The 57671-nt window shown below is 48.5% G+C and carries 53 protein-coding genes and 1 pseudogene (1 of these 54 running past the window's edge); 9 read left to right on the plus strand and 45 right to left on the minus strand.

Annotation, left to right across the window (positions count from 1 at the left end; translation table 11 throughout):
- Positions 1–251: 251 nt before the first annotated feature.
- The 7 genes and pseudogenes from KTH90_RS05015 to KTH90_RS05045 form a co-directional block, all read right to left on the minus strand.
- Complete coding sequence (locus KTH90_RS05015; protein WP_158355734.1) at positions 252–710, minus strand: MarR family winged helix-turn-helix transcriptional regulator; 459 nt, start codon at positions 708–710, stop codon at positions 252–254.
- On the minus strand, positions 700–846 hold the full coding sequence (locus tag KTH90_RS05020) for a hypothetical protein (protein ID WP_238726370.1): 147 nt from the start codon (positions 844–846) through the stop codon (positions 700–702). Before KTH90_RS05020 ends, KTH90_RS05015 begins: the two co-directional genes overlap by 11 nt.
- On the minus strand, positions 843–1781 hold the full coding sequence (locus KTH90_RS05025) for an HD-GYP domain-containing protein (protein ID WP_158355735.1): 939 nt from the start codon (positions 1779–1781) through the stop codon (positions 843–845). The genes KTH90_RS05020 and KTH90_RS05025 overlap by 4 nt, the downstream gene beginning before the upstream one ends.
- Before the next feature lie 245 nt (positions 1782–2026).
- Positions 2027–2245 (minus strand): hypothetical protein, encoded by a 219-nt coding sequence (locus KTH90_RS05030; RefSeq protein ID WP_330655898.1) that lies wholly within the window; start codon positions 2243–2245, stop codon positions 2027–2029.
- Positions 2246–2384: 139 nt separating this feature from the next.
- A complete protein-coding gene (locus KTH90_RS25270; protein WP_334300911.1) occupies positions 2385–2774 on the minus strand; it encodes a DUF3783 domain-containing protein in 390 nt (129 codons plus the stop codon).
- 18 nt (positions 2775–2792) lie between these two features.
- Positions 2793–3236, minus strand: a pseudogene (def, locus tag KTH90_RS25275) (peptide deformylase); the annotation flags it as partial.
- Positions 3212–3472 carry a helix-turn-helix transcriptional regulator gene (locus KTH90_RS05045; protein ID WP_158355737.1) on the minus strand — a complete coding sequence of 87 codons (261 nt, stop codon included), beginning with the start codon at positions 3470–3472 and terminating at the stop codon, positions 3212–3214. The pseudogene def and the gene KTH90_RS05045, both read right to left, overlap by 25 nt.
- A 473-nt stretch (positions 3473–3945) precedes the next feature.
- Between KTH90_RS05045 and KTH90_RS05050 the strand changes: the two genes are divergently transcribed.
- The 3 genes from KTH90_RS05050 (at position 3946) to KTH90_RS05060 (ending at position 6840) form a co-directional block, all read left to right on the plus strand.
- Complete coding sequence (locus tag KTH90_RS05050) at positions 3946–4482, plus strand: helix-turn-helix domain-containing protein (RefSeq protein WP_158355738.1); 537 nt, start codon at positions 3946–3948, stop codon at positions 4480–4482.
- A gap of 74 nt (positions 4483–4556) precedes the next feature.
- A complete protein-coding gene (locus tag KTH90_RS05055; RefSeq protein WP_158355741.1) occupies positions 4557–5273 on the plus strand; it encodes an ABC transporter ATP-binding protein in 717 nt (238 codons plus the stop codon).
- Positions 5263–6840, plus strand: coding sequence for a hypothetical protein (locus KTH90_RS05060; protein ID WP_238726371.1), 1578 nt, complete (start codon positions 5263–5265; stop codon positions 6838–6840). Before KTH90_RS05055 ends, KTH90_RS05060 begins: the two co-directional genes overlap by 11 nt.
- A 214-nt stretch (positions 6841–7054) precedes the next feature.
- On the opposite strand, the gene KTH90_RS05065 is transcribed toward KTH90_RS05060, so the two are convergent.
- The 11 genes from KTH90_RS05065 to KTH90_RS05115 form a co-directional block, all read right to left on the minus strand.
- Positions 7055–7924, minus strand: coding sequence for an HAD-IIA family hydrolase (locus tag KTH90_RS05065; protein ID WP_158355740.1), 870 nt, complete (start codon positions 7922–7924; stop codon positions 7055–7057).
- Between the two features lie 7 nt (positions 7925–7931).
- On the minus strand, positions 7932–9323 hold the full coding sequence (locus tag KTH90_RS05070; protein ID WP_238726372.1) for a sn-glycerol-1-phosphate dehydrogenase: 1392 nt from the start codon (positions 9321–9323) through the stop codon (positions 7932–7934).
- 510 nt (positions 9324–9833) lie between these two features.
- The gene (locus KTH90_RS05075) at positions 9834–10463 is read right to left on the minus strand and encodes a DUF998 domain-containing protein (RefSeq protein ID WP_158350897.1); all 630 of its coding nucleotides are present in this window, start codon (positions 10461–10463) and stop codon (positions 9834–9836) included.
- 13 nt (positions 10464–10476) lie between these two features.
- Positions 10477–11259 (minus strand): TrmH family RNA methyltransferase, encoded by a 783-nt coding sequence (locus KTH90_RS05080; RefSeq protein WP_158350895.1) that lies wholly within the window; start codon positions 11257–11259, stop codon positions 10477–10479.
- Positions 11259–12278 carry a 6-phosphofructokinase gene (pfkA, locus tag KTH90_RS05085; RefSeq protein WP_238726373.1) on the minus strand — a complete coding sequence of 340 codons (1020 nt, stop codon included), beginning with the start codon at positions 12276–12278 and terminating at the stop codon, positions 11259–11261. Before pfkA ends, KTH90_RS05080 begins: the two co-directional genes overlap by 1 nt.
- A 63-nt stretch (positions 12279–12341) precedes the next feature.
- On the minus strand, positions 12342–15824 hold the full coding sequence (locus tag KTH90_RS05090) for a DNA polymerase III subunit alpha (protein ID WP_158350892.1): 3483 nt from the start codon (positions 15822–15824) through the stop codon (positions 12342–12344).
- 948 nt (positions 15825–16772) lie between these two features.
- Positions 16773–17423, minus strand: coding sequence for a phosphate signaling complex protein PhoU (gene phoU / locus KTH90_RS05095; protein ID WP_158350890.1), 651 nt, complete (start codon positions 17421–17423; stop codon positions 16773–16775).
- A 15-nt stretch (positions 17424–17438) separates the two neighbouring features.
- On the minus strand, positions 17439–18197 hold the full coding sequence (gene pstB / locus KTH90_RS05100) for a phosphate ABC transporter ATP-binding protein PstB (RefSeq protein WP_158350888.1): 759 nt from the start codon (positions 18195–18197) through the stop codon (positions 17439–17441).
- 46 nt (positions 18198–18243) lie between these two features.
- Positions 18244–19080, minus strand: coding sequence for a phosphate ABC transporter permease PstA (gene pstA, locus KTH90_RS05105; protein ID WP_158351011.1), 837 nt, complete (start codon positions 19078–19080; stop codon positions 18244–18246).
- Positions 19081–19105: 25 nt separating this feature from the next.
- Complete coding sequence (gene pstC, locus KTH90_RS05110) at positions 19106–20050, minus strand: phosphate ABC transporter permease subunit PstC (RefSeq protein ID WP_158350887.1); 945 nt, start codon at positions 20048–20050, stop codon at positions 19106–19108.
- Positions 20051–20198: 148 nt separating this feature from the next.
- Positions 20199–21131 carry a phosphate ABC transporter substrate-binding protein gene (locus KTH90_RS05115; RefSeq protein WP_158350885.1) on the minus strand — a complete coding sequence of 311 codons (933 nt, stop codon included), beginning with the start codon at positions 21129–21131 and terminating at the stop codon, positions 20199–20201.
- A 286-nt stretch (positions 21132–21417) separates the two neighbouring features.
- On the opposite strand from KTH90_RS05115, the gene KTH90_RS05120 reads away from it, so the two are divergent.
- The 3 genes from KTH90_RS05120 (at position 21418) to KTH90_RS05130 (ending at position 26508) form a co-directional block, all read left to right on the plus strand.
- Positions 21418–21840 carry an Hsp20/alpha crystallin family protein gene (locus KTH90_RS05120; protein ID WP_238726374.1) on the plus strand — a complete coding sequence of 141 codons (423 nt, stop codon included), beginning with the start codon at positions 21418–21420 and terminating at the stop codon, positions 21838–21840.
- A gap of 175 nt (positions 21841–22015) precedes the next feature.
- Positions 22016–23467 carry an extracellular solute-binding protein gene (locus KTH90_RS05125; protein ID WP_158350881.1) on the plus strand — a complete coding sequence of 484 codons (1452 nt, stop codon included), beginning with the start codon at positions 22016–22018 and terminating at the stop codon, positions 23465–23467.
- A 38-nt stretch (positions 23468–23505) separates the two neighbouring features.
- A complete protein-coding gene (locus KTH90_RS05130; protein WP_238726375.1) occupies positions 23506–26508 on the plus strand; it encodes an EAL domain-containing protein in 3003 nt (1000 codons plus the stop codon).
- Between the two features lie 44 nt (positions 26509–26552).
- On the opposite strand, the gene KTH90_RS05135 is transcribed toward KTH90_RS05130, so the two are convergent.
- The 3 genes from KTH90_RS05135 to cls form a co-directional block, all read right to left on the minus strand.
- Positions 26553–28286 carry a HAMP domain-containing sensor histidine kinase gene (locus KTH90_RS05135; RefSeq protein WP_158350878.1) on the minus strand — a complete coding sequence of 578 codons (1734 nt, stop codon included), beginning with the start codon at positions 28284–28286 and terminating at the stop codon, positions 26553–26555.
- A complete protein-coding gene (locus KTH90_RS05140; protein WP_158350877.1) occupies positions 28283–28990 on the minus strand; it encodes a winged helix-turn-helix domain-containing protein in 708 nt (235 codons plus the stop codon). The genes KTH90_RS05135 and KTH90_RS05140 overlap by 4 nt, the downstream gene beginning before the upstream one ends.
- Positions 28991–29132: 142 nt before the next feature.
- On the minus strand, positions 29133–30611 hold the full coding sequence (cls, locus tag KTH90_RS05145) for a cardiolipin synthase (protein ID WP_158350876.1): 1479 nt from the start codon (positions 30609–30611) through the stop codon (positions 29133–29135).
- Positions 30612–30816: 205 nt separating this feature from the next.
- Between cls and KTH90_RS05150 the strand changes: the two genes are divergently transcribed.
- Positions 30817–31287, plus strand: a complete 471-nt coding sequence (locus tag KTH90_RS05150; RefSeq protein ID WP_238726376.1) for a hypothetical protein — start codon at positions 30817–30819, stop codon at positions 31285–31287.
- A 212-nt stretch (positions 31288–31499) separates the two neighbouring features.
- Here KTH90_RS05150 and KTH90_RS05155 read toward each other — a convergent pair whose 3' ends face one another.
- From KTH90_RS05155 to KTH90_RS05195, 9 genes are all read right to left on the minus strand, one after another.
- On the minus strand, positions 31500–31949 hold the full coding sequence (locus tag KTH90_RS05155) for a DUF1934 domain-containing protein (RefSeq protein ID WP_158350872.1): 450 nt from the start codon (positions 31947–31949) through the stop codon (positions 31500–31502).
- A 9-nt stretch (positions 31950–31958) separates the two neighbouring features.
- Positions 31959–32798 (minus strand): glutamate racemase, encoded by an 840-nt coding sequence (gene murI / locus KTH90_RS05160; protein ID WP_238726377.1) that lies wholly within the window; start codon positions 32796–32798, stop codon positions 31959–31961.
- Between the two features lie 274 nt (positions 32799–33072).
- On the minus strand, positions 33073–33822 hold the full coding sequence (locus KTH90_RS05165) for a YwmB family TATA-box binding protein (RefSeq protein ID WP_158350868.1): 750 nt from the start codon (positions 33820–33822) through the stop codon (positions 33073–33075).
- A gap of 152 nt (positions 33823–33974) precedes the next feature.
- Positions 33975–34454 carry a hypothetical protein gene (locus tag KTH90_RS05170; protein WP_238726378.1) on the minus strand — a complete coding sequence of 160 codons (480 nt, stop codon included), beginning with the start codon at positions 34452–34454 and terminating at the stop codon, positions 33975–33977.
- A 230-nt stretch (positions 34455–34684) separates the two neighbouring features.
- Positions 34685–37180 (minus strand): right-handed parallel beta-helix repeat-containing protein, encoded by a 2496-nt coding sequence (locus tag KTH90_RS05175; RefSeq protein WP_238726379.1) that lies wholly within the window; start codon positions 37178–37180, stop codon positions 34685–34687.
- A gap of 65 nt (positions 37181–37245) precedes the next feature.
- On the minus strand, positions 37246–38106 hold the full coding sequence (locus tag KTH90_RS05180; RefSeq protein WP_238726380.1) for a glycoside hydrolase family 43 protein: 861 nt from the start codon (positions 38104–38106) through the stop codon (positions 37246–37248).
- A 34-nt stretch (positions 38107–38140) separates the two neighbouring features.
- Positions 38141–38962, minus strand: coding sequence for a carbohydrate ABC transporter permease (locus KTH90_RS05185; RefSeq protein ID WP_238726381.1), 822 nt, complete (start codon positions 38960–38962; stop codon positions 38141–38143).
- Positions 38959–39840 carry a carbohydrate ABC transporter permease gene (locus tag KTH90_RS05190; protein ID WP_158350860.1) on the minus strand — a complete coding sequence of 294 codons (882 nt, stop codon included), beginning with the start codon at positions 39838–39840 and terminating at the stop codon, positions 38959–38961. The genes KTH90_RS05185 and KTH90_RS05190 overlap by 4 nt, the downstream gene beginning before the upstream one ends.
- A 67-nt stretch (positions 39841–39907) precedes the next feature.
- Entirely contained in the window at positions 39908–41302 is a 1395-nt protein-coding gene (locus tag KTH90_RS05195) for an ABC transporter substrate-binding protein (RefSeq protein WP_158350859.1), read from the minus strand.
- Between the two features lie 208 nt (positions 41303–41510).
- On the opposite strand from KTH90_RS05195, the gene KTH90_RS05200 reads away from it, so the two are divergent.
- Together KTH90_RS05200 and KTH90_RS05205 are read left to right on the plus strand one after the other, a co-directional pair.
- Complete coding sequence (locus tag KTH90_RS05200) at positions 41511–43307, plus strand: sensor histidine kinase (protein ID WP_158350857.1); 1797 nt, start codon at positions 41511–41513, stop codon at positions 43305–43307.
- Positions 43300–44901: a response regulator gene (locus tag KTH90_RS05205; RefSeq protein ID WP_238726382.1), complete on the plus strand. Its 1602-nt coding sequence runs from the start codon at positions 43300–43302 to the stop codon at positions 44899–44901. The genes KTH90_RS05200 and KTH90_RS05205 overlap by 8 nt, the downstream gene beginning before the upstream one ends.
- A 267-nt stretch (positions 44902–45168) precedes the next feature.
- Here the strand turns inward: KTH90_RS05205 and atpC are convergent, their stop codons facing one another.
- The 15 genes from atpC to pilM all read right to left on the minus strand — a co-directional run.
- On the minus strand, positions 45169–45585 hold the full coding sequence (atpC, locus tag KTH90_RS05210; protein WP_158350853.1) for an ATP synthase F1 subunit epsilon: 417 nt from the start codon (positions 45583–45585) through the stop codon (positions 45169–45171).
- Between the two features lie 4 nt (positions 45586–45589).
- Positions 45590–46996, minus strand: coding sequence for a F0F1 ATP synthase subunit beta (atpD, locus tag KTH90_RS05215; protein WP_158350851.1), 1407 nt, complete (start codon positions 46994–46996; stop codon positions 45590–45592).
- 30 nt (positions 46997–47026) lie between these two features.
- Positions 47027–47884 (minus strand): ATP synthase F1 subunit gamma, encoded by an 858-nt coding sequence (gene atpG / locus KTH90_RS05220; protein ID WP_238726383.1) that lies wholly within the window; start codon positions 47882–47884, stop codon positions 47027–47029.
- Positions 47885–47899: 15 nt separating this feature from the next.
- Positions 47900–49408, minus strand: coding sequence for a F0F1 ATP synthase subunit alpha (atpA, locus tag KTH90_RS05225; protein ID WP_238726384.1), 1509 nt, complete (start codon positions 49406–49408; stop codon positions 47900–47902).
- A 49-nt stretch (positions 49409–49457) separates the two neighbouring features.
- Positions 49458–50006, minus strand: a complete 549-nt coding sequence (atpH, locus tag KTH90_RS05230) for an ATP synthase F1 subunit delta (protein ID WP_238726385.1) — start codon at positions 50004–50006, stop codon at positions 49458–49460.
- The gene (atpF, locus tag KTH90_RS05235) at positions 49994–50509 is read right to left on the minus strand and encodes a F0F1 ATP synthase subunit B (protein WP_158350842.1); all 516 of its coding nucleotides are present in this window, start codon (positions 50507–50509) and stop codon (positions 49994–49996) included. The genes atpH and atpF overlap by 13 nt, the downstream gene beginning before the upstream one ends.
- A gap of 83 nt (positions 50510–50592) precedes the next feature.
- Positions 50593–50847 (minus strand): ATP synthase F0 subunit C, encoded by a 255-nt coding sequence (gene atpE, locus KTH90_RS05240; RefSeq protein WP_158350840.1) that lies wholly within the window; start codon positions 50845–50847, stop codon positions 50593–50595.
- 27 nt (positions 50848–50874) lie between these two features.
- Positions 50875–51615 (minus strand): F0F1 ATP synthase subunit A, encoded by a 741-nt coding sequence (atpB, locus tag KTH90_RS05245; protein WP_238726386.1) that lies wholly within the window; start codon positions 51613–51615, stop codon positions 50875–50877.
- Positions 51616–52059: a hypothetical protein gene (locus KTH90_RS05250; RefSeq protein ID WP_238726387.1), complete on the minus strand. Its 444-nt coding sequence runs from the start codon at positions 52057–52059 to the stop codon at positions 51616–51618.
- Positions 52056–52289, minus strand: a complete 234-nt coding sequence (locus KTH90_RS05255; protein WP_238722850.1) for an AtpZ/AtpI family protein — start codon at positions 52287–52289, stop codon at positions 52056–52058. Before KTH90_RS05255 ends, KTH90_RS05250 begins: the two co-directional genes overlap by 4 nt.
- 247 nt (positions 52290–52536) lie before the next feature.
- Positions 52537–53589, minus strand: a complete 1053-nt coding sequence (locus tag KTH90_RS05260; RefSeq protein WP_158350839.1) for a type IV pilus twitching motility protein PilT — start codon at positions 53587–53589, stop codon at positions 52537–52539.
- A 184-nt stretch (positions 53590–53773) separates the two neighbouring features.
- Positions 53774–55435: a GspE/PulE family protein gene (locus KTH90_RS05265; RefSeq protein ID WP_158350837.1), complete on the minus strand. Its 1662-nt coding sequence runs from the start codon at positions 55433–55435 to the stop codon at positions 53774–53776.
- 22 nt (positions 55436–55457) lie between these two features.
- Positions 55458–56219, minus strand: coding sequence for a type II secretion system protein M (locus tag KTH90_RS05270; RefSeq protein ID WP_238726388.1), 762 nt, complete (start codon positions 56217–56219; stop codon positions 55458–55460).
- A gap of 10 nt (positions 56220–56229) precedes the next feature.
- Positions 56230–56793: a hypothetical protein gene (locus KTH90_RS05275; protein ID WP_158350833.1), complete on the minus strand. Its 564-nt coding sequence runs from the start codon at positions 56791–56793 to the stop codon at positions 56230–56232.
- Between the two features lie 30 nt (positions 56794–56823).
- Positions 56824–57671: the 3' portion of a type IV pilus biogenesis protein PilM gene (pilM, locus tag KTH90_RS05280; RefSeq protein WP_238726389.1), read on the minus strand. It continues 82 nt past the right edge of the window; the window shows 848 of its 930 coding nt (coding positions 83–930); its start codon lies off the right edge, out of view; the stop codon is at positions 56824–56826.

The following is a 57671-nucleotide window of genomic DNA, read 5'->3' on the forward strand; positions in this document are numbered from 1 at the left end:
CGCTTCAACCGTTAACTAACCTGAAAAAATCTGCTGCCGGACTGGAAGTAAACTTTTCATATTTTTTGAATGGGGCTAGTGGAATTTAGTTCTGCATACTGAACTCCAGCGGCCTGTTTTCTCTACCCGGAAATATGATTTTTTGCAAGTAGTTAGCCTGATTATAGCAGAAATCCTGGAAACTTGCGCAAAAAAGTCTATAATTTACTGCAACTTTTAACCGCTGGTGGAATTTAGTCTTGCACTGGAATTTACTTTTTCAAGTCAGCCTGCTTTCCATGATTAATATAATCAAATGCGTTCTCCGTCATACGCGACAGCAGTTTATCGACGGCAGCGGCCTCTTCTTTTGACATATTGCGCACCAGAATACTGTTCCATTTATGCCGCTTGCGATAGACTTCTTCGATGATCGGCTCAGCCTCATCCGTGGTAAATACATGGTGAATCCGCCGGTCCTTGGTATCTGGTTCCCAACGGATCAATCTTTGTTCTTCCAGTTTCTGTATGGCCTTGGTCACGGTCCCCTTGTCGAATTGTCCCATTTTAGCCAAATCCAGAACGCTGATACCCTGATTTTCATAAATCAGGATTAAAAACAACTGCTGTCCATAACCAACCATGGTCCCGGAAAGCTCACGGTCAAAAAATCGGCATCCCTGCCGGTACAATATGGAAATCAGCCTGCTTGTCTGGTATTTATGTTTCATTGGTATCCCTTCCCTTATGCGCATACTTTCTTGCCAGTTCCTCATATTCCAGCTGCAGAATATTGTAAATATTCAGGATTAGATTACCGGTTTCCTTTACCCTCTGCATGATCTCATCGAAATGGCTGATCATCATTTCCACACAGTAAGGGCATAGCAGGATCTGATAATCTCTTCTTCGATCTCACCTCCCACGATTTCCTCCGTGATATCCACATGGGTTCTCATGATTCTCATCGCCTGCGGACTTAACTTTCCAGGAAATTCCAGGATTTCCACCGGTATGCCGATCTTCCCAAGATCATGCGGTAATGCGCCCTGCCGGACCTTATCCACCTTTGTCTCGTCGAAACCGAACAGAACGGCCAGCTGTTTGCTGATACTGGTAGTCGTAATCGTATGTATCACCGTATACCTGCTTCTGAAATCGATGGCAAAAATAATCATTTTCAGAAAAACGTCGATCTCTTCTTCACTTAAAGGAACCTTCTCCTGCGCCTCAAAGACCTCATCCATAAAAAACCTTCCGGAAAGCTTCTCCAGAACCTGGTTTTTCTGCTCCGCCCGTTTTAAAAGATCCAGCCATTTTGGAGAGAATCTCGTCCCCCCGTATGTCTCCATAATTTGAAGCACATGTTCCCCGTTCCCCTGTCCCATATAGACATCCACCCGGTCCGCCAGGCTGATACACTCCGCCAGTTCCTTTAAGGGGACAGGCATGCCTTCCAGTTCCTCATAAGGCGTGTGGTGAAACAACACGACCGGCGCATAGGAACAAAAGGGAGAAAGATATTTCAAAAATAAATACCCATAAATAGAATGGTTCCAGCACTGTTCCACCTCAAACCGGACCATATCGTTAATCTCCTCTGTCTTATACGCCCCGATGTCATGCAGCAGAGACACAAAAGACATACTCCGGATGGTTCTGGCATCATAACTCCCCTCTTCCAGCATCATGTGCATCACAAGGTAAGCCACCCGCTCCCCGTGATCCACAAGCCTTTCATCCACCTTATTCAAAGCCCTGCGTACAATATTATGTATTTGCCTGCTGCTTAGCTCCGCCATCCGTACACCCTTCCATACATATTCGTATTCTCTGTCTGCTCAATTAGGCTTCCTATTCAACTATCATTCTTTAGTTTATTTTATCACCTTTGTCACCAGAATACAATCTTTGACTTCTAGGACTTTGGCTTTGGCTTCCATAACAGGCTGGATTCCGCTGATCAGGGGTCTCATATGAGGAAACTACAGCGTCCGGATGTATAAGAAAAGAGTAAAATCTTGTTCTGAATGGGTTCGCGTACAGTTTATTCTCCGTCATTTTCTTTGCCTCCCTGATCCCGCAGCAGATCCAGCAATTCGTCAAAAAACTCCTGCCTGCTTCCCATTTTCACGACCTCTTTAAAGATCCGGCCGTCTTTTAATACAATAACCCGGTCACAAAAGCTGGCGGCGCAGCTGTCATGGGTTACCATTAAAATCGTAGCGTTCAGCTCATCCCGTGCTTTTAAAAAGGAATCGATCACCGTACGGCATGATTTGCTGTCCAGATTACCGGTCGGTTCATCGGCCGTATGAGGAGGGAAAACCGCTGTAGTTGTAATAATCAGGGGGGGTTTTGTTATTTTTGGAATGGGCGGGATGGGGTGCGGCTCTCACTTGCTCTTACTCATTCTTGCTCATCACTTCATGTTCTTTTTTCAGTTCTCCATATAATTCTAGTGAGTTCCATTGCTGATTTGTTTCGGTAAGAATAGCTTTTAAGTGGATTTTCCCTATTTTGTTTTTGTGAAGGAGGGTCAGAAGATCGTCGATTCTGCTGCCGGACATGCCTTTCATGACCAGCATTTCTTCCGGGAATCCTTCCCCTTCGTATTGCTTTTCGCTCTTTTCGATCCCTTCTATGCCGCACAGACTGCCGACCGGCTCCAGAAAGGCTGCTTTATCCACATTTTTAATTCGGATTCCCATTTGTATCAGGACTGCCTTTAATTTTCTTCCTTTTTCGGTGTTTTGAAAATTATAGAGCAAAACCAGTTCCTGTGTCTTTTTCATATCTTCGGTTCCTTTCCTATTGGGGCTGATTTTGTCAATAAAAAGGACACCGTCCAGATGATCGATCTCATGGCAAAAGCATTTAGCCATTTCGCCTTCTCCGGTCAGTTGAATCGGCTCCCCGTACTCATTTAATGCCTGGACTGTGACACGGGCGGGACGCGTGGTCCTGCCGAACCGATCGGGTAAGCTTAGGCAGCCTTCGATGCACTCCTGCTGACCGGATGTCTCCGTAATCATGGGATTGACCAGCTTGATCAGGCCTTCTCCCATATCGATCACGACCAGCCGTTTTAAGATACCCACCTGACTTCCGGCTAAGGCAGCTCCGTTCGGAGTGTCATGAAGCGTATCCGCCATATCGCTTAACAGCATTCGGATGCGGTCATCCACCGCTGCCACTTCTCTACTTCGCTTTCTGAGTATAGGGTCATCATTTATCCGCAATTTTCTGACTGCCATTCGTATGCCCTCCTGCTGCTCGTCGCTCTCGATTTTCTTTCGCTTTGATCAAACAAAAAAACTTCTTCAATCGGACATTGAAACACCTGGGAAATATCGTGGGCCAGCCAGATCGAGGGTTCGAACTTTTCCGACTCGATCGCATGGATCGCCTGCCTGGATGTCCCCACCATTCGTCCCAGCTGCTCCTGGGTCCAGCCGTATTCCTCTCTTAGCTGCCTGACTCTGTTTTTCAAAATATCGCCTCCGTAATGTTAACCTTACATTTATTATAACACCCGGCATTTTTCTGTCAAGCGCCTAAAAAGACCACTCTGACACTAAACCCGCTGGAAATGATTGTCAATGTCAAAATACTGCTTGCCTTTTATTCTCATACGTGATAATATTATCATATTGATAACATTCATCATCAATCATTACCAAAGACCATAAACACATTGCAGTTCACACTAACGTAGCCTGCCAGAGCATGGGAGACAACCTATACCAGTGCAGGGATGAGAGGAAAGCGGCGGGGCCTTGGGAGCCGGGAGGCTTCTCTCGTGGTATCAAATCACTTGAGACCGGGCCTTAGAATGGATTACGCAGAAGACGGGAGAACCTCGCAGGGCCTGGAATACTATCCGAGCCGCTTTCCTCTCATCCCTGCCCTTATCCCGGCTCTCATCCCAGCCCTAACCACCAAAACATGAAAGAAGGATGCTGATTGATCGACAAGTTAATGGATGCGTTTGTCAACCCGGTAAAAAGCAAACTGCTGCTGGAAATCTATACACACCAGAAAATGACCACTAAGGAACTGTCCGCCGCTTTTCCCGATATTCCACAGGCCACTATGTACCGGCACTTGAACCGTATGTTAAAAGATGGGGTGATCGAGGTAGTGGAGGAAAATAAAATCCGAGGCGTCACGGAAAAGGTGTATGGGATCGCCTTTGATTTCGAATCCGTCGGCAAGCAGTTATTCGAGAAAAACCCGGGTACCACGCTGCTGCAGATGTTTACACAGTATATGATGGCGTTTTTACAGGAATTCAAGGACTATTCCAGGCGTGATCATATCAATCCGGAGCAGGAACCGTTCAGTTTTACCGTATGCCCCTGCTACGCTTCCCCTGAAGAAATCAAAGATGCCTTAACCAGGATCGGTGAGATCCTGACCCCGCTGATTCAAAATCCGTCCACACCGGACCGGAAAATGCACTCATTCGGCGTGATCCTCACTCCACCGAAGGAATTCTGAAATCATTGCATGTAAAGACCGAAGGAACTCTGAAACCATTGTCTCTAAAGGAGGTGCTTATATTGGCTACCGACATACTTACAATCCGGCATTTGACCAAAACGTATCATAAAGAAAAGAAGGCGGTTGACGACTTGAGTTTAACCGTGCAGTCCGGTGATATCTATGGGTTTATCGGGCACAACGGCGCTGGAAAAACCACGACGATCCGTGCGGTTACAGGGGTTATGGATTTTGACCAGGGTGAAATCTTCATATGCGGACATTCCATCCAAAAGGAGCCTGTCCTGTGTAAATCCATGGCCGCCTATATACCCGATAATCCGGATCTCTACGAACATTTAACCGGAATTCAGTATCTGAATTTTATCGGAGATATGTTTCAGGTACCCAGGCGGGAACGGGAAGAACGGATCCGGCATTACGCAGATTTACTGGAACTGACCTCTAATCTGGGAGATCTGATCTCCTCCTACTCCCATGGAATGAAACAGAAAACAGCCATTATATCCGCCTTTTTACATCAGCCCAGGCTGCTTGTCCTGGATGAACCTTTTGTTGGTCTGGATCCCAAGGCGTCTTTTGATCTGAAAAATATGATGCACGAACTCTGTGGGAAAGGCAGTGCCATTTTCTTCTCCACCCACGTGCTGGAGGTGGCCGAAAAACTTTGTAACAAGATAGCCATTATCAAAAGCGGAAAGCTGATCGCCAGCGGAAATACACAGGATGTCCGCGGGGACAGCAGCCTGGAAGAGGTATTTCTGGAGGTGGTGGATCATGATGCGTAAATGCGCTCTGCTCTTCAAAGTACAGCTGCTCCAGCAGTTCGGTATCAACCGTCTGCTCCATTCCGGCACTTCCAGGGAGAAAAGGCAGATGCTCCTTTTATTCATTGGCGGTGTGCTGCTGGCTCTGCTGATGGCCGGCTACAGCGTTGGAGCCGCGTACGGGTATGTCTATCTGGGACTGGAAAATTTATTGCCTTCTATGCTGATTTTAATTTCCGCCATGATTACAATGGTCACCACGTTTCTGAAAGGGAACGGCATTTTATTCGGATTCCAGGATTATGATATGATCATGTCACTGCCGGTCACCAGTTTTACCGTTGTTTTAAGCCGGATGGCCAGTGTCTATGGGATTAATCTGCTTTTTAACCTGGTCGCTTTAGTTCCCGCCGGAATTGTATACGGCATAGCAGCGAATATCTCCCTTTCCGCCTGGATCATGCTGTTTTTCCTGCTGTTTCTGGCTCCGCTGCTGCCGCTGGCTGCCGCCACACTGCTCTGTATCCTGATCACAGCCGTATCGCTGCAGTTCCGGCACCGGAACCTGGTAACCATTGTTTTAAGCCTGTCGCTCATCTTTTTGTTTCTGGCCGGCAGTATGCAGACGACACAGTGGAATTCCAATGATATTACAGCGTTGGGAAAAGCCGCCGGCGATGCGGTAAATCACTACTATCCGCCCGCTTCCCTGGTCTCAAAAGCCGTCGTCAATTCTTCCTGGGCAGACTATGGGCTGTTTGCCCTGATATCCATCGGGGGCGCCCTGCTTTTGCTGGCTGTCCTGTCACATTTTTATACCAGGCTGAACACGCTGCTGGGGGCCGTTCACACCAGGGGTGGTTATCAGTTAAAAGAACTCCGGGTGTCCACTCCTTTCCGGGCTCTGTTATCCAAAGAACTCCGCAGATATTTCTCCTGCTCCGTCTATGTGCTGAATACCGCCATGGGAGTTTTGCTTCTTCTGGCGCTCTCAATTGCTCTGCTCTTTTTTGACCCGGGGCAGATAGAAGCCGCGCTCAACCTTCCCGGGGCAGGAAAGTGGTTCTGTTCACTGGCGCCGCTGATTCCGCTGTTTTTCATCGGACTCTCCCCCACTACCAACAGTTCCATCTCTCTGGAAGGCAAGAACCGCTGGATTCTTTACTCCGCTCCTGTCGAAACCATAACGATCTTTGAATCGAAGATCGCTGTAAACTTGATTATCTATCTGCCCTGCGTACTGATCAGCAGCCTGCTGCTGGCTCTGGGTCTGAAAACTGGACTTTGGGAGACATTACTTCTGTTTGTTCTGCCAGTCGTATATACGTTTTTTATCTCAACCGCAGGTATTATGATCAATTTGAAATTTCCACTCTATGACTGGGAGAGCGAATATGCGGTGGTCAAACGCGGAACCGCCGTACTTATCTCCATGCTGTTAGGCTTTTTGACCACTCTGGCTCCAATCGCGTCCGCTATACTGCTTAAGAGCCCTTTGGCCGTTACCGCCGTATTTACTCTGCTGTACGCGGCGCTCACCTTAGGGATCTACCAAAAGCTCAAGGCCGTAAGATTATTTGTCGCCTGATCCGGCTTCATGGCTGTAAGATCAGTCCAGGAATGAGAAATTTCTCGAATAAATTCATAAATTTTTATAAGAGATTTCGGAATAACTTAAGATGTTTTCAGATTCTTTAAGATTTTCGACACACTTTGAACATATTTTATCGATATAATGTATTCAGATAGTTGATTACACACTCACTATCTCCCCCCTCATAAAGTGTACAAAAAAATGTGCCTCACGGCACATTTTTTTGTGTTGCAGGAAGGTGCTCCGATTGCGCAAAAACCCCCTGCGGTGATCGCACAGCGGCGGAACAGAAGCTGACCGCCCGACATAACTCCTCCACATTCTCAAAACAGTATGTTGGTTTAAACGGAGTATCCGCAAGGTCTTTGCGTTTCGCCTCCCCGGTCAGAAGCACGCAGGTCTCCACTCCCGCCCTGATTCCACAGGCGATATCGGTGTACAGCCGGTCACCCACCACCAGTGTTTCGGAGCCGGTGAACCCGGTCTGTTCAAGACAGATATCCACGATCTTCCGATTTGGCTTACCGATATATTCCGGCCGTCTTCCAGCAGCGTCATACAGCATATTACAGATCGCACCACAGTCCGGTATGAAACCAAAAGGAGCCGGACAGCACAAATCCGGATTTGTGGCCACATAATCGATCTCTTCCCGGAATAAAAGCTCACAGGCTTTTTCCAGTTTTCCATAATTCAGCTCATTGTCGTACCCCACTACCACGCAGGCCGTGTCCGGTTCCACCTCTTCCGTGACCCGCAGCCCCCAGCCTTTTAACTCCTGCACAAAAGAACGTGTCCCCAGCACAAACAGTTTTCTTCCGTCATAGCGTTCTTTCAGATAGAGGCACGCCGCATAGGCAGCAGTCACAAAGTGCTCTTCCGGGACAGCCAGGTCCCACTTCTCAAACTTTTTCACATAATCCTTCCGGCTTTTGGTAGAATTGTTGGTAATATAAAGGGCCTTTCCACCGATGTCGGTGATATAATCTAACAGCGCCCTGGTGCCGGGGAGCAGTTCATCCCCCAGCGCTATGGTTCCGTCGATATCGAACAAAAACAGCTTCTTTTTCTCCAGCATACGGACCTCACATTCCGAATCCGGCCGTCAGCCGGTCGGCAAATTCCTCATTTAATCCAAGGTCAAACAGGATCTGCAGTAATCCAAACCGGTTTCTCAGTTCCTTGGCATACAGCACACTGTTTTTTACCATGGCGGCATCCACTCCGATTTCCGCCGGTGTGACGGGCGCGCCCATCCCCTTGAGAACCGCGCTGATCTCTTCCGCTTTCGGCAGCATACGGATCAATGTCAGAACCTCGTCCCAATGCGCTTCCATCTGGTCAATTCTGCTGAGTACCACCTGCGGATCGTTCTTGTGTACCCTCTCTTCCAGAAGGATCACCTCCTCAGCCGCCGGATCGTATGCCTTTCGGATCTTTTCTTTCCAATTTTCCAGATCAAAGGCCCGGGCTTTTATCCTCGCCTTTTCAAAATCAACAGAAGTTTCCGCCAGCATCTCGTAGAGCTTCAGCGCACTGATGGTGCCGATTCCCACTTTGGTTCCATGAAGCACGGCAGGACGATTCTGAAATAAGAACATCATCTCCCAGTAGTGGGATAAATGATGCTCGCTTCCCGACGCAGGGCGGGAATTTCCCACATAGCTGATCGCGATCCCGGACAGGGTCAAGCCATTCATAACCGCCTCGACTGCCTTCGGATCCCTGGCGCTTACCAGGTCCGCATTTTCCATAATGACCCGAATTGAATTCTGTACCATCTCTTCCACATATCCGCAGTAATATTCTCCCTGAAGCAAGTGGGAAATCTTCCAATCCGTCAGGCAGACATATTTGCCCAGAATGTCACCGACACCTGCCGCGATCATCGGCATGGGCGCGTTGCTCAGAACCTCCACGTCGCCGATCACGCCCCTGGGCGTATGTACCTCATAAGTCGTCTTTAACTGGTTTGTAATCATGGCCGCCACATTGGAGGAGAATCCGTCCATGGAAGGCGCCGATCCCACCACATAATAGTCCAGTCCCATTTTGTAGCTGATATATTTACATAGATCATTCAGGGTACCGCTGCCGACTCCGATCACCGCATCAAAATCCGGGCCAGCCGCCACTGTCAGCCGGCCGATCACCCGCTCTTCCGGAACCAGGGCTGTATCCTGATAGACAAAGGTGTCCACGGTAAAGCCCGCAGCTTCAAGTACCGATGCCGTACAGGAGCCGGCCGCTTCCCAGGTATTGATATCCGCCACTACCAGCAGCTTTTTATAACCATATTTTTTCAGAATTCCAGGCAGCCTTTTGATTGCCCCTCTACCGATATCCAGTTCCATCAGATCTGTGTTATGGGTTCTGCCGCAGGCGCAGCCCGATCTTCCCTTTAAATACTCCTTCAACTCCATCAACCCGTTCAAGTCTACCATCCTCTCTTCCCATCGTTTTCTTGATTGTAACATAAAATGAACCGCCGTCAAGAACGGAGGCCCTGCGCAATACTATTATTAATAAAATCCATGTTAACTATTATTAATAAATCATCATTGGGGCCGGCAGTCCCTTCCCTGAGACTGTCCGAAAACCAGGGCGCAGCCCGCCAGGTGTCTGTTCTGTACGGACGTATCCTATGGGGTGCCCGCCAGGGAGAGCGGTGTCTATGGGCCTCTTCCTCATATAAGGCGCCCGTGTGAAATCTTAATGAAATCGAGCCGTCCGGTTGTGGGCGAAAGACTGCGTTCCGTGCAGTCTTTCGGTGGCTGTTGAGCCGCGAATGCATCCGGCATTCGGGGTGAATCAGCCACGTACCCGCAACCGGACGGCCCGATTTCATTTAGATTTAACCGGGTAACAGCCTTAAGTGAGGAAGAGGCCCATAGACACTGCTCTCCCTGGCGGGCGCCCCATAGGATACGTCCGTACAGAGCGGACACCTGGCGGGCTGCGCCCTGGTTTTCGGACAGTCTCCCTTTTTACCATAACAAATAAAAACAGAGTAGTATGATTGGCACATACATGAATACCAGACTTAAACGCTGCCATAAACCTTCCAATGAGAGGATGGAATCAGCATAGGCAGGCTTATCGGCCATTATAAATAAAACAAAAAAGATAACGGAGCAAAGAAAACTAATAGCTCCTGCACACATCCAGGCCAACGCATTTATTTTGTGAAAATAGACGGAAACCGTAAGGCCAGCTAAAGTTAAGATCATAAATCCAATGGCCGACCCTATGCCGTGGATTTTTGCCGGGAGAGTTTCAAGGGATTTGTCTTCACCGACGGAAAACAGACCAGATAATATGCAGCCCCCAACCGCGTATAGAATGAGGATGATCATCAGTGCGATAGCCATAGGCATAGAAACAGAGACGATAAGATTGTATAACTGTACACTGCCGGCGATTAGTATCAGACCTAAAATAACAAGCCACGTATTATATATCCTATGTAAGATAAAATGATGATTGCCTAATACACTCATAACCTGATAAAGCTGACTGTAACCTTTGTAAAACGGCCCCAGCAGGAGGGGTATTATTATATCGGCGCACAGGGCGATTGGCAGTATATAGAGAAACAACTTTGCAGTATTTTCCAATTTAGAATCTCCTTCATTTTGAGCCCGTTCTCTGTCTCTTCACTTCATACATCAATATTCCGGCAGCCATGGCTGCATTCAGGGATTCAACCTGTCCCTCCATTGGAATTCGGATGTACTGATCCGCTGCATCAGCAAGTTCTTCTGTAAGTCCGTTACCTTCATTGCCGATCAGGAAGGCGGTTCCTTTCTGATAGTCTGCGTCCGTATAGGACTCCGTGCCGCGCAGATGCGCGGCGTACGTCCGGATCCCGCGCTGATGCAGCAAGGGAATGAGGCCTGTCAGGCTGTCAGCGATGTGAACAGGAACCCGGTAAATAGAACCCATCGTGGAACGGATCGTCTTGGGGTTGTACAGATCCACGCTTTCACGGCTGATCAGGATACCGGTGACACCGGCTCCTTCCGCGGTTCTGATCATAGTCCCTAAGTTACCCGGATCCTGAAGGTTTTCGATCAGCAGAAGAAATGGGTCCGTCTGCTCCAACAGCTGGTCCGGATCAGGCTCCTGCCGCTTGATAACGGCGAGGATGCCTTGAGGTGTCTGTGTATCGGACATCTGCGTAAATACCTGGTCTTCCACAGCTTCAAAGGAAAGATCCGCAAGAAGGGCCTGACAGGATGAGTCCGCAAGTGCCGACGCACTTACATAGGCTTTCACGATACGGTCTCTTGGGGCTTCTTTTACCATCTTAAAACCTTCTACGACAAAAACCCCTTCTTCATTCCGAAGCCGGGGTTTTCTATTTAGTTGCATGACATGTTTGACTTGTTGGTTATGCGTACTTGTTATCATTATCTTGACAGCGCCTTACTGATTTCATATTGGTATGCAGGGATATCTTTTTTCATTGCCAGTGCTTCGTCGATGTCAAAGTCAACATAATCGCCGTTTTTGTAGCCGACGACGCGGTTGGTCTTTCCGGCGCACAGAAGATCCACGGCATAGGCTCCCATGATGGACGCGTACATTCTGTCTTTACAGGTCGGGCTGCCGCCGCGCTGCATGTGTCCCAGGATGGTAGCTCTCGTCTCTACCCCGGTGGCGGCTTCGATCCGTTTCGCCATGCTCTCGGAATGTCCGATTCCCTCGGCGTTGATTACGATATGGTGTTTTTTCCCACGTTTCCGGTTGCGGATAATATTGTTGATCAGTTTCTGTTCATCATAGTCATATTTCTCAGGAAGCAGGATGTCTTCCGCTCCGTTGGCGATACCGCACCACAGCGCGATATATCCGGCATTACGGCCCATTACTTCGATAATACTGCACCGCTCGTGGGACGTGGATGTGTCCCGTACTTTATCGATGGCTTCCATGGCGGTATTAACCGCGGTGTCGAATCCGATGGTGTATTCCGTGCATGCGATGTCCAGATCGATGGTTCCGGGCACACCGATCGTATTAATCCCCAGCGCAGACAGCTTCTGGGCACCCTGGAAGGAACCGTCTCCGCCGATGACGATCAGGCCCTCGATGCCGTGCTTGCGACATACTTCCGCCCCCTTCTGCTGTCCTTCCAGAGTCCGGAACTCAGCACAGCGCGCGGTGTAGAGGATCGTTCCTCCCTTTTGGATAATGTCGGACACTTTTCTTTTATCCATATCGATAATTTCTTCATTTAACAGACCATTATATCCTTTTAAAATGCCCTTGACAGTCTTTCCCTGGTCAGTTGCCCTTCTGACAACCGCACGGATCGCCGCGTTCATTCCGGGGGCGTCGCCGCCGCTGGTCAGGACACCGATTGTATTGATTTCCTTATTGCCTTCGATACCGGGCATTGCGGACCCGGAGGATAACTCTTTTGCCATGCTGAATTCCTCCCATATATTTCGAACTATCTTTCGTTAATTTGTTCACATTTCCTTTCCATTCTAAAGGATTTCTTTTTTATTTTCAATACTCATTTCAACAACTTTAATGTTATTTTCTCCATATTTTGTAGTTAAACTGCTTAGGATCTCCGGATTAATTCTGATATTCCTGGCCGGAGGCAGCCGTTTTACCGCTTTGGGATTCTCTACATAGACCACCACCCGGTCCTGTCCGTCGGAATCCCGCAGTGTATCATACAGATCCTGTTCCCCCGCTCGGAAGGCATCCAGATCGGGAAATTTCACCCAAAGCTCTCTGGGTATGGTATCAAACGGGATAATCTTCTCGCAGATCAGCTTACTTGCTTTTTCTTCCTCCGCCGAAATACGTCCTAAGACGAAAACTTTGCTGTCCTCTATGAGTATTGAGCTATATTTTTCATAATCCCTGGGAAAGATAATAACCTCCACTGTGCCCACCAGATCCTCGATCTGGATAAAAGCCATCATGGTATTCGTCCTGGTAGGCTTTACCGTTTTACCGGTAATCATACCGCCGATAATCGCTTTCGCGCCGTCCCTCACTTTGGCTGCGCCGGATTCCTCATCGGGCAGGAAATCCGTAGTAACCTGGGTAATGTTCTTTCTCCACTTCTCTTCATATTCTTCCAAGGGATGGCCGCTAATATACACGCCCAGCACTTCCTTCTCAAATCCCAGCTTCATTTCCTTGGAATATTCACCCACATCCGGCAGCTGAATCTCAAAAGCCTGTTTGTCTTCCTCCTCTACCAGATCAAACAGGGACATCTGGCCGGTCATAGAATATTTCCGTTCCTGATTGACACTGTCCAGCACCTGCACATAGATCATCATAAACTGCTTTCTGGTGCCGCCCAGGCTGTCCAGCGCGCCTGCTTTTATCAGATTTTCGATCACTCTTTTGTTCATGTCCTTTTCGGCCATCCTGGTCAAAAACTCCTTCAGGTTCGCGAAGGGCCCGCTCTGTTCCCGCTCCTCCACCAACGCGTCGATAATCGGACGGCCCACGTTCTTGATTGCAGACAGCGCATATCGGATCTTACCATTTGAAACGGAGAAATGCGTCTCCCCCGCGTTCACGTCCGGCGGCAGAATCTGGATATTCATCTGGCGGCAGGTCAGGATATACTCCGACACCTTACCTGGATTATCGATAACGGACGTCATCAGGGCCGCCATGAATTCCACCGGATAATAATATTTCAGATACGCGGTCTGATAAGCCACCACCGCGTATGCGGCCGCATGGGACTTGTTAAATGCATATTTTGCAAAATCGATCATATCGTCAAATATTTTATTGGCCGTTTTCTCCTCAATCCCGCGGTTGATACAGCCGGGAACTCCTTCTTCCTCATTTCCGTAGACGAAGTTTTTGCGCTCCTTCTCCATGACCGCCACTTTTTTCTTGGACATGGCCCGGCGCACCAGATCGCTGCGCCCCAGCGTATAGCCCGCCAGCTTCTGAACGATCTGCATAACCTGCTCCTGGTAGACGATACAGCCGTAAGTGGGTTCCAGAATGGATTCCAGCTCCGGGCAGTCGTAGGTGATACTCTCCGGCGAATTCTTTCCTTTAATATAGAGGGGGATGAAGTCCATTGGCCCGGGACGGTACAGGGAAATACCTGCGATAATGTCCTCCAGGCTCTTGGGCTTAAGTTCTTTCATAAAGCTCTTCATCCCGCCGCTTTCCAACTGGAACACTCCGTCTGTTTTACCTGTCCCCAGGGAGGCCAGCACATCCGGATCATTGTAATCTATTTTTTCCATATCTAATGGAAGATGATGGCCCTTTTCCACCATATTCACCGCGTTCTGGATCACTGTCAGGGTCCGCAGTCCGAGGAAGTCCATCTTCAGAAGCCCCAGTTCCTCCAGAGTCGTCATGGTAAACTGTGTGGTAATCGAACCGTCAGCCGCCCTGGACAGCGGTACATATTCATCCACCGACTTCTGGCTGATCACCACGCCGGCCGCATGCATGGAAGTATGGCGCGGCAGCCCCTCAAGCCTCTTGGACATATCGATCAGGCTGCGCACCTGATCATCATCCTGATACATCTTGCGCAGCTCCGGATTCATCTTCAGCGCCTTATCTATCGTAATTCCCAGTTCCATCGGGATCGCTTTGGCGATGGTATCACACAGGGCATAGGGCAGGTCCATGACCCGGCCCACATCCCGGATCACACCCCGGGCCGCCATGGTACCAAAGGTAACGATCTGCACCACCCGGTCCTTCCCGTATTTCCTGGTCACATAATCAATGACCTCCTGTCTGCGTTCAAAACAGAAGTCAATATCAATATCCGGCATGGAAACCCGTTCCGGATTCAGAAACCGTTCGAACAGAAGATTGTAGCGGATCGGATCAATATTCGTGATCTCCAGGCAATAGGACACGATACTGCCAGCCGCGCTCCCGCGCCCCGGCCCCACCATAATGTCATTTCTCTTCGCATAATTAATAAAGTCCCAAACAATCAGGAAATAATCCACATACCCCATGGTTTTGATGGTATCCAGCTCATATTCCAGTCTCTTTTTCAGGGTCCCGTCGTCGTCGGGATATCTCCTGGCAAAGCCGTCGAAGCACAGTTTATTCAGGTATTCCCATGAGGTAAATCCTTCCGGCACATCATATTTCGGCAGCTTCGTAACACCGAATTCAATCTCCACATTACAGCGCTTTGCGATCTTATGGGTATTCTCAAGCGCCTGTTTGGCATAGGGGAACAGCGCTTCCATCTCTTCCACAGACTTCACATAATACTGACCGCCCTCATAGCGCATTCTGTCCTCATCCGCCAGCTTCTTCGCAGTCTGGATGCACAATAAAATATCGTGAGGCTTTTCATCTTCCGCGTATGTATAATGCACATCATTTGTAGCGACCAGTTCGATCCCCAGTTCCTGGCTCATACGGACCAGCTGCTGATTCACCGTCTTCTGAGCCGGAATCCCATGATCCTGAAGTTCCAGGAAAAAGTTTCCTTTTCCAAAAGTATCTTCATATTTTGATGCGGTCTTTTTCGCTTCCTCGTACAGACCTTTCTGAATATACCGCTGCACCTCACCGGCCAGGCACGCGCTCAGCGCGATAATCCCTTCGTGGTACTCCCGCAGCACCTCCATGTCCACCCGGGGCCTGTAATAAAATCCTTCCACATACCCTTTGGAAACAATCTTCATCAGGTTGCTGTAGCCCTGATTATTCTCAGCCAGCAAAACGAGATGATAATACCGGTCATCCCCTCCGGTGGTCTCCTTATCAAATCTTGAATTCGGGGCCACATAGACCTCACATCCCAGAATCGGCTTGATCCCAGCTTCTCTCGCCGCCCGGTAAAATTCGATCACTCCATACATCGCCCCATGGTCCGTGATCGCCGCGCTGTCCATTCCCAGCTCCTTTACCCGGGCCACATATTCTTTTATCTTATTCGAACCGTCCAGCAGACTATACTCCGTATGGACGTGTAAATGCGTAAACTCCATAAGGCACCTCACTTTCTATTTCAGATTATAACATACTCAACTATGTTCGCCAATCGACATTTTTCTTGTTGGGGGAGATTGACTTTGGTCCGGTGTGGAATGGGCGGGTCTGCGGCGTGCGCTCCTTTGGAGGCTGGGGGTGCCGGCTCTCATTCTGGCGGGCGGGAGGCCTTGCGTTCGTTCCGGCACTTAAGGCTGTTACCCGGGGAAATCTAAATGGAATCCGGCCGGGCTGTTATGGGTTCGTGGCTTATTCACCGCGAATGCCTGATGCATTCACGGTTCAGAAGCCACCGACAGACTGCAGGGAACGCAGTCTGTCGCCCATAACAGCCCGGCCGGATTCCATTAAGATTTCACACGGGCGCCTTATGTGCCGGAACGAACGCAAGGCCTCCCGCCCGCCAGAATGAGAGCCGGCACCCCCAGCCTCCAAAGGAGCGCACGCCGCAGACCCGTCCATTCCACACCTGCTTTTGTGAAGGCTGATTGTATATAAATTTATGGGTATTTTTTGGGGGGATCATTCAGCTATTATTGACGATGACAGATAATGTGAATTATGATATATTTTAACATAAGGAATAACCGTGTTGCAGGGTGGTGTTGGCCCTTTGGGATGTTTATATTGGCGTTACTGACATTTATTTACATGATATGTTGATAGCTTAACATAGAAAAACCACCCCTAAACTTTGACCGGTTGACGGGTGGAATTTCTATCTAATATAACAGGCCAACCCAACTTGTGGGCGGTTATTCCTCTTATCTATAATATAGCATTACTCGTGCTTATATTCAAGGTTTTTATCTTTCAATACTCTCTGTCTCAGTAATCAACAACACCAGGTAAATTCTATTTATACCAAGGGAGGGAAGCGGCTGGGCCTTTTGAAAGCGGGAGGCACCTCTCGTGGGTTCAAATGACTTGAAGCCGGCCCTTAACTATCACAGCACCAAATCTCCCGTAACAATAAACCCGATCCATTGAGCCACATTCGTAGCGTGGTCGGCCATACGCTCTACGTATTTGATGATCATCAGATAGTCCGCATACTGCCGGATCTGACTGGGATTATGCTTCATCGCAGTACAGAGTTCATCCTTGATTTTTTCAAAATAATCATCCACGACATCATCGTGTTTCACTACTTCAACCGCTTTTTGTTCGTCTTCTTCAACGAAGCTGTCGATGGTCTGTTTTACCATGTATTTCATTTCCCTGATCATCTCTTCGATATGGTCGGGCATGGGGATCTCAGGACCGTCGGCGATACTTAAGATATATTCGGAGATATCACTGCAGTGGTCCGCGATCCGCTCCAGGTCGGATATGATGCGCATAAAGGAAGTGATTCTGCGCAGGTCTGTGGCGACCGGCTGCTGTTTTGCCACAATGTGGATGCACTGCTGCTCGATGCTTCGTTCCAGATCATCGGCAAAATCATCTTTCTCGATAATTTCCCGGGCCAGATCTTTGTCCATGTTTTGCAAAGCGGTTACCATATCGTCAATGGAGTTTTCCAGAAATGTCCCCATTCTGATGACGTCATTATTTAAATCTTTTAATTCTTCCAAATATACTACTCTTGTGGTCATGTCTGTTCTCTCCTATCAACCGAAACGTCCGGTAATATAGTTTTCTGTTTCCTTTTCCCTGGGATTGTTGAAGATTTGCCGGGTTTCTCCATATTCGATGACATCCCCCAACAGGAAAAACGCCGTCATGTCGGAGACACGGCTGGCCTGCTGCATGTTGTGGGTTACAACCGCTACCGTGTATTTTTCTTTTAATTCTACCATCAGATCTTCGATCTTTAATGTGGATATGGGATCCAGGGCAGAGGTGGGTTCATCCATGAGCAGAATCTCCGGCTCTACGGCCAGGGCTCTCGCTATACACAGACGCTGCTGCTGGCCTCCTGAGAGCCCTAACGCTGACTTTTTCAGCCGGTCTTTTACTTCGTCAAATATAGCTGCGCCCCGCAGGCTTCTTTCCACTATTTCGTCCAGTTCTGTCTTGGATTTGATTCCATGAATCCTGGGACCGTACGCGATATTGTCATAGATACTCATGGGAAAAGGATTCGGCTGCTGGAATACCATTCCTACTTTTTTTCTCAGTAGTGTGGTATCTACTTTGCTGTCATAGATATTTTCACCGTCCAAAAGGACCTCTCCCTCTATCCTCACACCGTCTACCAGATCGTTCATACGGTTCAGAGTTTTCAGGAATGTGGATTTGCCGCATCCGCTGGGGCCTATAAACGCAGTGATGGCGTTGGCGCTGATGTCCATATCAATATCTTTCAGGGCATGATTCTGCCCGTAATATAAATTTAATTTGTGTATACTGATCTTCGTGTTCTCCATACTTTCCTCCAGGTGCCGCATTTAACGCGACTATATTCAGGCACTCTTATTTCCGGCTGTTAACATCGAAACGTTTTGACAGATATTTTGTCAGTATATTGATGCCCAGTACGATTATAAGAAGTACCAGCGCGATTCCGAAGGCCTCCCCATACTGTGCGTTGCTCATGCACAGATACAGCTGGATGGTCAGCGTCCCTCCGGATTCTGTGATTTTTCCCAGCCACTCTCCTGCCTTGGGCAGCAGAAAACTACTCCCAGCGGTAAATAATAACGCCGCGGACTCACCTACGATTCTTCCGATCGCCAGGATAATGCCGGTTACGATCCCCGGCATGGAGGAGGGAAGGAGTATGGTCCGAATCATATACCATTTTGTGGCGCCGATTCCCAGGGAACCGCTCCGGTAGGATTCCGGTACAGTCTTTAACGCCTCCTGGGTATTTCTGGTGATCAGCGGCAATACCATAATGGTCAGTGTCAGTGCCCCGGTCAGAATGGAGTAGCCTAATTTCAGGGTAGTGCCGAAAAACACCATGCCGAAAAGACCGAATATAATAGAAGGGATACCGGATAAGGTTTCCGTCGTGAATTCGATCAGTCTTACGATCCGGCCGGGTTTTGCATATTCATTCAAGTAAACCGCAGAGCCCACCCCGATCGGGGTGGCGATCAGCAGTGTGATTATGATAATATACAGCGTGTTTACAATATTCCCCGCGATACCAAAGGTCCCCTGGGTCGGGCTCTGTACCGTGGTCAGGAATTTCCAGTTGATCTGACCGATCCCTTTGACAAATACATATCCCACGATTCCGACCAGCAGAAGAATGGACACGGAAGCACACATATAGATAATTCCTGTTAGAATGTAGTCTGACATTCGTACGCGTTTTCTGCAGATACTGTTACTCACGTTCACACGCTCCCTTCTTTAATATTTTGGTCAGAGCGATGTTGATCAGCATGATAAATGCGAACAGTACCAGACCGATGGTAAACAGTACCTGCCGATGCTCCCCGGCGGCATAGCCCATCTCCGCCACGATCGCCGTAGTCAGAAAACGTACGGAGTTAAAGGGCAGAGGGAAGTTTACCGAACTGCCGGATACCAGCGTGATCGCCATGGCTTCCCCGATCGCCCTGCCGACTCCCAGTACAATCGCCGTTATAATGCCCGATTTTGCCGTGGGCAGAATCACTTTAAAAATGGTCTGAATCCTGGACGCTCCCATGGCGAGGGACGCCGCCTTTAAGTGGTCCGGCACGGACCGCAGAGCGGATTCACTGATATTGATCACCGTGGGCAGAATCATGACCGCCAGAACCAGCACTGCGGATAACAGATTCGCTCCCCCAGTAAACTGGTGGGTCTCGGAGCCCTTAAAGAGAGCCAGTTCCCATTTATACATCAGAGGATTCAGAATCAGTATGCCCAGCAGCCCATAGATCACGGAAGGGATTCCAGCCAGCAGTTCTACCGCAGGTTTGACGATCGCTGCCAGCCTCTTCGGCGCTACTTCCGCCAGAAATACCGCTGTCATCACACCGATGGGAACCCCCAGCAGGATCGCCATAGCCGTTCCCAGAATCGAAGTCAGAATGATATAAAGAATCCCAAACTTGGGATCTGACGCCGTAGGGGCCCACTCGGATCCGAACAGGATATCGGTGAGTCCGATCTTATGCAGAGCCGGTGTACCATTCATAATCATATATAAAGTGATGGAAAAAACAGCCAGCACAGCGAAGAATGCGCAGATGGTAAATACCACCTGTGCAATCTTTTCTATCGTTTTTTTTGTTTTATAGCTTCCGATAATGGAAAAGCTACCCGTTTTTTGTTCTGCCATATTTCCTCCAGAGTCGCATTTACTGCGACTCAATTCAGGTATGCGCTCTGCGCGTTCCTCCAGAGTCGCATTTACTGCGACTCAATTCAGGTATGCACTCTGTGCGTTCCTCCAGAGTCGCATTTACTGCGACATTGATTTCTCGAACTTAATCGACGGAAATCAGTCCAACAGATTCAACTAACGCTTTTCCTTCATCTGATTTCAGGTATTCAAACAGGGACTGTACCAGCGGGCTCTGATCTGCCACCGCACCCTTGGTAGCCATTACGAAAGGTCTGCTCAGGAAATAGCTGCCGTCTTTGATTGTCTCTACCGTAGGTTCTACCCCGTCCAGTGCCACTGCTTTCACCTTGTCATCCAGTACATCCAGGGAAATATATCCGATGGCCCCGGGGGTGGAAGCCACTTTGGCCACTACTGCGCCTGTGCTGTCCAGCTCATTGGAGTAAGCACATTTTTCTTCAATACCCAGAATTTCTTCAAATGCACCTCTGGTACCGGATCCTGCTTCTCTGCCCACTACTACGATCGGCTGATCAGCACCGCCCACGTCTTTCCAGTTTTTGACCGCTCCTGTGTACACATCACTTAACTGCTGCTTGGTCAATCCGGTGACCGTATTAGCCGGATCCACAACCACAGCGATTCCGTCGATGGCTACGATGTTCTCTTGTGCTCCTGCGGTTTTTTCCTCATCCTTCAGATTTCTGGAAGAGTTACCTATGTCTACGGTACCGGCCAGGGCTGCCTCAATACCGGCGGATGATCCCGTGAATTCAGGGGTAATGGTTACATTGGGATGCGCTTTATTAAAAGCCTCCGCCAGAGCATTCGCAAATTTTTCCATAGAGGTGGAGCCTGACATGGTGATCGTTCCGGAAAGTTCATCTCCGGCTGCTCCCGACTGTGTGGCGTTAGCGTCTGCCGGTGCGGTCTGGGCGGTGGCCGCCGGAGCCTCGGTTGCTGTGTCCGGTGTGGCAGCTGCCTGTCCGGCATCGTTCGCTGCGGGTTCAGATCCGCAGGCTGTTAATCCGATCATCATGATTCCTGTCAATAAAGCCGCAATTGTCTTTTTCATTACACATATCCTCCTCAAGATATTGTTTGTCTAATTTGTTTTATTTTTGTTCTCTACGGTATCTAAATTTAATCGCTTCCTATTAAGTCCGTATTTTCCTTATGTAAATTTTATGTAAAATCGGTTTTGTTAGCACTCTATCCTGTCGAGTGCTAAATTTCACACTTTTATCACATTTATAACACAATTTATACACAATTCGGAGTTACTATATAATCGTAAAGAAAAAACAGTTATGTAAACTCTTTAGCAAGCAGTTTACAACATCATAAAAGGAGGAATTCATATGTTAAACTTAATGCCTTTTAGCCGCAGAGAAGATAATTTATTCAATTATCTGGACAATCTGGAGAAGAATTTCTTCGGAGATATGGACCAGAACCTTTCCCAGTTCCGTACCGATATTATCGATGACGGTGATCACTATACAATGAAAGCGGATCTTCCGGGCTTTACGAAAGAAGATATCCACATCGACTTAAACGACAATACACTGACGATCCATGCGGAACACAACGAAGAAAACGAAACGAAAAAAGACAACTATGTAAGACGGGAGCGCAGATACGGCTCCTTCTCCAGAAGCTTCGATGTTACGAATATTAACACCTCCGACATTGACGCTACCTATGCCAATGGTGTTCTGGAGCTGAAGCTGCCCAAACTGGAAGCGGTTGTGCCCGAACCCCGGAAAATAGAAGTAAAATAATTCCATCTTCTTTTCATTAGACAGCCTGGCCGGAGCCAAACCGGTCAGGCTGATTTTTATTATAGAATGTACCTGGATCCCTTCTTTTTATAGCCTCCTTTTAAAATGAATTGAAAAAATATTCGCACCTGCTATAATAGAACTAACATCTAAAAATAGGATAAGGGGATTCACTATGAAAATACGTAAAATAACGGCTGTTCTATTGTCAAGTCTGGTCGTGACACTGGGTTTAACCTCATGTGGCAGTACCTCTAAGTCAGAAACTCCTACCAGCGTGATCGTCTGGCACTATTATAATGGAGCTCAACAGCAGATTTTTGATGAACTGGTACAGGAATTTAATGAAACGGTCGGCGCGGAGCAGAAAATTGTGGTGGACTCCCAGAATCAGGGAACTATCTCCGAATTGACGGATAAGGTATTAAAAGCGATCCACGGGGAGATCGGCGCAGATGAGGTGCCCGATGTATTTGCGGCTTATGCAGATACGGCCTATGAGATTGACCAGCTGGATATGGCGGCAGACCTTTCTTCGTATTTGTCGCAGGAAGAGATGGATCAATATGTCGCTTCTTATCTGGAAGAAGGACGGTTCAGCGACGATGGGGATCTCAAAATCTTCCCGGTGGCCAAATCGACAGAATTGCTCATGTTAAATAATACCGCATGGCAGGAGTTCAGCAGTGCGGTTGGAATCGATACAACTTTACTGAGTACCTGGGAAGGCATTGCCAGGGCTTCGGAGGAATATTATAAATGGACAGATGCCCAGACGCCGGATGTGCCGGATGACGGGAAAGTCTTCTTTGGCCGTGATGCGTTCGCCAATTACATCATCATAGGCAGTAAGCAGCTGGGGACTGAATTGTTCCAGGTTTCCGGAGGTAAAGTGAATCTTCAGGTCAATGCGGAAGTGATGCGGAAATTGTGGGATAACTTTTATGTTCCTTATATTAATGGCTATTACGGCGCTTACGGACGTTTTCGCAGCGATGATATGAAAACCGGAGATCTGGTGGCTATGGTATGCGCGTCCAGCGGCGCCACCTATTTTCCTACCGAAGTTACTTCCTCGGACGGCACCTCCTATCCGATCGAAGGCAGCGTATATCCATTGCCTAATTTTGAAGGAACCGATAACGCTATGGCGGTCCAGCAGGGAGCCGGTATGGTAGTGACCAAATCCGACGAGGCAAGGGAAAAAGCCGCCGTCACATTTTTAAAATGGTTTACCGCTCCGGAACAGAATGTCCGGTTTGCCATGAGTTCCGGTTACCTCCCCGTCACCTACGAAGGCAATAGCCAGTCTGCCATCGATCAGGCTATCTCGGACAGTGAACAGCCGGTCTCCGATATCGTCCGGTCCAGCCTGGACATTGGAGTATCCATGACACAGAATTACACCTTCTATACCAGCAAGGCGTTCAAGAATGGCTTTGACGCCAGGAATATCGTAGAGCATTCCATGATGGATCAGGCTAACGCGGACTTAGAACAGATACGGAATCTGATGAGCCAGGGTACCTCCCGCGCGGACGCAGTGGCCCAGTATAATACTGATGAGAATTTCCAAAACTGGCTTAATTCCTTTGAAACGGCTATCAACCAGGCTATCAACAAATAATGCACGCCTTAAATTCAACAGCAAAGGGGGATGTCTGAATGAAGCAAAACACCCACAAAAAACAGGGTCACACGATTTTCAGTCAGCTGATCCTCCTGTTAGTGGCCGTGCTGTTGATTCAATTAGGAATTTATTTTGTGGTTTTTCTGGGTGGAAATATTCTGGGAGAAACCAGGGCCAACGCATTTGATATTTTAAATGAAAAGACTTCCGGAAGAAAAGTATATCTGGAAAACGAGATGATACAGCGCTGGTCCAAAACTGAGGCCTGCGCAGGCGAAGTGGGCAAGATCATCCGCAGCGAGGCGCAGCAGAACGGCATTATGGAAGAGGGAGTCCTAACAGATTCCGAACTGTGTCAGACCATCCTGACCCAGTCAGCCACGCACATCATCAGTATGCTCCGCGGCAACTCGGTGACAGGGGCATTTCTGATTCTGAACGCTCCCACGGAGGACGGGGATCTCACCTCCTATCCCGGTTTCTATGTCCGGGACTATGATCCGGCCACCTATTCGAACTCCAATGCCGATCTGTTGCTGGAGAGAGGCCTGCCGGCCATCGCCCAGTCGATGAATATCCCTATGGACAGCTTCTGGAGTTCGTCCTTCACCTTCGGCGACCCAACGGCTGATAATGCCCGTTTCTTCTATGCCCCCCTGGAGGCCGCCGAGGATGTGCCTGTCGAAAACCGGGACAGCCGGTATTTTGCCTTCTGGAGCAGCGCGTTTAACATGTCGGAAATGGACCGCAAAATTATCACCTATTCCATTCCTCTGCTCTCCGAACAGGGAGAGGTACTGGCGATTCTGGGTGTGGATATCACCCTGGATTATCTGGCCAGCCAGTTGAAATACGACGAACTGGCCTCAGACAAAGCCGGCGCTTATTTACTGGGAATCACCCGTGATGACGGCCTTACTTATGAGCCTGTAGTATCCAGCGGTCCTGTCTATCAGGCATATTTCAGCACTCCGGCGGCCATAACAACCATACCCTATGATTATAACAATATAGTGAAACTTGATGCGAGATCCAAGACGGATCTGACCATTTATGCCTCTGTGCAGCCCCTAAAGCTGTATGATGTAAATACGCCGTTTGTCAAAAACCAGTGGGTTCTGATCGGTATGCTGGATGACAGTAATCTGCTGTCCTTCTCCTACCGGGTTCAGGGGCTTTTCCTGGCCGCCCTGCTGCTGGCATTTGTCATCGGTATGGTGATGATCTTTATCGCTGCCAAAGCTACTACCTCACCGATCACCAATCTGATCGAAGATCTGCGGCAGAGCGATCCAACGAAACCCATACGTCTAAATCGTGTGAAGTTAAACGAGATCGACACGCTCACCACGGTTATCGAGGATCTGAGCAGCCGCGCGGCGGAAGCCGCTGCCCGGACTTCCAAGATTATCAACATGGCCAATCTTCCTGTGGGCGTTTATGAGTATTATGAAAAAGAAGAGCTGGTATTCTGCAGCCGCACGCTGTTTCTGGTACTGGGCTGGGAGGATGTGCCTGTAAATGATACTTATATCCTTCTGTCTGAATTCCGCAAGCGAATGGAACTCACCCTTGCCAATCCTTATGATGCCGATAAGGATATTTATCATCTGCAGAAACAGGATTCGGACGTCTATGTACGTCTGTTCTACAAAACAGAAGGGGAACTATTCTTAGGGGCTTTCATGGACGTTACCCGGAATATCAAGGCTCAGCAGCAGCTGGCCTATGAGCGTGACTATGACATACTGACCAATATCTATAACCGCCGTGCCCTGGACGGGCGCATAGAAACACTGTTCCGGGATCATAAAGATGAACTTAAAGTGGCTGCTCTTATCATGTTTGATCTGGATAACTTAAAGTTTGTCAACGACTCCTATGGCCATGATTCCGGGGATCGTTACATTAAAACATTTGCTGATCACTTAACCTGTTTCCTCAAATATAAAAACGCTTTAATCGGCCGTCGTTCCGGCGATGAGTTTAATGTCTTTCTCTATGGCTATGAGACAAAGAAAGAGATCAAGGCCTGCATCGACGAAGCCTGGTCCGTTCTGTCTGAGACCTATATCGATATGCCGGACGGCGTTACGTTAAGAGTCCGGGCATCCGGCGGAATGGCGTGGTATCCGGATGACTCCGACAACTATTCGGAACTGCTCCGTCTGTCCGACTTTGCCATGTATCACATTAAGCATACGGTAAAAGGCATGATCTATGAATTCGAAGCGGAATCCTACAAGGAAAAATCCATTCTGATCTGGGGACAGGATGACTTAAACCGTTTCCTGGAGAACCGGCTGGTGCGTTATGCCTTCCAGCCGATCATATCCGCTGTCACCGGAGAGGTGTACGGGTATGAAATGCTGATGCGCCCGCTGATCGAACAGCTGTCAAACCTGGAGACCTTATTCCGGCTGGCAAAATCCCAGTCCAAGCTCTATCAGATGGAACAGCTCACATGGTTTGAAGCCCTGGAAGCCTTCAACCATCAGATAAGGCTCGGAAAAATCGGCAGTGAGGAACATATTTTCATCAATTCCATCGGCAATCAGATCCTTACGCCAACTGATCTGGATTATCTCACGAACCAGTATCATAATCTGCTGCCCCGCATCATCATGGAGTTGACCGAGAGTGAAGAGTTCGGCTCCGACAATATCCACGCGAAGCAGAAGATCGTCAGCCAATGGGGCGCACAGATCGCCATCGATGACTTTGGCACAGGATTCAACAGTGAAACTGTGCTCATCCACGTGAGCCCTGACCTGGTGAAGGTGGATATCTCCATCATCCACGATATCGACCACGACGATGACCGCCATGCTCTTCTGACGAATCTAATCTCCTATGCCAAAGACCGGGACATCAAAGTCTTGGCAGAGGGCGTGGAGACGAAGGCAGAGCTTCTGACCCTCATAGAATGTGGTGTGGATTATCTGCAGGGCTTCTACATCGCGAAGGCTGATTTTGATATTCCGCAGATCCCGGAGCAGGTAATCCGTGAGATCCGCGAGGCATCCGGCCTTCTTTAGGCCGTTTCCATCGTTCCTTCACTAAGCATCTGTACCGATGCCTGTCAATAAGGCAGCGTCACGGTAAATATCGTCCCTTCGTTAGGCTTACTGGTGACCTGAATATTTCCGTTATACATCTCTACGATATGTTTTACGATCGAGAGTCCAAGGCCGGTCCCGCCCTGTTTGCGGGAACGGCCTTTGTCTATCCGGTAAAAACGTTCAAAAATCCTGGGGAGTGCCTCTTCCTTGATACCGATCCCGGTATCGGAAACCTCCAGATGCAGTTCATGGTCACTGCTGTAACAAGAGATCTGAACCTGACCCACTTCTGTATTTTTGATCGCGTTATCCACCAGATTGATCAGCAGCTGCTTGATCCGGTTCCGATTACAGGGGTAAGGCTTTACATAGGCCTGTGGATGGAAGATCAGCTGGGTATGCTCACTGCTCTTAGGTTCCAGCAGTTCGATTACTTCTCCGATCACTTGATTAACCTCACAGAATTCGATTTGATAGTCATTTTTTGATTCAATCTCCGAGAGCAGCAGGATATCCTGAATCAGATGATAGAGACGCTCCGATTCGATGTCGATGATATCCAGGAATTTCATGGCGATCTTTTCATTATGGATGGCCCCGTTTTTCAGTGTATCCACAAATCCCCGGATGGAGGTCAGCGGCGTTTTCAGTTCATGGGTCACATTGGAGACAAAATCGCTGCGCATATTTTCCAGCTTTTTGATCTCTGTGATATCCTCGATAATCAGCAAAACGCCCAGGTTCTTATCCTCCAGTTCGTGCAGCGGCGTTCCCATCACACGGATATATCGGTCCTGCCCGTTGCTGATCCTACCCTCCTGCACAAAGCTGTCCCCTCTTTTGCGCACTTTGTCCACCACATCAAAAATCAGCGAATTTCGGATCACACTGTAAAGAGCTTGTCCTGTCAGGTTCCGTGTACCGCTCCCCGTGAGTTTCACCAGGCCGTCGTTATAGAACAGGATTGTATTGAGATCATCGATGGCGGCTACCGCGCTGTCCATACTGCACAGCATAGCCTCCAGTTCCCGGTTCCGACGTTCCAGGCGGTCCACGTGTATCCGAAGTGTCTGGGACATCTCATTGAACGTATAGGCCAGGCGGCCGATCTCCCCATTCTGGCGGGTATGGATCTTCCCTCCGTAATTTCCATCGGCGATTTCTTCCGCCGCTTTTGTCACCTCATCCAGCGGACGGATCAGATACCGGCTGAAGCAGTCCGCCATGAGCAGGGCAACGATACAGATAAATACCAGCGCGGCCAGCACGGTCTGAAGCAGTTCAGCCGTCAGGCTGTTCAGCTCGGCCATAGGCACGGATACCCGCAATACTCCCTGGAATCCCGGCGTGGTGACGGGTACGGCGGTGTAGAAAGTCTGTATCTGCATGGTTTCGGAATACCGCCTGGCACTGGCGGTCACGCCTTTCAGCGCCTCCTGCACCTCTTCCCGGTTGTCATGATTATCCAGGCTCCCCAGAGCCTGCGAGTCCGCAGCCACAGTACCGTCCTGCTGAATCAGCGTGATCCGGACCCCGTATTCCCTGCCATAGGTATCCACGAATTCCTGATAGTCCATATGATCATATTCTTCCTGGACGGAAAAGATCTCCGCCAGCATCCGGGCCTGGCTCTCGTACTGCACAGCGCTCTGGTCATCGATAAAATTATATCCCTTGAACCAAAATACCCCGACAGCAGCGGTCAGGGTTACAACGATCAGTATCAGATATGTGATAAATATTTTTCGTCTCATACGCTCTCCCGGGCGAATTTATATCCGACGCCCCGCACGGTTATAATATATTGCGGATGATTATCATCCTTCTCGATCTTCTTTCTCAGATTCCTGATATGGACATCCACCGTCCGGGTCTCGCCCAGATAGTCATATCCCCATATTTTTTCAAGAAGCATATCTCTTGAAAGTACCCGCCCACGGTTGCGGACCAGCAGGTACAGAAGCTCGAACTCTTTCAGCGACAGCTCCACGGGCTTCCCGTCAACGGAAACCACCCGGCTGCTCTTATTGATCACGATATGATCCACCACCAGCACTTCTTCCTCCTGGGAGGACCGGTCCAGCGCTCCGCCGCTTCTTCTTAAAACCGCCTTAATTCTGGCCAGCAGTTCATGTACGCCAAACGGTTTTCCCAGATAATCGTCCGCCCCCAGCTCCAGGCCGACCACTTTGCTGATCTCATCGCTCTTGGCCGTCAGCATAATAACCGGTAGCTTCCGTCTTACCGGATCACTTCGAATCTGCTTCAGCACCTCGATTCCGTCGATTCCTGGCAGCATCAGATCCAGCAATACCAGATCCACCTTTTCCCTGTTCAGCACTTCCAGCGCCTCTTCCCCAGTCTCCGCTTTCCGCACTTCATATCCGCCGGCCTCCAGGTTATATGCGATTAATTCCAGGATATGTTCTTCATCATCTACTGCCAGGATCGTTTTCATTGTCGCACCTGCCCCCGTTCATTTTCTATGCTGTTTCTATTACTGTACCGTTTCTAATTTCATTTCTGTTGTTAAACCATATCACTCAGTTGTAAAATTTTCATAGTCCTTATGTTAAATCTATGTTAAGTCCCGGGATTTTCTACAGCAGCGGGGATAACAGCCGGCAGAACTGCTCCTTGAAGCGGATCAGCAGAGAACGGCTGGCATACACATACGGTGTGACATGTGTACACCGCTTCAGATCATTCAGGAATATCTGCTCCAGCTTATAGGCCGTATCCTGGTTGTAAATCGTAGCGTTCACCTCAAAGTTCAGCTTAAAGCTGCGGATATCCATATTGGCCGTTCCCACACAGCTGACCAGCCCGTCTACCGTCAGGGTTTTGGCATGCAGGAAACCGTCGTCATAGGTATAGCATTTGGCTCCGGCCTCCAGCAGATCTTCGATATAAGAATACGTACACCAGTATACAAACGGATGATCCGGTTTGCAGGGGATCATAACCCGCACGTCCACCCCGGACGACGCAGCGATCTTCAGAGCGTCCAGCACCGATTCATCCGGTATAAAATAGGGGGTCTGGATATAGATATGGTTCTGGGCCATATGGATCAGCCTCAGGTAATTATCCCTGACATTGGGCACTTTGGAATCAGGGCCGCTGGATATAATCTGAATCGCGTTCCTGCCCTTTACCATATCCTCCTGCTCCACAAAATATTTATCCTGAACGAACAGATTTTGTTTGGTGGCATAATTCCAATCCAGAATAAAACGAATATGGAGTGAGAGAACTGCCGAGCCGCTGATTTTTAAATGGGTATCCCGCCAGTAGCCGAACTTCTTCTGATTCAGCCCCAGATACTCCCGGCCAATATTAAACCCTCCGACAAACGCAGACTTCCCATCTATAATAATAATCTTCCTGTGATTCCGGTAGTTCAGACGCATCTGAAATTTCTTCAGAACAGCGGGAAAGAACTCTCCCGTAATGATCCCTTTGGAGCGGATCCGCTTCCAGTCCGAAGCCTTCATAGACCTGCATCCCATACTGTCGTAAAGGATTCTTACCTCGACCCCTTCTTTCACCTTCTGTTCCAGCAGATCCTCGATGGGCTTCCACATCTCATCGTTCTTAATAATATAATATTGTAGATGGACATAATGCCTGGCTTTTTTTATCTCCTCCAGCACCGCCTTTAACTTATCATTTCCATCCGTGTAAATAGAAACCTCATTATCTGTGGTATATACCGCATGGGAAGCTTCCAGATTATACAGGATCAGGTTCGAAAAACGGCTCATCTCCTCATTTTCCGGTTCAAACTCATTTTTATATATCGTTTCTTCCTGCTTTCGGATCGCATAGTTCATCTCGTCTTCGATTTCTTTCATCTTGAACATATGCTTTTTATGCAGATCTTGTCCCAGAACCAGGTAAAGTAGGAAACCCAGTATCGGTATAAAATATAACACCAGAAGCCATGCCCAGACCGTCATCGGTTCACGCCGCTGGAAAAACACAATCAAGATAGCCAGGATAATATTAATATAAATGAGATTACTCATAATCCAGTCCCAGCCTGTAACAACATAACCCCACGCTGTCTCTAGCATAGTGGAATCCTCCTTTTCGTATATGATACCACAAACATTCTTTTTTGTAGATGTTTTTTTCTGTTTTTCATCGGGGAAGGCCGGCCCCATTATTTTTTTTATTTTGCGGTTGGGAATGCTTGCGCACGGCGCAAATCAATGCTACAATATTATTTACGCGGGAAGACAAGCGATATGAAATTGTCAGGAAAGTAGGAGGGATACCGTGAATACGTTAACCATTGTTTTGTTAGTGATACTTGGAGTGCTGATCGTCGCAGTTGTTGCATTATATTTCTTTGGTAAAAGAGCGCAGAAGAAACAGGCAGCCCAAAAAGAACAGATGGACGCCATGGCTCAGAATGTCAGCATGTTGATTATTGATAAGAAACGAATGCGGATGAAGGAATCCGGCCTGCCCCAGATGGTGATTGACCAGACGCCAAAGTGGCTGCGCCGTTCCAAACTTCCGATTGTAAAAGCTAAAGTTGGTCCTAAAGTCATGTCTCTGGTCTGTGAGGAATCTATCTTTGAACTGGTTCCCGTGAAGAAGGAAGTAAAAGCTGTCGTCAGCGGTATCTACATAACCAGTGTGCGCGGAATCCGCGGCCCGCTGGAGGCGCCGAAGAAAAAACAGGGCTTCTTCAAACGGATGAGAAACAAAGCGAAGAATTATGTGGATAAGAATGCGAAATAAGTTCCATCCGCTAAATAAGGCCGCATGCCCAGACAGATCGAATCCCACACAATATTCCGGCAGACTGTTGCAGGGATAATTATGAAAGCAAAATGCATAGAAAGAATTAAATATACCAGATAGAGTAAACGGCATTACCGTATTACTGATATCTGGTATTTTTTGTCTCCATTTTCTTGTCTGTCTTGATTATCATTTCAGGAGTAAATCCGTTACTGCTGGAGCGAAAAATCCCCGGCCTCTTTGCTTTTAATATTCATCGTTATGGTGCAGTCTGCCAGGAACTCATAGTTCACTTCCAGCTGATATTCGACCTGGATATTAATATTTTTATCGCTCTCATTGACATCTACGCTGGTAGCCATCAGGCCGATCAGAAGATTGCCGTAGGGAGTGGTATAATATGTCACATTTTTCTTATTTTCTTCAAATACCATATGTACGTTAGCCAGCCCTTTTTTGGTGACTTCCAGTACATGTTCTTTTACCTTGATGATATTCTTAATCTTTCCCTCGATGCCTTCCAGTACTTCATCGTAAATCAGATAGTGGCTTTTTTCTTTCCTGTAATAATCCGCAACCGTTACCACCTCTACCGGTTCTACCCCTTCATCTTCCATAAACTGCAGGCCGGATATACTTAATAAAACTTGGTCTGTCATATGTTTCTCCTAATAGTTTTCAATGGGAATCTGCCTGATCTGACTAATTTCACAGGCCAGTATCGAATTGGCAAAATCTTTGAATTTGTCTGCCAGATCGCTGACAAAAAACCGGTGTTCGGGCCACACCTCTTCTGCAGAGCCGGAGGTACCCACTGCGGCGATTCCTTCTCTTCGTAACAGTTCCTTCAATTCCAGTGCTGTCTCATAGGCAGGATTTACAAGAGTCACCCGGCCGCCCATCACCTTGCCAACCGTAGAACGCAGCAGAGGATAATGGGTACATCCCAAAATCAATGTATCCACGTCCGCATGTTTCATATCCTCAAGATACCGTCCCGCCACTTCTTCTGTCACAGGATCCTTAAGCCATCCCTCTTCCACCAGCGGCACGAACAGAGGGCATGCCTTCCCGATCACCTGGATATCCGGATTAAGATCGTGGATAAAATCCGTATACATCTGGCTTTTTACCGTACTTTCCGTGCCGATAACCCCAATGCGCCCGTTTCTGGTAGTGTTAGCAGCCACTTTCGCTCCGGGTTTGATCACCCCGATAATCGGAAGATCCAGCTCGGGGCGGATCTCCTCCAGCGCGCAGGCACTGGCCGTGTTACAGGCTACCACGATCGCCTTTACCTTTTGGGTCCTTAAAAACCGAATGATCTGCCTGGAATATCGGATGATATTATCCTTCGACTTGTTTCCGTAGGGGACTCTGGCCGTATCCCCGAAGTACACGATCCGCTCCTGGGGAATCTGACGCATGATCTCCCGGACAACGGTCAGGCCGCCGACCCCGGAATCAAACACCCCGATCGGAGCCTGATGAATATCTATATCTTTCATGGTTGTATTACCTCATGCTCTTACTCTCTATCTATCTATAAGCCGATACAACAGTATATGTTACATAATAACCTTTCTTGCAGAATTATTCAAGTATTGTCCTTAGGGATTTTACTACTTATGGCTGGGATGTTTAAATAGTGCAGGAGCGGGAGCCGAATCGTCTCGGCTCCCGCTCCTTATATTACCCCATTTTCCAGAGACCCCTCTTACGCCCGACTGCTCCGGTCCCTAGCAACTCAGCGCCTGAAGCTCATACACTTCCTCGGACTCACTAGTAGTCTTCCCGGATGATTGGGGTAGAGAGATATACGTTTGTTACATTCTGAGATTCGTCGTAGTTAAAGGCTATATTAACATTCACCGGTTCTCCGCTCCGCATATCATAATCTTTGATTAACTTGGTGTATGCATAGATGGTGAACAGCTCTTCATCCCGATGTTCGGAGACCACCTTGCCCTCGATCTGCTCCAGCAGCTGGTCCGCCATAGTGTTGCGCTCGTTCAATGTCATCTGGCCGGGGTGGGTACCGATCAGATTCAGGGATACTTCGGTGTCTATCCGGTAGTCCTGGTAGATTTTATCGAGTATTTCTTTGTAGCCCAGGGCGCTGTCCAGATCGTACAGGGTGATATCTGTCAGGAGATATTGTTTGGCGTCGATTACATTCGCATCGTGCTTTTGTTCATTGGTGATGATCTGGATCGTAGTTTCGGCCTGTTTGGCCTTTACATGGAGAACAGTCTTGGCCTGTCCGTCTTCGTAAGTCTCCGTGAGCGTGTAGTTTTCCTGAATCCCCAGGATATTGGCTATGTCCTGAACCATCGTTTTTCTTCCGCTCAGGCTCAGATAGGTGGTGTTCAGGCGCCCGCTGCCTTCCACTACACTCTTTGTATTCATAAAGCCGGAACTGTGGAATGCTTCTACGATTTTTCCCTGATCCCGGACTCCGTACAGATTCCATAACTGGACACCGGCCAGGACCCATAGAATCAATACAAGTCCAACTAATACTTTCTTCATTTTAAAGACCTCCTAAGTGGTACTCTTTTTCTTAGTTTTGACATTTTCAGGAGGCCTTATTCATTTTCTATAGATTGCGAGGGTTCATGAAAGTGGGAACATTCGCTTTCCTCATACCTCTGTCTTTTTTTGGTTCAAATAAATTTCAAATTTTATTTCTTTACTACGGCGTCGGAGATCATTTGTTCAATATTAAACCAGTAGCGCTGAAGCGCTATATTGTATTTGGCCATATTCTTCTCATCCTCGCCGGGTTCTCCTGTATACCCCAAACAGATGCAGTACTCGGCTACCTCCTGATCCGTTATCTGATTTTCCATGATGCCCGATATCATGCTATTTCTTGCCTCGCTATAATAATAATCATAATATACGAACATATCAAATTGTTGCGGCCCATAAACCTTTCCGCCCGATTTAAGCGCCTGCTGTCTTTTATTATTTTCTTCTTTTAATTTATTTCGAAAACTTGAATAAGTGATATGATCCACAAAACCATTTTCCTTTAGATACTGCTGCTCGATCTTTGCGCGGACCACACGTTCTGAATCTGTAAGATCGCGGTGGTCAGTCCCTATTGATACTTTGCTGAGAAATGTAAACTCATCTTCATATATTTTATCGCCATTCACAATGATGGCAGGCCTTTTTCCGTGCAAAATCAGGACGCAGACCGTCAGTATAAAAATAATACCCGCTCCCAATAATATCCATTTTTTTCTTGCTTTACCGATAAAGCATCACCTTTTTCATAAGCGGACAGCCGCTTTTAGGACTGCTGTCCGCCTCCATCTGTATTTTGTTTTAACGCTTCGTTATAATATTTATAAACAGAAGCTTACATAGACATTACAGAAGCTTACTAATTGTTATATGTGATAGTCGGACTCCAGCTTACTTCGTCCGAATAATTATTTTGATTTTGATTTACAATAAAATAAATCCGATCGCCCGTCTGTACTGTAGTTGTTATATTATGTACCAATCCTGTGGTATCCGATCCACCGATTGTATTCCAATCCTGATCCGGCCATATATTGGCTGTGTTTTTCAGTATTTTTACTCTCACGCCGTCATAACCCGTATTCGCCTTTTTGGGATTCCCCTGAATCGTAATCTCACCATTATGGGGAGCCTCCCAGGCAACGACCGTATCATTTCCGTCGGGATGCAGCTGCGCCGGGGCCCAGATCAGGCTGTACTGATTCGTCCCTTTCCACCTGTTGATACTGCTGTCCCAGTTCATTTCGGAATATCCTGTGTCACTGGTTTGCAGGTAATACCAGCCGTCGGTACCCTGAACACTGGAAAAATCCGCTGTCAAATTATATTTTTCTTCTATATTATAAGTGATCAGTGGATTCCAGTATGTACCGTCGCTATAATTGTTGCTGTTTTTGTTGAGTACAAAGTACAGCATATCATCCTTGTTGACCGTTACCGTAAAATCATGGGACACACCTGCTGTATCGGATCCTCCGATATACTGCCAGCCGTTAGCAGGCCAAACCTGGTTGTCATTCTGTAAAATTTTAACATTTACACCGTCATTCCCTGTATTTGCTTTCCTTGGATTGCCGATTATCTGCACCTTGCCCGCCTTAGGCGCCTTCCACGCCAATACCGTATCATTGCTGTCCGGATGCATATTTCCCGGAGCCCAAATCAGGTTATACGTGCCGCTTCCCTGCCACTTATTCTCCGATGGATTCCACGTAAGATCCTGATAACCGTTGGCAGTTTTCTCCATATAATACCAGTTGCGGCCTCCTTGCTGTGTGCTGAAATCTCTGGTAAACACATAGGTGTCTTCGCTCTGTCCCGTTGTGACAGAAGTCTGATGAGCGCCAATATCATAGGAACCTTTGTCCAGATTATTTCCCCAGAAATCTTTACCGCCGTTATCCGGAAGGTAGACTCCCTTGCCAATACACATGGATGTATTGCTGATCTTATAATTGTCTGCATAACCCATTCCGTCACCTGTGACACCCGGGTTCACGAGTTCCGGATCTCCTGAAACCGCATAGCGGTCTGCCGGATTTGCCTGACAGGGATAGTACAGATTGTTCTCATAGACCGAGGACGCCCAGTCAGGGTCTGTCTGGAAATTAAATATATTATTCCAGAACTGATGATTGGTGCCGGCATTGCCAAAACATGCATCCAATTTTCCGCTGGATTTATAAAATGTATTATTATAAATTTCGGTGGGCATATCTCCCGCCCGGATAATATACTGCTCATCATCCACACTCACATTATAACGTAAAACGGTCTTAATATGGCCAGGATCTTTATTAATGCCGGCACAGTCAAGCCAGAATCCGCCCTGATTGCCATGTGTGTAATTATACTGGAAGGTCGTCACGCCGCCGGTTCCCCAGTCCGTGTCAAAAGCAGTTCCATCACTGTCAAACAGTCTGGTTCTGGCTACCTCGTTATATTGGAATAACGCATCGTCTGTACCACAGGTCCACATTCCTGCAATAATCTTGGTATCGCTTTGATTCCCCAATGCGCCGGCATCGTAACATAGGTTATACTGGATGAGCGGTGATACGCAATTCGCTACGATCATACCATCTGAACCGGTTCTGCTGATGGTATTGTTTTCGATCACTACATTTGTATGATATTGATCAACGATAAAATCCTCCCGCTGATTGATTCGAATCCCGCTTGTCAGTACATCATGCACGTAATTGTTCTTAATCAGTACTCCGTCATAATGCACACTGTTGGTGGACCTGCCCGGCATACTTACATAGATACCGGAATTCCAATACATACTCTCATAGGTGGGCATCGATCTGCGGTTTTCACCGGTTACATCATGCACTTCACAGTCTTCAATGGTAATCCCGTGAGTGATGCTATCGGTCTTCCCATTGACGAAAATCCCCTGGCGGATACCACGTTCCGCCGCTTCATTGGTAACCTCAAAGTTGCGGACCGTCCAGTACTCCTGACTATCCAGCTTGATAGCTGCCTCAGCGCCATTCCCCTGAATCAACGGTTTATTCCCTGTTCCATACATATCGAGGACAATAGGAGCCCCGGCTGTACCGGATCCCTGTGGTTGAAGCATGCCTGTCCAGGTCCCGCCTGCCTTAAAACAGATCTTATCTCCCGGCTGAAATATAGTCCCGTTTACTTTCTCAAGAGTTTTCCAGGCTGCCTGTTCACTGGTACCCGCAGCACTATCGCTTCCGCTAACATCATCGATGTAATAAGTTTTCACTGATTCGGTGTTCATGGTTTGGACATCATTTTCATCCGTCTGCGCAGCTTTGGCAGTCAATACAAGCCCCAGGCACATGGTCATTGTTAACATCACTGCAATTATTTTTTTCATACTTTCCTCCAGTGGCGCGTTTACCGCGCCATAAATTCAGGGATGGGTGAACATTTTGTTCAACCTTACCCTCCTAATATTAATTTTTCGACAGAATACAATTTCACCCGCTCTTTTAGCCATGTATTCGGCGTGTGAACCACCAGAAGCGTCCTGCCTTCCGGCCCCTCGAATATCATTCCGTGGCCACCCTCTTTTTCTAAAACAGTATTTCTCTCATGATTCCACTTCCCAATCACCCCTTTCTGTGCATGGGAGATACCGACCGCATATCCCTTCTCTCCATAACTGGACCATATCATATGAAGCCGGCTGTTTTCGTCTCTGAACAGGAATGGCCCGTCTGTCACGAAGCCTTCTGAATCAAATTCCCTGTGGATGACCGGCCACTCCGCTTCAGATGCGTGAAATAAAACCTCAGGTTCCCCGGTCAGTTTCGTCAGGTCCCCGGACATTTTCGCCGCGCAGATACAGCCGTCTCCTGTCTGGATCCATTCATGGCAAAAAACCATATACACTCCGTCATCCTCAAAGCAGAGTGTTCCGTCCAGACACTCCCAGTCAGTCGGTGTAACCGGTCCATCAGTTACCGGGACAAATGGTCCTCTGGGATCATCCGAGATCAGCACCTGTACACCTCTGCATCTCCCTTCTGCTTTAAAACTCGCTATCATATAGTATCTGCCGCGGTATTTCCAGACTTCCGGCGCCCAAAAATTCCGGTCGGCCCAAAAATTCTGAGGCGCCCGAAATACCGGATAAGGCCCCTGGAACAGCTTGAGGTCTTTACTTCGGTAGCAGTCGAAACCCTCGCCGTTTCCTTCCCAGGTATTCACATCTGTGGTCCCATATAGATAATACTCGCCGTTCTCCTTGAGGAAAAACGGATCTCTGATCCTGATATCCTGAAGCTGCCATTTCTTCATCTTAATCTCCATTCCGCCCTTTTCCATGACACGCCTATCCCTTCACCGCCCCTGCCGTCATACCCGAAATAATATATTTTTGCAGAATCAGATACACAATCGCCACCGGCAGCGTTGAGAGTACCACGTTCGCGAATACCAGCTGCCAGTCAGAGCTATGATTTCCAAAGAAATTATATATGGTAAGGGGCAGCGTATAATTTCTAGCACTGTTGAGGAAATAGATCGAAATTCCAAAATCATTCCATACCGCCATGAAATTAATGATAATCGCGGTAATAGTCGCAGGCTGAAGCAATGGAAAAATAATCCGAAAGAAAAGCTGCACCTGTCCCGCTCCGTCCAGCCAGGCAGACTCGTCGATTTCCAAAGGAATACTTTTAATAAATCCGGTATACAAAAAAACAGTAAAGGACATATTTGCCACAACCAGCACCAGCACAGCCGCCAGCACATGGGGAAGGTGGAAAAAGTTACACACAAAGTAGGTTGGGATAATTTGTACAGGCAGTACCAGGCCAAAAATGACTACCATATTAATCGCTTTGGAGAACAGGCTCTTCTTGCGCTGCAATACAAAAGCCATGGCAGAACAGAGCAAAACCAGCAGCAGCACGCAGATGACCGTGATTCCCATGCTGTTCAAAAAGCCTCTTAAGATTCCCCCCTCAATGAACATCTCTTTATAATTTTCCAACACATGCCAGGAGGAAGGCAGCTTGATATTCATCATGGCCGCTTCTTTGCGGTCCTTAAACGAATTGATGACTACCATATAGATCGGAATCAGAATGATCAGCGCACAGATACATAATACGGCATTCACAACCGAATTCGTAATTTTGCGTTTTTTCACATCTCCACCTCCCGATTGGCAATATATTTATACGTCGGCATAGCAATCGCAGCGATAATCAACGCCAGCAGGATACTGGCGGCACATCCTTCACCCAGCCTGCCCGATCCAAAGGACTTAAAGATTACCGTTCCAAACACTTCCGTAGCCGATCCGGGGCCGCCCTGAGTCGTTGCCTGAACCAGATCGAATACCTTTAATCCTCCGATAATATTCAATATCAATGCGTTGTTAAATGCAGGCAGCAGCAGCGGAAAAGTTATATATCGGAATTTTTTCCAGCCGGTAGCCCCGTCGATCTCGGCCGCTTCATAATAATCTTTCCCTATGGTCTGCATGCCGGAAAGGAGTATCACCATGGTAAAACCCGACCATTTCCATATCTCGATCGCACATACGGAAAATATAGCGATCTTCGGATCTACCAGCCAGGACTGGGCCAGGCTTCCAAGGCCCGCAAAGTTCAGAAAAGAGTTGATCAGGCCGTTGGCGGGATGCATCAGGGAGGAAAAGATCAGTCCCACCGCTACGGTATTGATAACAGCTGGCAGGAAAAAGATTGTGCGCATCGCGTTGGTCAATGCGAATTTCCGGTTGAGCGCTACGGCCAGTGCCAGACCGATTACCATTTTGAATACGGTGGTGATTAATGCGAATATAAAGGAGTTAAACATGGCTCCCCGCATATTCGGCTGGCTGAACACATCCAGATAATTCTGGATTCCCGCGAACCTTGCCGAAGCCACGTCAAAGCCCAGGATTTTAATAAAAGAGATAAACAGACCACCCAATGCCGGTACGATAAAAAACAATATGTAGAGTACGAGACCCGGGATTGCGATGGAATAGGAATATCTTTTTAATTTCGTTTTTGTCATATACCGTTCCTTCTTTAATATGGGGCTGTCTGACGACAGCCCCGCTCGATTCATTCTATCTTTCCTTTTACCAGTTCGGATCACCCTGAGCTTTTGCATTTCTCTCAGTCTCATCATCCAAAGCCTTAGCCACGTCAGCTGCATCCTTTAAGGTTCCGGTATAGTAGTTCAGCAACGGCTCGCTCAAATTACCATAGGAATACTTATTAATCTCTTCCCAGTCAGTCATGGACATTCCGCTGTCCATAATCGCCTTCAGATCCGCAGTCGCGGAAGGAATATCACTGGTGATCTTTTGATTCAGATATACACCGGGCTGGGCATCCGCGTACACCTGCTGTGCCTCTGCGGAAGCAATGAAATTCAGCGCTTTTTTACCGAGTTCCACATTTTCACACTGGGTCGTCAGGGCCAGGGAATAAGGTGTAAACATATTGATGTAATTCTTGCCATCGTCGGCAGGCATGGCAAATGCTCCGATATCATCGATCTTGTCGGGGAATTTCTGCTGGATATTATCCGCACACCAGGTGCCGTTAATATACATGGCACAGGTCCCGTCCGCCAAAGCCTGATGCGCACTGTCAACTGTATCAGACAAGTATGTCTCATTTACATAACCCAGATCGATCAGATCTTTTGTTTTCCGGATCATATCTACAAAATTTGTGCATTCGCTGTAAGTAAGCTTATGTTCATTAATCTGGTCCATCAGTCCGAAGGAATCAAGTCCTCTCTCCTCTGCGTCTAAGAGGAGTCCGCTTATGGTAGGCGGCTGGACACTCCATGCATCCTTACCGGAATAATATACCGGTGTGATCCCCTGGTCCTTTAAGGTTTTGCAGACATTCAGGAATTCATCCCAGGTCTTAGGTATCTCGACTCCAGCCTGTTCGAACACTTTTTTATTATAGAATATGCCGGATAGTACGACGGAATCGACCGGAACTGCATATAATTTATCATTGTAGATAAATGTCCCGTCCAACACTTTTTGATCATACTCGGAAGTGCATTCCAGGCCTGTCAGATCCACCAGTTTATCCAGACCCTTCACATAGGCTTCCACCCACTGAGGTTTGTATACCTGAATGATATCGGGGAGGTCATCGGTGGCAAATTTTGTCTGGAGTACCTGGTCGCCCTGGGCGCCGCCCTGAATCTTGGATATCTCCAGTTTGAATCCGAGCTCTTGTGAATTATCGTTAATATACTTTTCCAGCGCTTCCCAGCCGGATTTGTACCAGTCCGTATACATCAGAACCGTCAATGTCTCCACTTTACCCGTACTGCCGGATTCTGTCTTATCCGCATCCGGGGCTTTTGTCTCCGCCGCAGTATTGTCTCCGGCGGCATCACCTGATGTATTCTCCGATTCGGCAGCACTTTTTCCACAGCCGGCCATTCCAGCTAACATTGCAACTGACAAGCCAATGGCCAATAATTTTTTAAACTTTATCATAACAATTCCTCTCTCTTTTAAGATTTTAATAATGAAAACTTACCCGGCCAGGTTGTTTCTCTATATTCATCTTATCATGTTTACCCTTCTCCGGCATTTCACTTTTTTCGGATTTATAGGAATTTTTTACACTCTTTTTATATAACTTGACAAACAAAATGCAAATACTTATGATTTGACTATACTGTTTGTCCAAAAGAGGGGTGCTATGAAACGACATTTTACCAGTATCCGATATGAATTTATCTTCTCTATGACTGCATTGTTCCTGCTCTTTTCTTCCATTGTACTCAGTATCTGGTACAGTGAATTGAAGCATGAAGCTCAGACAACCGCGTTGCAGAATGCCGAACACGTACTGCAGGTTTCCAACACGTTATTTGAAAACCAGGTACGGGACATGATTAACGTGGCCGCTCTCACAACCGTCCGTTCCACGAATTCCTTATCCACGAATATACTCAACATATTATCTAAGAAAGATTTAAGTGACTCTGAGATTATCGGGTACCGAAAATCGGCCACGGATTATCTCATCAGCCTGTGCAGTTTTAAGAAGAATCTCAATGGCCTGATGGTTAGTGATTTTAAAGGTGATAACTCTATTTCCTACGGCATTCCCACCTCTTTCGAAATTATGCAGGAAAATCAGTGGATTGATCTAATAAAAGACAGCAATAAAAAATATATCGTGATTCCTCCTCATTATCCGCACAAATGGTTTAATACGAAAAAGGATCTGGCGTTTTCCGTTCTGGAACCTGTATTGGCTTACAGCGGAGAAAAAATAGGATTTGTATCTGTCGACATCAGCGCGCAGCTATTTCAGGAATGTTTTGATACCAGTTCTTCCTCTCCCTCTTCCCTTTATGTGATAAACAAAACAGACGGTGAAGTATTATTCAGTCCTACCCTTGACATTTTAGACATGGCACGCGGAGAATCCGCGTTACCTGCAATTATCCGGAATCTGAAATCAGAAAAAGGGTATTTTTATATCAGTGACAAAAACAGCGGTAAGCTCTTAGTAGTATACAACACTTCCGCTCTCACCGGCTGGACCACCCTGAGCGTGATTCCCGAAAAAGAGATCGTTCTGGCTTTTACAAACACCTCACACAAGATCCTGCTGATTACCCTGATCATAGGAATCGCGCTGATCCTCTGCATTTTCCTGGTGACCACATTTTTAACCCGGAAAATACGTTTGCTGACCAGCGCCGTCAAAAATATCAACGGGGACTGCCTGGACCTGCCCATAGAGATAACCTCTCAGGACGAGATCGGTTCCCTGTTTCTTCAGTTTAAGGCTATGCTGGATCGTATCAGGGGCCTGCTTAAAGCGGTTAAAACAGAAGAAGCCGCGAAACGGAAAGCGGAAATTTCTGCGCTCCAGTTTCAGATGAATCCCCATTTCTTATATAATTCCCTGAACACGATTAAATTTCTCGCGAATATACAGGGGATTCACAATATCGGAAGGGTGGCCGAATCCCTCTCCTCTCTCATGCATATCAGCATGGATGACCGGGCCTTTCTTCCGGTACAGGAAGATATTCATTTTCTCCGATCCTATCTGGAAATTCAGAATTACCGTTACACCAACTCTTTTGATTTTCAGCTGCATTATTCTGAAGAAATTATGGATTGTTACATACCCAAATTATTCATCCAGCCACTGGCTGAAAATTCTCTGAAGCATGGACTGGTGAACAGAACGGACGGTGGAATCCTGCTTGTCGAATATCTGGCGGATGAGAATAATCTCAAAGTAATTGTGGAGGACAACGGGTGCGGGATCACCGATGACCGTATCCAGGAAATCATGCATAAGAACCAGAACCGGAACGCGGGGCACATTGGAATATATAACATCCGTGAACGGATCCATCTGTATTTCGGGGAGGATTATGACCTTGAAATAATCAGCCAGCCGGGACTCTTCACGCGTTTCGAGATGACACTTCCGATCGTAGTGAAAGATGAGGTGGAGAATTATGTTTAGAATATTAATCGTCGATGACGAACTTCTGGTTCGCACGAACATCAAATTATTTCTGCAGCAAACGGCGGAGGATTTTACCGTATGCGGAGAGGCAGATAATGGAAGAACCGGTCTGGAACAGGTCCGTCTGCTGCATCCCGATATTATCTTCTCAGATATGAAAATGCCTGAGATGGATGGGGTTGAATTCTGCCGTCAGGTACATGAACAGTATCCGGGAATTTGTTTTATCGCTCTGAGTAATTACGACGAGTATTCCTACGTCCGCGGAGCATTAAAAAGCGGCGCGTCGGACTATATATTAAAGCATAAACTGAACAAAGAGTATCTTGCTCAGATTCTGAATGATCTGAAAAAAAACATGAAAACAGATAGTACATTAAATACTCTGCCGGACATAACGCTGACTGCCCTTCAGGAAAAATTCGTGCTGCATCTGCTCGGTCATATGTTCGTCACAGAAAAAGAGGTGGAAGCGAATCTCAAAGTGCTGGGTATCCGTCTGGATCTGTCCAGCCTGATCCCGATCATATTGTCTGTGGACAACTACGCGAAAATCGAACAGCAGGGAAGGATCGAACAGCGCAATATCCTGGAATTCTCAATTCTCAATATCGGCAATGAATTATTAAGCCAGCATCCTACCGGTCTGCTAACTCATATTGAGAAGGGAATCTACTGCATATTGCTCTCGTTTGCCCAGATCCCCAGCCGCAGCAAGATACAGGAACAGATTCATTCTATTCTGAATCAGATTTCCTATAACCTTAAAAATTATCTGAATATCTCAGCCAGCTTTTGTATCGGTGAATTAACGTCTAATATTCTGGATGTTGGTGTCTCATACAATAAAGCGCTGGAAGCCATGCAGTTGAAATTTTATTCTGGAAATCATTCTATCATCCACTCACAAAATATAGCCGTGTCCCGAAAAGAGTTATCGGGACTCGATTATGCTATCGAAAAGAAACTGTTGGCCCTGATCACAAATGGCAGCGGGCAGGATGCCGAGGTTATAATCCGGCAGGTCTTTCAGGGTATGGCCAAGCAAAAGGAAAACCGGTCCAATGTCCAGATGATCTGCATGGACCTGCTCAGTATTATCACTCGTCTTTCTAAAAAGAATGGGATTGCCCTGGATCTTATCATCGCCAAAAAAGTTCCGCCCGACCAGCTGTTTACACAGTTAAATACGTTAAATGAAATACAGGACTGGTTTCTCGACTGTTTTCATAACATATGCCTGCAGATACAACAGCTGCTGCCCGGTGATTCCCTGTATGTCAAATCTGCCATAACCTGTATCAACCGGGATTTTGCGAAACCTATTTCCCAGCAGACCGTGGCTGAGGATATCGGTATAAGCGGTGGATATCTGAGTACCATTTTTAAAGCGGAAACCGGTCAGGGATTCGCTGATTATCTGAATACCGTCCGCATCAGTAATGCAGCGCATATGCTGGAGCTGGGCGAAAGGGATTTCCATAAAATCGCGGAGGCCTGCGGCTATCAGGATTATGCCTACTTCTTCAAGGTATTCAAGAAAAGGATGGGTACGACACCGGGGAAATATCTGTCCTCTAAGCGGAACTAGGCGGCGTTTATGAGTACAGATCGTTACCGGCAAAACCGTATAGCGCACAAATCTACAATCCGCGGTATGGAGTTTGGACCCGGGCAAAGGCGTCTCCAATGAAATGGGGAGATTTGGATGCCTATCTCCTGACTTGTTTTGACATTACGGAATACAAAAGAATGCAGTTACAGGATTACGTAAAGCCCCCGCTGGGATAACAGAAACCAAATATCCCGGCTGGGGCCTTATTTACTGTCTGTAGGCTTTTTCTTTCCTATTACTGTCCTATTTCTGTTTTCCTTCCGCCAGCTCGATCCGCACCAGCGCTTTTCGAAGCGCCATATTCGCCCGGATCATGTTCATGCTGGAGTCAGCGGTCTCCAACCGGCGCTGCGCCCGCACACGGGCTTCCTCCGCACGGTTTAAGTCGATCTCATCGGGCCATTCGGCCAGCTCCGCCAGAATCGTCACCTTATCCTGAAGCACTTCGATAAACCCAGAATGCAGAGCCGCTTTTTTCTGGCCCTCTTCTTCGGTAATCGTAACGATCCCCGGGACAACGATCATGGTCATGGGGATATGATTCTTATAGATACCCACGTCCCCCTCGCTGGTCGTCAGCTCTACCATCGCCGCGTCGCCCTGGTAGAACACCCGGTCGGGAGATATGATCTCTAATCGAAATAATTTATCGTCTGCCATATGGTCACCCCTGTTTCACCTTGGCTAAAACGTCGTCGATGCTTCCGCAGTTCAGGAAATAACTCTCGGGAATATCGTCGTGCTTGCCCTCCAGAATCTCCCTGAATCCCTGGATCGTCTCCGCGATAGGAACATAGCGGCCTTCAAGGCCGGTAAACTGTACGGCCACATGGAACGGCTGGGACAGGAATCTTTGTACCTTTCTGGCCCTGGATACGACCAGCTTCTCCTCCTCGGACAGCTCATCCATGCCCAGGATCGCGATGATATCCTGTAATTCCTTATAGCGCTGCAGGATCTCCTGCACACCGCGGGCCACCTGATAGTGCTCCTCCCCGACGATTCTGGGATCCAGAATGCGGGAAGTGGACTCAAGCGGATCTACCGCGGGATAGATGCCCAGTTCCACGATGGAACGGGACAGTACCGTAGTCGCGTCCAGATGGGCGAAGGTAGTGGCCGGAGCCGGGTCCGTCAGGTCGTCGGCCGGCACATAGACTGCCTGCACGGAAGTGATGGAGCCGTTCTTCGTGGATGTGATCCGCTCCTGTAACGCGCCCATCTCCGTCTGCAGCGTGGGCTGATAGCCTACCGCCGAGGGCATACGCCCTAACAGCGCGGATACCTCGGAGCCCGCCTGGGTAAAACGGAAAATATTATCGATAAACAGCAGTACGTCCTTTCCGCCCTGATCACGGAAATACTCTGCCATCGTAAGGCCGGTAAGTCCCACTCTCATTCTGGCGCCCGGCGGCTCGTTCATCTGGCCGAATACCATGGTGGTTTTATTGATAACTCCCGATTCCTGCATTTCGTAATACAGGTCATTTCCCTCTCTGGTACGCTCGCCCACGCCGGTAAATACGGAATAGCCGCCGTGCTCGGTGGCCACGTTTCGGATCAGCTCCTGGATCAGCACGGTCTTCCCAACGCCGGCGCCGCCGAACAGCCCTGTCTTTCCGCCCTTCTGGTAGGGGCAGAGAAGATCCACGACCTTAATTCCGGTCTCCAGCATCTCTGTGGATGTAGCCTGCTCTTCAAAGTCCGGCGCAGGTCTGTGGATCGGTAAATATTCCACATCCGAGGGGGCCGGCTTTTCATCGATCGGCTCACCCAGCACATTGAACAGCCGTCCAAGTGTGCGCTCGCCGACCGGTACCATAATAGGGGAGCCGGTGGCCACGGCGTCCATGCCCCGGACCAGTCCGTCCGTAGGGCCCATGGAGATGCAGCGCACCGTATCGTCACCCAGATGCTGAGATACTTCCACGACCAGCTTTTCGCCGTTCGTATTGACAATATGGATTGCCTCATTAATTTCAGGAAGCTGTCCCTCACTGAACTTAATGTCAAGTACCGCACCGATGATCTGAGTGATTTTTCCGATATTTCCTCTATTGTTATCTGCCATCTTCTTTCACTCCTTTCACGGCTGCCGGCATCAGCTGATCGCCTCCGCACCCGCGATTATTTCGGTTATTTCCTGTGTAATGGAACCCTGACGGGCACGGTTATACAACAAGGATAAATGTTCTATCATTTCTTCAGCATTGCTCGTAGCGGCGTCCATGGCCTGCATTCTGGCTCCGTTTTCACTGGCCAGCGCTTCCAGCAGCGCGCCGTACAAAAGACTGGTCACATATTTCGGTATGATCATGTTCAGGGCGGTTTCTTCTTCCGGCTCATAATTCATGGGAGCCGAAGAACCGGTGTCCTCTTCCTTCACATCCCCAATCTCGATGGGCAGAAGCTTCATCATCCGCGGCTCGTGGACCACCGTATTCTTAAACCAGGTATAAGCCAGGTAAATCTCCCCGACTTCCCCGGCTGCAAAGGATTTAAGCACCTTTTTCCCGATATCCATGGCATCCCGGTAGATGGGTTCATTGATCACATCGGAGTAGTCCTCCCGGACCAGGTATCCCTTGCCGGCCAGATATTCCCGGCCTTTGTTTCCGATGGTGTAGAGCTCCACATCTTCCTTCGGGAATCCCGACCCGGTCACCAGCTTGGCAACGTTCATGTTATAACCGCCGGCCAGGCCACGGTTGGAAGTGATCACGATGACTGCCTTTTTCGAAGACTCCCCGCCTTTTAGATAGGGATGGTCGATGTTCCCCGAGCGGGCCAGCATGGAGGTCACCGTCCGGTACATGCTCTCGAAATATGCTTTGGTATTCTCCGCCTTGCCTCTGGCTTTCTGCAGCTTGACGGTGGATACCAGCTTCATGGCTTTGGTAATCTGCTGAGTACTCTGTATACTGCCTTTCCGGCGTTTGATATCCCTCATAGAGGCCATCTGTTTTCACCTCGCTTATTTACCAAAGTTCGCTTTAAACTCCTGAATTGCTTTTTCCAGCTTCTGCTGGGTTTCTTCCGACATCTGCTTATCCGTCCGGATCTGCTCGGGGATTTCCGGATACTTCGTAGCGACGAATTCAAATAATCCCTTTTCGAAATCCTGAATGCTGTCTACCGGAATGTCCAGCAGATATTTATGGACCGCCGCGAAGATAATGATGACCTGGTATTCCACGGCCATGGGTTTATATTGCGGCTGTTTTAAGATTTCTTTTAACCGTTCGCCCTGGGCCAACTTTTCCCTGGTATCATCATCAAGTTCGGAACCAAACTGGGAGAACGCCGCCAGCTCACGGTACTGGGCCAGATCCACACGGATCGGCGCCGCGATCTTTTTCATTGCCTTAATCTGAGCCGCGCCGCCCACACGGGATACGGACAGACCGGCATTAACTGCGGGGCGGAAACCGGCGTTGAACATCTCGGTTTCCAGATAAATCTGGCCATCGGTAATCGAGATCACGTTGGTAGGAATATAAGCGGATACGTCGCCTGCCTGTGTCTCGATGATCGGAAGCGCCGTCAGGGACCCGCCGCCCAGCTCGTCGGACAGCTTCGCCGCACGCTCCAGAAGCCTGGAATGCAGATAGAATACATCTCCGGGATACGCCTCACGTCCCGGCGGACGCCGAAGCAATAAGGATAGGGTACGGTATGCGGTCGCATGCTTGGACAGATCGTCGTAGACGATCAGCACATCCTCCCCGTTTTCCATCCACTCTTCACCGATCGCACATCCGGAATATGGCGCAATATATTGAAGCGGCGCCAGTTCACTGGCCGTAGATGCTACCACGGTGGTGTAATCCATGGCTCCGTATTCTTCCAGTGTTTTCACAATCGTAGCTACAGTCGAGGCCTTCTGGCCGATGGCCACATAGATACATTTTACTCCCTGCCCCTTCTGGTTGATAATCGTATCGATAGCGATGGCCGTCTTACCTGTCTGGCGGTCACCGATAATGAGCTCACGCTGTCCTCTTCCGATGGGTACCATGGAGTCAATGGCCTTGATTCCGGTCTGAAGCGGCGTGTCTACAGACTTTCTGAAGATAACGCCAGATGCCACCCGCTCGATTCTGCGGTATTTGTCGGTCTGGACCGGTCCCTTCCCATCGATGGGATGTCCCAGGGAATTGACCACCCGGCCGATCATGGCGTCGCCTACGGGCACCTCTACCACCCGGCCGGTGGTTTTCACGGTATCACCCTCGCTGATATTGCTCGTATCACCCAGTAATACGACTCCCACATTATCTTCTTCCAGGTTCAACACCATACCGTACACGTCCCCCGGGAATTCCAGCAATTCCCCCTGCATGGCGCTCTCCAGGCCATGGACACGGGCGATTCCGTCTGCTACCTGTATGACGGTTCCCACATTGGAGACGTTAAGCTGTGTGGAATATCTTTTAATTTCTTCCTTTATAACCGAACTTATTTCCTCTGGTTTAAGATTCATGGAGTGTTTTCACCCTCTTTACTTGTTATTTGTATATCATTTCTGTTGTTCAGGCAAGCTGCAGCTTCATCAGGTCCCTTGACAGATCCATGAGTTTGGATCGGACGCTGCTGTCCACCACCCGGTCTCCTACACGGATTATCATGCCGCCGATCAAAGCCGCATCCACTGAAAAATGCATCTCAAAAGTCAGATAACCGGTCGTGGTAAGCAATTTCGCCTCCACCGCTTTCTTCTGCGTCTGGCTCAATTCTACTGCCGTGGTCACGTAGGCGATACCGATTTTCTTATATTCCTTGACTTCCGACAGAAAATATTCGATGGTGGGAATCACTTCCGCATAATGATCTTTTTTCAGCAGAAGGAGCAGGAAGCCTACCATGTCATCGCTGACCCGGCCTTTGAATATGCTCTCTATTATTTTATTTTTCTCTTCTTTGACAATCTTGGGATGGTCCATCAGCTTCGAAAGCCCCGCCTCTGACTTTAAGACATGAAGCACCGCTTCCGCCTCCTCATTCAGTTCGTCCACTTTCGATTCCTCCACGGCCAGCTCAAAGAGCGCATTCCCATAGGTCGTCGCCACTAGCTTAGCCATGTCTCATCACCCATCTCATTTAACGTTTCCTCAATCAGAAGATTCTGCGCCTTCTCATCGATGGAAGCCGCCACCACTTTTCCAGCCATGAGGGTGGCGATCTGAATCATTTCCTTCTTCATTTCATCCCGCGCGCGCTTCTTCTCCAGCTCGATCTCGCCATTGGCCCGCGCTATGATTCTGGCCGCTTCTTCCTTGGCCTCATCTATAATTTTTGACTCGCTTTGCATTGCTTTCTTTCTGGCTGCGCTTAAGATCTCCTCCACTTCCCTGTCCGCATCGCGCAGTTTCGTTTCATACTCCGCTTTATAGCCAAGTGCGTCGGATTTTTCTTTGGAAGCGGTGTCCAGATCGCTCTGTATCCGGTCCTGGCGCTTCTTCAGCACATCCCGGACGGTATCGAAGAACAGATAGGACGCCAGTGTAAACAATACAAACACGGAGATCGCTGTCAGCAGGGTATCCGCGATCAGCTGCATATCAAGCCCAAATAATCGTTCCAAGGTTCGACCTCCTTTCCTCAATTTGTCCGTTTTTCAGGACATACAGGTATACCCGAAGGGTATTTCCTTTATTTGTCCGTTTCTCAGGTCAAAGGCTGTACGAACAATAACAGGAAGGCGATCAATAATCCATAGAGACCGGTGGTCTCGGCTACGGCCTGTCCCAAAAGCATGGTAGAGGTGATATCCCCTTTTGCACCCGGATTTCTTCCAACTGCCGCTGCCGCCGCGCCGGCTGCATAACCCTGGCCTACACCAGGCCCGATACCTGCGATAACTGCAAGACCCGCACCGATTGCGGAACAAGCTAAAATTAAATCCTGACCTGTAATATTCATAGTAAATTCCTCCTTAAACTTCTTTTCTTATTCGTCTGATAATTTGTCATTGACATAAACCATGGTCAGCATACAGAATACGTATGTCTGAATCGCGCCTGCAAACAAATCAAAATAAATATGCAGGAATGCGGGGATACCGACCTTTACAAAAATCGGCAGCAAACCGTAAACCAGCGCCATCATAACGGTCCCAGACAGGATGTTGCTGAACAAACGCAGGGACATGGAAATCGGCACCGCCACTTCCCCGATCAGGTTAATCGGCAGAAATAACGGAATCGGCTCCAGCAGGCTGGTAAAGGCTCCGCTCCGGTTGTGCTTGATATCATTATAATGAATCATCACAAATGTAATAAGCGCCAGAGGAAGCGTAACTCCGTAATCTGCCGTGGGCGGCCGGATACCGAATAATCCCGAAATGTTACTGATCAGGATAAAGATAAAAATGGTCCCGATGTAATTGGCAAATTTCTTTGCATTCTTGCCCATATTGGCGCTGACCAGTCCGTCCACCATCTCCACAATCAGCTCAACCGCGTTCTGGAATCCGCCCGGTACTTCATTCGGATCTTTTTTCTTCATCTTCCTGTGCACCACGATAAAGAAAATAATCAGCAGCAACATGACAATCAGAATACTGACATGAGTGGTGGTAATCCACAGATCCTGTCCGAACAGCCGGTATTTCAGCAAGCCGTGGACCATGAAGTCCACATTCTCCGAGGACGTCGCCAACAGATGGCTGACCGCCATCATATGTGCCATCTACTCACCTTCTTTCATTATTAATTTATTACCCCTTACGCCCTGATCCCCTTCAGAGCCCGCCTCTTTCATAAAAGGCAATTTATCAACAAACGGCTGCAAATAAGCCGCTGCTTTCAAACCCATCACTCCCAGGAAACAGGACCATACGCTTCCCAGGTGAAAATATACTGTAACACCGAAAATAAGCACGACGAAAGCCGTACGGATCATATAGGTCTTTCGTATGTGATTCTGCGCCCCCGCCTCTCCCAGATCCAGCGCCCGGTTCAGCGCCTTCTCCATATGAAAAGCCATGGCCCCGGCCGTCAGAAGCCCGATCAGCAGCCCAAAGGCATACTGCGGTTTATCTTTGGCAATCAACAGGCCGATCCCCATCACAATGACACCATACACCAGTATTCCGATAAAAAGTTCTTTTAACACAAGGCTCAAACGCTTCATTTCTTCTTAGCCCCTTTGTCATCCTCATATACACTCTTCGCCATGATATAGACATTCCGAAAACCAGCCAGCGCTCCCAGGAAAAAAAGCGGGATCTCCGCCGGAATCCCGAAGGTGCGGTGAATCCATATTCCTAAAAAGCCGCATAAAAAAATAGGGACAAGCATGTTAATGGTAAACTGCGTAATCATGGCAAATGCTTTCCATACGCTTCGTTTGCTCTTCTTCACATGCTTACTCCTTTCCTCGTTTTAAGAAATCGACATTCTGTACATAATTATAACATCTTTTCCAGTTTTGTCTATATTGTTAAAAAATAGATTTTCTGAGATTCTAATATTCGTTAAAATTGTGTAATCTTTTCGTAAAATTTTGGAAATTCCATTTAGCCGTCTTAATTATTTTATTCGGAATAAAAGGACTCCCTTCTCTTCTCAAGAAGTTTGTCCTTTTATCTGGAATATTATTCCTAACTGCTTATCCGAAATATTGGTTCAGGTCTTTTCGGTCATTGGAATACTGTACAGCCACATCCCGGCGTATCTTCCCCAGATTCACCAGACGCACCAGATCGCCATTCAGTGTATGCATTCCCAGTGCCGCGCCGGACTGCATCACCGAGCTCATCTGATGCCCTTTCCCCTCTCGGATCAGGTTCAGCGCCGCGTCGGTGCCGACCAGAATCTCCGTAGCCGCGCATCTTCCCTGGCCGTCCGCGGTGGGAAGCAGGCACTGGGTGACCACCCCCTGAAGGATGCTGGCCAGCTGGGTCCGGATCTGATTCTGTCCTTCCGGCGGGCAGACATCGATAATACGGTCGATGGTCTGGGCCGCCCCCGTGGTGTGCAGGGTGGACATGACCAGATGGCCGGTCTCTGCTGCTGTGACGGCAGCGGATATCGTCTCATAGTCCCGCATCTCGCCCACCAGGATCACGTCGGGGTCCTCTCGAAGCGCAGAGCGCAGAGCCGAGGCGAAACTTCCGGTATCCCTGCCTACCTCCCGCTGATGGATTACGGACAAATTCTGTTTGTAGACGTATTCAATCGGGTCTTCGATGGTCAGGATATGATCGGATCTGCTGTTGTTGATATAGTTGATCATGGCGGCCAGCGTCGTGGATTTACCGCTGCCGGTGGGGCCTGTCACCAGGATCAGCCCTCTGGGCTGGGATGCCATCTCACGCAGCACCGGAGGCAGCCCCAGTTCCTCAAGCGTGGGGATCGTGCTGTTCAGCAGACGGATCGTGGCCGCCAGCTTCCCCTGCTGCCGGAATACATTGATACGCTGCCGGTGGCCGTCGGAAGTCTGGACGGCGAAGTCGAGATCCTCCCCGGCCTCCAGCTGTGTTCTCATGGGATCAGGAATCATTGACAGAATGGCTTCTCTGGTCTCATGATCGTTTAACTGAAAGGGCGCCTGCTGAAGCTTGCCGTGGATTCTGACGGCCATGGGAAGCCCTTCCGATATATGCACATCGGAACACTTCAGGTCTCGTGCTGTTATAATAATCTGCTCTATGTCTGGCATACCGATTCCTCCTGATTCTGCTGGTTTAGCGTTACTGTCTGCTGATGTTCTGCTCCATAATAGGCCGACATCCGGGGACAGGCCCCTTTCTCCACGCAGTTGCCTTAAAATTTGGCGTTTCTGCCGAAAGATGCCAGTCCCCTCCCCGTTGGCTGTGAATTCTATCCTTCTATGAATAACATCTTTACGAGTAATAAGCAACCTTAAGAAGTTCATCTACTGTGGTGATTCCCAGTTTTACACGCTCCACAGCGCTTTCTTTCAGTGTCTTCATTCCCTGTTCCCGTACCGCATATTCCGTTATTTCCTCCATAGAAGTACGGTTGGTAATCATTTTTCTGATCTGATCGTCGATCAGCACCATTTCGTGAATAGCTGTCCGGCCACGGTATCCTGTGTTATTGCACATGTTGCACCCCTTCGCCCGACGGACCCTGGGTACAAAAGGGCCTAATAATTCCGCTTCTTCGGCAGTCGGATCCTCCTCTGTGGAACAGTACGGGCAGACCTTCCGCATCAGACGCTGGGCAACCACGCCCATCAGAGAACTGGATATCATATAGGGTTCCAGTCCCATATCCAGCAGACGCACGATGGAGGATACCGCATTGTTCGTATGAAGGGTGGAGAGCACCAGATGTCCCGTGATGGCCGCCCGGATGGAAATATTAGCCGTCTCGGAATCACGGGTCTCGCCTACCATGATGATATCCGGGTCCTGGCGCAGCAGGGCCCGCAGTCCCACATCGAAGGTAAGGCCGGCCGTGTTGTTCACCTGCATCTGATTGACTTTGGCCAGATTCTTTTCCACCGGATCTTCGATGGTGGACAGATTCACCTGTCTTCTGGAGAGATACTCCAGGATCATGTATAGCGTGGTCGTTTTGCCGGATCCGGTAGGGCCGGTCAGGTAAATGATTCCATTGGGAGAGCGCAGCAGCCGCTGGAACTTCTTGTAATTGGCCTCATCCATACCGAACTGGTCGGAGTAGTCGATGGCAGAGTTATTGGACAACAGACGCAGCACCGCTTTTTCCCCAAATACGGTCGGGATGACGGACACCCGGATGTTGATATATTCTTCATTCACCTTTGTTCGGAAATGGCCGTCCTGGGGTACCCGCTTTTCCGCGATATCCATGTCCGCCAGGATTTTAATACGAGCGATCAGGGACGGATGCAGGGACCTCTGGAGGGTGACATAATCGATGATGGTACCGTCTATTCTCATCCGGACCAGGGTTTTATCCTCGAAAGGTTCTATATGGATATCGCTGGCATTGGTATTATATGCTCTCTGGAGCAGGCTGTTTAACAGCTGTATGATTGGCGCGTCGTCATCTTCCTGCGCCACCTCCAGCTCCTCGATCTGAGGCTCGCTGCTCTGGTTCGCATTTTGGGCTGCCTGCCTGGCGTCCACCTCTGAATAATAATAATCGATGGCTTTATTCAGCGGAGCCAGCTCGCAGAGCAGGACTTCCACGTTTTTACCGGTCAGCTGGCGGATGTCTTCCAGCCCATAATAGTTGAGCGGATCATTGGTAACCAGATACAGCGTCTGCCCCTCGGTCTTTACCGCCAGCATATGGTATTTCATGGCCAGGGGACGGGGGACCAGGGCCACCGCATCAGCTTCCACCGGGTATTCGGATATATGAACGGTCTTTAAGTTCAGCCGTTTTCCCAGGGCTTCCAGAGTCTGACGCTCCGTAACGAAGCCCAGTTCCAAAAGGACCTCTCCCAGACGTCCCCGGTGCTCCTTTTGGTAGGCCAGGGCCTGCTGAAGCTGTTCTTCCGTGATATAACCAGATTCTTTTAATACTTCACCAATCGGAATATTTTTCACGATATTTTCCCTCTTACCTTTTCTATTTGTAGCACATGTATAATTCCATGGTTATGGTCAGTGTGGACATTCCCGCGTTCTCCCCGGTTTCGAAAGTGCCCGCTTCATTTGCGAAGTTATATCCGGTGATTCGGATCGAAGGCTCCTCATTTATAATGTAATCCAACAGGCTCTGCAGCTTCTCCCGGGAGCCGACCGCTTTGACGGATACATCCGAAGTGTAGATCTCCATGGCGGTTCCGGTACCCGAAGAAGATGAACCGTCCGCAGTGGCAGCTCCCTCTGCTAAAGCAGCGTCCCCGGATGAAGTCCCGTCCAATTCACTTTCCGCATTGGCCGAAGTTCCCTGGCTGATTATCTCCTCCGCCTGTCCCTGGGCCGAGGTCATGGCTTTTAACCCCATAGTCGACAGGCTGTAGGGTACGATCTGACGCATCTGGGGATCTACGGAAATGATAAAATCTTTGGCGTCCAGGCCGTAATCCAGGATCAGGTTCGTGATCATCTTATCTACCGCCTGATTCTCCATTACTGGATAGAGATCGGCGATCAGCTGGTCCCTCTGCTTTTGTTTTTCTTCCAGTTCGGTGGTGTACTGGGGGATCATCGCGATGGAAGCATCCATCCTGTCCCTAGTGCTCTGCGCTTCTTCCAGATTCGTGCTTAATTCATCCGACCTGTTCCAGGAGGGGATGATCAGAAGTGCGGTAAATCCAGTTATAATAAGAAATATGGCCAGGAAATACAGCAGTACTTTATCGCGTTTCGTTAACTTCGTTGTCATATTCTTCCCCTCACTTTCCGGCCATTTCATTCAGATAGCAGCTCACATTGATGAGGTAATTCTGGGTCTCGTTGACAAAGACATAACCGGAATACTCGACTCTCGCGAACAGCTCCGATTCCTCCAGTTTGTCTATGAAATGGTTGATCGTGGTTACATCAACCGCTTCCGCTGTAAAATTAAAACTGCCGGTGGAAGCCACATAGCTCTGAATATCAATGGTTACCTGCCCTTCCCCACACTCCTTGATCGCGTCCGTCACCGAACTATTCGGAAGCGGATACGAGTCAATGGCCTGCAGCGCGTATTCATCCTGCTCCACATAACTGCTGATCACGGATATCTGTCCGGCCAGGTCCTGAGACTGGGTATAAGCCTCGACGACAGCAGGATCTGTGATATAATCGTTAACCTCATCCAGCTGAGCCTGAAGGCTCATATTTCTGACAACCAGAACCGTGCCGGCCGCGACACACACGATCAGCGTGACCGCGATCGGAATCGCTTTCAGCCAGACCTTTTTCCCATTACCCGCAGTTTTTGGTTTCTTTTTATATTGTACATAAAAGTTCATATCTTTTCCTGCTGCGCTCATCCTTCCACCTCACCTCACCACTAAATTTCCGGCCGCGTAGATACAGTCACGCAGTGCCGGTCCGCTGATCTGACCGCCCGGTTCCAAAGAATCGTGGGCGGCAGGCGGCATAGTCACAGCTGGGGTGTCCGGGAACAGGGCCGTCTGAAGATTCGCATTCAGAGAACGGATACTTTCCACACACAGCATTTCATTTTCCCTGGAAAATCCACCTAAGAATACATCCGTAATCGCGTACTCGCTGCGTTCGGAAGCCTGGAACTGCAGAATACCGCTTACATTCCTGGCGATATCCAGCGCAAAGCCTTCGGTACCATGTTCCTGAAACAGTCTCGAACGGCTGGAATACTTATATTCTCCGTTTACGATCAAGGTGTTAACCAGATTATCCCCATCCAGCAGCTCCAGGATACAGGTTCTTCCGCGCAGCGCCGGATGGATATCCAGAATCTTTAATTCCGCGGCCAGAGCCACGTTGACATTGGTGATACTGATTTTTAACTTTTCAAACAGCTGCACGTAGCTGCCGATAAAGTCCCGCTCTGCGGCCGCGGCCAGTATCTTAAGCATCTTGCCCCGGGAATCCTTCTTCAGGATCATATAGTCGAACAGGAGCTTCTCCCTGTCGCCCAGATCGGAAAACTCCCGTTTTACCAGCTCCTGCAGCTTGTTCCCCTTCACGGCTGGCAGGGTCAGGATCTTAGTGACGAACTTGGTGCTGTCGATAACCAGCCCCACATTGGTCCTGGGAAGCCGGTATTGGCTCCAGAGCCGGCCCAGGCATTCGGCCAGTTCTCCTTCACTGGTTATGACTCCGTTGATCAGGCTGCCCTCCGGTGCCTTGGCCTGGACCATAT

The sequence above is a fragment of the Diplocloster modestus genome (assembly GCF_019042245.1).
GTDB classification, from domain to species: domain Bacteria; phylum Bacillota; class Clostridia; order Lachnospirales; family Lachnospiraceae; genus Diplocloster; species Diplocloster modestus.

What these genes read in the sequence shown, in the direction of transcription:
- KTH90_RS05015 (WP_158355734.1), bottom strand. Translation starts at nt 710, where the DNA reads ATGAAACATAAATACCAGACAAGCAGGCTGATTTCCATATTGTACCGG.
- KTH90_RS05020 (WP_238726370.1), bottom strand. Translation starts at nt 846, where the DNA reads ATGATGATCAGCCATTTCGATGAGATCATGCAGAGGGTAAAGGAAACC.
- KTH90_RS05025 (WP_158355735.1), bottom strand. Translation starts at nt 1,781, where the DNA reads ATGGCGGAGCTAAGCAGCAGGCAAATACATAATATTGTACGCAGGGCT.
- KTH90_RS25270 (WP_334300911.1), bottom strand. Translation starts at nt 2,774, where the DNA reads ATGAAAAAGACACAGGAACTGGTTTTGCTCTATAATTTTCAAAACACC.
- KTH90_RS05060 (WP_238726371.1), top strand. Translation starts at nt 5,263, where the DNA reads ATGATGCGTAAATGCGCTCTGCTCTTCAAAGTACAGCTGCTCCAGCAG.
- KTH90_RS05065 (WP_158355740.1), bottom strand. Translation starts at nt 7,924, where the DNA reads ATGCTGGAGAAAAAGAAGCTGTTTTTGTTCGATATCGACGGAACCATA.
- KTH90_RS05070 (WP_238726372.1), bottom strand. Translation starts at nt 9,323, where the DNA reads ATGTTACAATCAAGAAAACGATGGGAAGAGAGGATGGTAGACTTGAAC.
- KTH90_RS05080 (WP_158350895.1), bottom strand. Translation starts at nt 11,259, where the DNA reads ATGATAACAAGTACGCATAACCAACAAGTCAAACATGTCATGCAACTA.
- pfkA (WP_238726373.1), bottom strand. Translation starts at nt 12,278, where the DNA reads ATGGCAAAAGAGTTATCCTCCGGGTCCGCAATGCCCGGTATCGAAGGC.
- KTH90_RS05090 (WP_158350892.1), bottom strand. Translation starts at nt 15,824, where the DNA reads ATGGAGTTTACGCATTTACACGTCCATACGGAGTATAGTCTGCTGGAC.
- phoU (WP_158350890.1), bottom strand. Translation starts at nt 17,423, where the DNA reads ATGACCACAAGAGTAGTATATTTGGAAGAATTAAAAGATTTAAATAAT.
- pstB (WP_158350888.1), bottom strand. Translation starts at nt 18,197, where the DNA reads ATGGAGAACACGAAGATCAGTATACACAAATTAAATTTATATTACGGG.
- pstA (WP_158351011.1), bottom strand. Translation starts at nt 19,080, where the DNA reads ATGTCAGACTACATTCTAACAGGAATTATCTATATGTGTGCTTCCGTG.
- pstC (WP_158350887.1), bottom strand. Translation starts at nt 20,050, where the DNA reads ATGGCAGAACAAAAAACGGGTAGCTTTTCCATTATCGGAAGCTATAAA.
- KTH90_RS05115 (WP_158350885.1), bottom strand. Translation starts at nt 21,131, where the DNA reads ATGAAAAAGACAATTGCGGCTTTATTGACAGGAATCATGATGATCGGA.
- KTH90_RS05120 (WP_238726374.1), top strand. Translation starts at nt 21,418, where the DNA reads ATGTTAAACTTAATGCCTTTTAGCCGCAGAGAAGATAATTTATTCAAT.
- KTH90_RS05125 (WP_158350881.1), top strand. Translation starts at nt 22,016, where the DNA reads ATGAAAATACGTAAAATAACGGCTGTTCTATTGTCAAGTCTGGTCGTG.
- KTH90_RS05130 (WP_238726375.1), top strand. Translation starts at nt 23,506, where the DNA reads ATGAAGCAAAACACCCACAAAAAACAGGGTCACACGATTTTCAGTCAG.
- KTH90_RS05135 (WP_158350878.1), bottom strand. Translation starts at nt 28,286, where the DNA reads ATGAGACGAAAAATATTTATCACATATCTGATACTGATCGTTGTAACC.
- KTH90_RS05140 (WP_158350877.1), bottom strand. Translation starts at nt 28,990, where the DNA reads ATGAAAACGATCCTGGCAGTAGATGATGAAGAACATATCCTGGAATTA.
- cls (WP_158350876.1), bottom strand. Translation starts at nt 30,611, where the DNA reads ATGCTAGAGACAGCGTGGGGTTATGTTGTTACAGGCTGGGACTGGATT.
- KTH90_RS05155 (WP_158350872.1), bottom strand. Translation starts at nt 31,949, where the DNA reads ATGACAGACCAAGTTTTATTAAGTATATCCGGCCTGCAGTTTATGGAA.
- murI (WP_238726377.1), bottom strand. Translation starts at nt 32,798, where the DNA reads ATGAAAGATATAGATATTCATCAGGCTCCGATCGGGGTGTTTGATTCC.
- KTH90_RS05165 (WP_158350868.1), bottom strand. Translation starts at nt 33,822, where the DNA reads ATGAAGAAAGTATTAGTTGGACTTGTATTGATTCTATGGGTCCTGGCC.
- KTH90_RS05175 (WP_238726379.1), bottom strand. Translation starts at nt 37,180, where the DNA reads ATGAAAAAAATAATTGCAGTGATGTTAACAATGACCATGTGCCTGGGG.
- KTH90_RS05180 (WP_238726380.1), bottom strand. Translation starts at nt 38,106, where the DNA reads ATGAAGAAATGGCAGCTTCAGGATATCAGGATCAGAGATCCGTTTTTC.
- KTH90_RS05190 (WP_158350860.1), bottom strand. Translation starts at nt 39,840, where the DNA reads ATGACAAAAACGAAATTAAAAAGATATTCCTATTCCATCGCAATCCCG.
- KTH90_RS05195 (WP_158350859.1), bottom strand. Translation starts at nt 41,302, where the DNA reads ATGATAAAGTTTAAAAAATTATTGGCCATTGGCTTGTCAGTTGCAATG.
- KTH90_RS05200 (WP_158350857.1), top strand. Translation starts at nt 41,511, where the DNA reads ATGAAACGACATTTTACCAGTATCCGATATGAATTTATCTTCTCTATG.
- KTH90_RS05205 (WP_238726382.1), top strand. Translation starts at nt 43,300, where the DNA reads ATGTTTAGAATATTAATCGTCGATGACGAACTTCTGGTTCGCACGAAC.
- atpC (WP_158350853.1), bottom strand. Translation starts at nt 45,585, where the DNA reads ATGGCAGACGATAAATTATTTCGATTAGAGATCATATCTCCCGACCGG.
- atpD (WP_158350851.1), bottom strand. Translation starts at nt 46,996, where the DNA reads ATGGCAGATAACAATAGAGGAAATATCGGAAAAATCACTCAGATCATC.
- atpG (WP_238726383.1), bottom strand. Translation starts at nt 47,884, where the DNA reads ATGGCCTCTATGAGGGATATCAAACGCCGGAAAGGCAGTATACAGAGT.
- atpA (WP_238726384.1), bottom strand. Translation starts at nt 49,408, where the DNA reads ATGAATCTTAAACCAGAGGAAATAAGTTCGGTTATAAAGGAAGAAATT.
- atpH (WP_238726385.1), bottom strand. Translation starts at nt 50,006, where the DNA reads ATGGCTAAGCTAGTGGCGACGACCTATGGGAATGCGCTCTTTGAGCTG.
- atpE (WP_158350840.1), bottom strand. Translation starts at nt 50,847, where the DNA reads ATGAATATTACAGGTCAGGATTTAATTTTAGCTTGTTCCGCAATCGGT.
- atpB (WP_238726386.1), bottom strand. Translation starts at nt 51,615, where the DNA reads ATGGCACATATGATGGCGGTCAGCCATCTGTTGGCGACGTCCTCGGAG.
- KTH90_RS05250 (WP_238726387.1), bottom strand. Translation starts at nt 52,059, where the DNA reads ATGAAGCGTTTGAGCCTTGTGTTAAAAGAACTTTTTATCGGAATACTG.
- KTH90_RS05260 (WP_158350839.1), bottom strand. Translation starts at nt 53,589, where the DNA reads ATGCCAGACATAGAGCAGATTATTATAACAGCACGAGACCTGAAGTGT.
- KTH90_RS05270 (WP_238726388.1), bottom strand. Translation starts at nt 56,219, where the DNA reads ATGACAACGAAGTTAACGAAACGCGATAAAGTACTGCTGTATTTCCTG.
- KTH90_RS05275 (WP_158350833.1), bottom strand. Translation starts at nt 56,793, where the DNA reads ATGAACTTTTATGTACAATATAAAAAGAAACCAAAAACTGCGGGTAAT.